At 62.0% G+C, this 56996-nt stretch carries 51 protein-coding genes and 3 pseudogenes (2 of these 54 only partly in view); 27 read left to right on the plus strand and 27 right to left on the minus strand.

The features are described 5' to 3' along the window. The 3 genes from cydB to FAZ95_RS28495 all read right to left on the minus strand — a co-directional run. Positions 1 to 371, minus strand: the beginning of a protein-coding gene (gene cydB / locus FAZ95_RS28485; RefSeq protein WP_137335809.1) for a cytochrome d ubiquinol oxidase subunit II. It extends 631 nt beyond the left edge of the window; 371 of the gene's 1002 nt are visible here — the first part of the coding sequence; it begins with the start codon at positions 369 to 371; the stop codon falls past the left edge of the window. Positions 372 to 389: 18 nt separating this feature from the next. Then, the gene (locus FAZ95_RS28490; RefSeq protein ID WP_137335810.1) at positions 390 to 1802 is read right to left on the minus strand and encodes a cytochrome ubiquinol oxidase subunit I; all 1413 of its coding nucleotides are present in this window, start codon (positions 1800 to 1802) and stop codon (positions 390 to 392) included. A 124-nt stretch (positions 1803 to 1926) separates the two neighbouring features. Continuing rightward, a complete protein-coding gene (locus FAZ95_RS28495) occupies positions 1927 to 3150 on the minus strand; it encodes an MFS transporter (RefSeq protein ID WP_137335811.1) in 1224 nt (407 codons plus the stop codon). Positions 3151 to 3383: 233 nt separating this feature from the next. Between FAZ95_RS28495 and FAZ95_RS28500 the strand changes: the two genes are divergently transcribed. The 3 genes from FAZ95_RS28500 (at position 3384) to FAZ95_RS28510 (ending at position 7099) form a co-directional block, all read left to right on the plus strand. Next, on the plus strand, positions 3384 to 4601 hold the full coding sequence (locus FAZ95_RS28500; protein ID WP_254700322.1) for an aminotransferase-like domain-containing protein: 1218 nt from the start codon (positions 3384 to 3386) through the stop codon (positions 4599 to 4601). Between the two features lie 44 nt (positions 4602 to 4645). Next, entirely contained in the window at positions 4646 to 5581 is a 936-nt protein-coding gene (dapA, locus tag FAZ95_RS28505) for a 4-hydroxy-tetrahydrodipicolinate synthase (RefSeq protein ID WP_137335812.1), read from the plus strand. A 69-nt stretch (positions 5582 to 5650) separates the two neighbouring features. Further along, positions 5651 to 7099 (plus strand): aminotransferase-like domain-containing protein, encoded by a 1449-nt coding sequence (locus FAZ95_RS28510; protein WP_137335813.1) that lies wholly within the window; start codon positions 5651 to 5653, stop codon positions 7097 to 7099. Here FAZ95_RS28510 and FAZ95_RS28515 read toward each other — a convergent pair. Genes FAZ95_RS28515 through FAZ95_RS28525 form a run of 3 tightly spaced genes read right to left on the minus strand, consistent with a single transcriptional unit; the run spans position 7071 to position 9495 of the window. Continuing rightward, a complete protein-coding gene (locus FAZ95_RS28515; protein WP_175425795.1) occupies positions 7071 to 7625 on the minus strand; it encodes a DUF934 domain-containing protein in 555 nt (184 codons plus the stop codon). The genes FAZ95_RS28510 and FAZ95_RS28515 overlap by 29 nt on opposite strands. Beyond that, entirely contained in the window at positions 7612 to 9273 is a 1662-nt protein-coding gene (locus FAZ95_RS28520) for a nitrite/sulfite reductase (RefSeq protein WP_137335814.1), read from the minus strand. The genes FAZ95_RS28515 and FAZ95_RS28520 overlap by 14 nt, the downstream gene beginning before the upstream one ends. Positions 9274 to 9291: 18 nt before the next feature. Beyond that, positions 9292 to 9495, minus strand: coding sequence for a DUF2970 domain-containing protein (locus FAZ95_RS28525; protein ID WP_137335815.1), 204 nt, complete (start codon positions 9493 to 9495; stop codon positions 9292 to 9294). Between FAZ95_RS28525 and FAZ95_RS40250 the strand changes: the two genes are divergently transcribed. Further along, complete coding sequence (locus FAZ95_RS40250) at positions 9479 to 9916, plus strand: hypothetical protein (protein ID WP_254700323.1); 438 nt, start codon at positions 9479 to 9481, stop codon at positions 9914 to 9916. The two genes, FAZ95_RS28525 and FAZ95_RS40250, sit on opposite strands and share 17 nt — an antisense overlap. A 7-nt stretch (positions 9917 to 9923) precedes the next feature. Here the strand turns inward: FAZ95_RS40250 and FAZ95_RS28535 are convergent, their stop codons facing one another. The 4 genes from FAZ95_RS28535 to FAZ95_RS28550 all read right to left on the minus strand — a co-directional run bounded on the left by FAZ95_RS28535 (position 9924) and on the right by FAZ95_RS28550 (position 12004). After that, positions 9924 to 10325 carry a hypothetical protein gene (locus FAZ95_RS28535; RefSeq protein ID WP_137335816.1) on the minus strand — a complete coding sequence of 134 codons (402 nt, stop codon included), beginning with the start codon at positions 10323 to 10325 and terminating at the stop codon, positions 9924 to 9926. 70 nt (positions 10326 to 10395) lie between these two features. Beyond that, the gene (locus FAZ95_RS28540; RefSeq protein ID WP_137335817.1) at positions 10396 to 10875 is read right to left on the minus strand and encodes a glycine zipper family protein; all 480 of its coding nucleotides are present in this window, start codon (positions 10873 to 10875) and stop codon (positions 10396 to 10398) included. A gap of 78 nt (positions 10876 to 10953) precedes the next feature. After that, complete coding sequence (locus tag FAZ95_RS28545) at positions 10954 to 11280, minus strand: HdeA family protein (RefSeq protein ID WP_137335818.1); 327 nt, start codon at positions 11278 to 11280, stop codon at positions 10954 to 10956. A gap of 37 nt (positions 11281 to 11317) precedes the next feature. Continuing rightward, positions 11318 to 12004 (minus strand): DUF3313 domain-containing protein, encoded by a 687-nt coding sequence (locus FAZ95_RS28550; RefSeq protein ID WP_175425796.1) that lies wholly within the window; start codon positions 12002 to 12004, stop codon positions 11318 to 11320. 515 nt (positions 12005 to 12519) lie between these two features. Between FAZ95_RS28550 and FAZ95_RS28555 the strand changes: the two genes are divergently transcribed. The 4 genes from FAZ95_RS28555 to FAZ95_RS28570 all read left to right on the plus strand — a co-directional run bounded on the left by FAZ95_RS28555 (position 12520) and on the right by FAZ95_RS28570 (position 18803). Continuing rightward, positions 12520 to 13845, plus strand: a complete 1326-nt coding sequence (locus tag FAZ95_RS28555) for an epoxide hydrolase family protein (RefSeq protein WP_137335820.1) — start codon at positions 12520 to 12522, stop codon at positions 13843 to 13845. A 179-nt stretch (positions 13846 to 14024) separates the two neighbouring features. Further along, entirely contained in the window at positions 14025 to 15353 is a 1329-nt protein-coding gene (locus FAZ95_RS28560) for an ABC transporter substrate-binding protein (protein ID WP_137335821.1), read from the plus strand. After that, positions 15350 to 18295 carry a bifunctional diguanylate cyclase/phosphodiesterase gene (locus FAZ95_RS28565; protein ID WP_137335822.1) on the plus strand — a complete coding sequence of 982 codons (2946 nt, stop codon included), beginning with the start codon at positions 15350 to 15352 and terminating at the stop codon, positions 18293 to 18295. The genes FAZ95_RS28560 and FAZ95_RS28565 overlap by 4 nt, the downstream gene beginning before the upstream one ends. Positions 18296 to 18329: 34 nt before the next feature. Further along, positions 18330 to 18803, plus strand: a complete 474-nt coding sequence (locus tag FAZ95_RS28570; RefSeq protein WP_137335823.1) for a nuclear transport factor 2 family protein — start codon at positions 18330 to 18332, stop codon at positions 18801 to 18803. A gap of 235 nt (positions 18804 to 19038) precedes the next feature. Here FAZ95_RS28570 and FAZ95_RS28575 read toward each other — a convergent pair whose 3' ends face one another. Continuing rightward, positions 19039 to 20331, minus strand: a complete 1293-nt coding sequence (locus FAZ95_RS28575; protein ID WP_137335824.1) for an MFS transporter — start codon at positions 20329 to 20331, stop codon at positions 19039 to 19041. A gap of 133 nt (positions 20332 to 20464) precedes the next feature. Further along, positions 20465 to 21472 carry a GntR family transcriptional regulator gene (locus FAZ95_RS28580; protein WP_254700325.1) on the minus strand — a complete coding sequence of 336 codons (1008 nt, stop codon included), beginning with the start codon at positions 21470 to 21472 and terminating at the stop codon, positions 20465 to 20467. 144 nt (positions 21473 to 21616) lie between these two features. Between FAZ95_RS28580 and acnA the strand changes: the two genes are divergently transcribed. From acnA to FAZ95_RS28615, 6 genes are all read left to right on the plus strand, one after another. Beyond that, on the plus strand, positions 21617 to 24217 hold the full coding sequence (gene acnA, locus FAZ95_RS28585) for an aconitate hydratase AcnA (RefSeq protein ID WP_137335825.1): 2601 nt from the start codon (positions 21617 to 21619) through the stop codon (positions 24215 to 24217). A 13-nt stretch (positions 24218 to 24230) separates the two neighbouring features. Then, positions 24231 to 25307: a lactonase family protein gene (locus tag FAZ95_RS28590; protein ID WP_137335826.1), complete on the plus strand. Its 1077-nt coding sequence runs from the start codon at positions 24231 to 24233 to the stop codon at positions 25305 to 25307. Between the two features lie 3 nt (positions 25308 to 25310). After that, complete coding sequence (gene prpF, locus FAZ95_RS28595) at positions 25311 to 26486, plus strand: 2-methylaconitate cis-trans isomerase PrpF (protein ID WP_137335827.1); 1176 nt, start codon at positions 25311 to 25313, stop codon at positions 26484 to 26486. 63 nt (positions 26487 to 26549) lie between these two features. After that, entirely contained in the window at positions 26550 to 27554 is a 1005-nt protein-coding gene (locus FAZ95_RS28600; protein WP_137335828.1) for an ABC transporter substrate-binding protein, read from the plus strand. A 14-nt stretch (positions 27555 to 27568) separates the two neighbouring features. Next, on the plus strand, positions 27569 to 28306 hold the full coding sequence (locus tag FAZ95_RS28605) for an ABC transporter substrate-binding protein (RefSeq protein WP_137335829.1): 738 nt from the start codon (positions 27569 to 27571) through the stop codon (positions 28304 to 28306). Between the two features lie 280 nt (positions 28307 to 28586). Further along, on the plus strand, positions 28587 to 29201 hold the full coding sequence (locus FAZ95_RS28615; protein WP_137335830.1) for a dioxygenase family protein: 615 nt from the start codon (positions 28587 to 28589) through the stop codon (positions 29199 to 29201). 42 nt (positions 29202 to 29243) lie between these two features. Here the strand turns inward: FAZ95_RS28615 and FAZ95_RS28620 are convergent, their stop codons facing one another. Next, positions 29244 to 29495: a transcriptional regulator gene (locus FAZ95_RS28620; RefSeq protein WP_137335831.1), complete on the minus strand. Its 252-nt coding sequence runs from the start codon at positions 29493 to 29495 to the stop codon at positions 29244 to 29246. A gap of 573 nt (positions 29496 to 30068) precedes the next feature. Here FAZ95_RS28620 and FAZ95_RS28625 point away from each other — a divergent pair. Beyond that, a pseudogene (locus tag FAZ95_RS28625) lies at positions 30069 to 30223 on the plus strand (transposase domain-containing protein); the annotation flags it as partial. A 48-nt stretch (positions 30224 to 30271) separates the two neighbouring features. Here the strand turns inward: FAZ95_RS28625 and FAZ95_RS28630 are convergent. Continuing rightward, positions 30272 to 31705: pseudogene (locus FAZ95_RS28630) on the minus strand (FAD-binding protein); the annotation flags it as partial. A 651-nt stretch (positions 31706 to 32356) separates the two neighbouring features. On the opposite strand from FAZ95_RS28630, the gene hmpA reads away from it, so the two are divergent. From hmpA to FAZ95_RS28660, 6 genes are all read left to right on the plus strand, one after another. Continuing rightward, complete coding sequence (gene hmpA / locus FAZ95_RS28635; protein WP_137337647.1) at positions 32357 to 33568, plus strand: NO-inducible flavohemoprotein; 1212 nt, start codon at positions 32357 to 32359, stop codon at positions 33566 to 33568. 153 nt (positions 33569 to 33721) lie between these two features. Then, the gene (locus FAZ95_RS28640) at positions 33722 to 34531 is read left to right on the plus strand and encodes a helix-turn-helix transcriptional regulator (protein ID WP_137335833.1); all 810 of its coding nucleotides are present in this window, start codon (positions 33722 to 33724) and stop codon (positions 34529 to 34531) included. Positions 34532 to 34798: 267 nt separating this feature from the next. Continuing rightward, the gene (locus tag FAZ95_RS28645; RefSeq protein WP_137335834.1) at positions 34799 to 36160 is read left to right on the plus strand and encodes an MFS transporter; all 1362 of its coding nucleotides are present in this window, start codon (positions 34799 to 34801) and stop codon (positions 36158 to 36160) included. 12 nt (positions 36161 to 36172) lie between these two features. Beyond that, a complete protein-coding gene (locus tag FAZ95_RS28650) occupies positions 36173 to 37906 on the plus strand; it encodes an FAD-dependent oxidoreductase (protein WP_137335835.1) in 1734 nt (577 codons plus the stop codon). Beyond that, positions 37903 to 38097 (plus strand): hypothetical protein, encoded by a 195-nt coding sequence (locus FAZ95_RS28655; protein ID WP_137335836.1) that lies wholly within the window; start codon positions 37903 to 37905, stop codon positions 38095 to 38097. The genes FAZ95_RS28650 and FAZ95_RS28655 overlap by 4 nt, the downstream gene beginning before the upstream one ends. Before the next feature lie 336 nt (positions 38098 to 38433). Next, positions 38434 to 38688, plus strand: a complete 255-nt coding sequence (locus tag FAZ95_RS28660) for a DUF3079 domain-containing protein (protein WP_137335837.1) — start codon at positions 38434 to 38436, stop codon at positions 38686 to 38688. 358 nt (positions 38689 to 39046) lie between these two features. Here FAZ95_RS28660 and FAZ95_RS28665 read toward each other — a convergent pair. Further along, positions 39047 to 39520: pseudogene (locus tag FAZ95_RS28665) on the minus strand (helix-turn-helix transcriptional regulator); the annotation flags it as partial. 231 nt (positions 39521 to 39751) lie between these two features. Here FAZ95_RS28665 and FAZ95_RS28675 point away from each other — a divergent pair. Next, entirely contained in the window at positions 39752 to 40123 is a 372-nt protein-coding gene (locus tag FAZ95_RS28675) for a YciI family protein (protein ID WP_137335838.1), read from the plus strand. Then, on the plus strand, positions 40120 to 41388 hold the full coding sequence (locus FAZ95_RS28680) for an RNA polymerase sigma factor (RefSeq protein ID WP_137335839.1): 1269 nt from the start codon (positions 40120 to 40122) through the stop codon (positions 41386 to 41388). Before FAZ95_RS28675 ends, FAZ95_RS28680 begins: the two co-directional genes overlap by 4 nt. 163 nt (positions 41389 to 41551) lie before the next feature. Here the strand turns inward: FAZ95_RS28680 and FAZ95_RS28685 are convergent, their stop codons facing one another. The 3 genes from FAZ95_RS28685 to FAZ95_RS28695 form a co-directional block, all read right to left on the minus strand. Then, positions 41552 to 42445, minus strand: coding sequence for a pirin family protein (locus FAZ95_RS28685; RefSeq protein WP_137335840.1), 894 nt, complete (start codon positions 42443 to 42445; stop codon positions 41552 to 41554). A gap of 159 nt (positions 42446 to 42604) precedes the next feature. Then, complete coding sequence (locus FAZ95_RS28690; RefSeq protein ID WP_137335841.1) at positions 42605 to 43723, minus strand: porin; 1119 nt, start codon at positions 43721 to 43723, stop codon at positions 42605 to 42607. A gap of 138 nt (positions 43724 to 43861) precedes the next feature. Beyond that, positions 43862 to 44500 (minus strand): hydrolase, encoded by a 639-nt coding sequence (locus tag FAZ95_RS28695; protein ID WP_137335842.1) that lies wholly within the window; start codon positions 44498 to 44500, stop codon positions 43862 to 43864. A gap of 199 nt (positions 44501 to 44699) precedes the next feature. Here FAZ95_RS28695 and FAZ95_RS28700 point away from each other — a divergent pair, with 199 nt between their 5' ends. Further along, positions 44700 to 45596 (plus strand): LysR substrate-binding domain-containing protein, encoded by an 897-nt coding sequence (locus FAZ95_RS28700; protein ID WP_137337648.1) that lies wholly within the window; start codon positions 44700 to 44702, stop codon positions 45594 to 45596. A 131-nt stretch (positions 45597 to 45727) separates the two neighbouring features. Here FAZ95_RS28700 and FAZ95_RS28705 read toward each other — a convergent pair whose 3' ends face one another. The 3 genes from FAZ95_RS28705 to FAZ95_RS28715 form a co-directional block, all read right to left on the minus strand. Next, positions 45728 to 46135 (minus strand): OsmC family protein, encoded by a 408-nt coding sequence (locus tag FAZ95_RS28705; RefSeq protein ID WP_137335843.1) that lies wholly within the window; start codon positions 46133 to 46135, stop codon positions 45728 to 45730. 371 nt (positions 46136 to 46506) lie between these two features. Continuing rightward, the gene (locus tag FAZ95_RS28710; RefSeq protein WP_137335844.1) at positions 46507 to 48048 is read right to left on the minus strand and encodes a tetratricopeptide repeat protein; all 1542 of its coding nucleotides are present in this window, start codon (positions 48046 to 48048) and stop codon (positions 46507 to 46509) included. Between the two features lie 359 nt (positions 48049 to 48407). Beyond that, positions 48408 to 49442, minus strand: a complete 1035-nt coding sequence (locus FAZ95_RS28715; RefSeq protein WP_137335845.1) for an SGNH/GDSL hydrolase family protein — start codon at positions 49440 to 49442, stop codon at positions 48408 to 48410. 470 nt (positions 49443 to 49912) lie between these two features. Here FAZ95_RS28715 and FAZ95_RS28720 point away from each other — a divergent pair, with 470 nt between their 5' ends. Next, complete coding sequence (locus tag FAZ95_RS28720; protein ID WP_137335846.1) at positions 49913 to 50317, plus strand: hypothetical protein; 405 nt, start codon at positions 49913 to 49915, stop codon at positions 50315 to 50317. A gap of 257 nt (positions 50318 to 50574) precedes the next feature. Here the strand turns inward: FAZ95_RS28720 and FAZ95_RS28725 are convergent, their stop codons facing one another. Further along, the gene (locus tag FAZ95_RS28725; RefSeq protein WP_137337649.1) at positions 50575 to 51465 is read right to left on the minus strand and encodes a LysR substrate-binding domain-containing protein; all 891 of its coding nucleotides are present in this window, start codon (positions 51463 to 51465) and stop codon (positions 50575 to 50577) included. A gap of 102 nt (positions 51466 to 51567) precedes the next feature. Here FAZ95_RS28725 and FAZ95_RS28730 point away from each other — a divergent pair, with 102 nt between their 5' ends. Then, entirely contained in the window at positions 51568 to 52158 is a 591-nt protein-coding gene (locus FAZ95_RS28730) for a LysE family translocator (protein WP_137335847.1), read from the plus strand. Between the two features lie 2 nt (positions 52159 to 52160). Next, positions 52161 to 52544 (plus strand): cupin domain-containing protein, encoded by a 384-nt coding sequence (locus FAZ95_RS28735; RefSeq protein ID WP_137335848.1) that lies wholly within the window; start codon positions 52161 to 52163, stop codon positions 52542 to 52544. Positions 52545 to 52575: 31 nt separating this feature from the next. Here FAZ95_RS28735 and FAZ95_RS28740 read toward each other — a convergent pair whose 3' ends face one another. From FAZ95_RS28740 to FAZ95_RS28760, 5 genes are all read right to left on the minus strand, one after another. Further along, positions 52576 to 53796, minus strand: coding sequence for an MFS transporter (locus FAZ95_RS28740; RefSeq protein ID WP_175425799.1), 1221 nt, complete (start codon positions 53794 to 53796; stop codon positions 52576 to 52578). Between the two features lie 192 nt (positions 53797 to 53988). Next, complete coding sequence (locus FAZ95_RS28745) at positions 53989 to 54945, minus strand: AEC family transporter (protein ID WP_137335849.1); 957 nt, start codon at positions 54943 to 54945, stop codon at positions 53989 to 53991. 74 nt (positions 54946 to 55019) lie between these two features. Continuing rightward, entirely contained in the window at positions 55020 to 55889 is an 870-nt protein-coding gene (locus FAZ95_RS28750) for an alpha/beta fold hydrolase (RefSeq protein ID WP_137335850.1), read from the minus strand. Positions 55890 to 55891: 2 nt separating this feature from the next. Then, complete coding sequence (locus FAZ95_RS28755; protein WP_137335851.1) at positions 55892 to 56221, minus strand: DUF4148 domain-containing protein; 330 nt, start codon at positions 56219 to 56221, stop codon at positions 55892 to 55894. 92 nt (positions 56222 to 56313) lie between these two features. Then, on the minus strand, positions 56314 to 56996 hold the 3' portion of the coding sequence (locus FAZ95_RS28760) for a LysR family transcriptional regulator (RefSeq protein WP_254700327.1). 304 nt of this gene lie beyond the right edge of the window; the window shows 683 of its 987 coding nt (coding positions 305-987); its start codon lies beyond the right edge, outside the window — the gene reads right to left on this strand; it ends in the stop codon at positions 56314 to 56316.

The following is a 56996-nucleotide window of genomic DNA, read 5'->3' on the forward strand; positions in this document are numbered from 1 at the left end:
GTCGCGCCAGCCGATCCGCCGATGAACGCCAGATCCCACAGGTGCCGCGTGCGCCGCGCCTTGCCGCGCAGCTCGAACGACACGCCGCGGAAAATCAGGCAGATCGCCATGAGCAGCAGCGGTAAGTAAAGCGCCGAGAGCACGACGGAGTACACCATCGGGAAAACCGCGTAAAGCGAGGCGCCGCCGAGCACCATCCAGGTCTCGTTCCCATCCCAAACAGGCGCGACGGAACTCATCAAACGGCTTCGTTCATCGTCGTCGGGGAACAAGGGAAACAGGATGCCGATGCCGAGGTCGAAGCCGTCGAGCACGACGTACATGGCCAGACCGAAGGCGATGATCGCAGCCCAAACGATTGTGATGTCCATATTCAGGTTCCGATTTCGTTAGTGGACCCGGAGGCGATCGAGCAAGTCGGCCACGACGCGCTGCTCCGGGTTGTGGGATGTCGCCGCTTCCACAAGCGCGGGCCTGCCGCTGTCGTCCTCGGCGATCACCGCGGGTCCGGTCATTGCGAGCCGCAGCAGGTAGTAGATGCCGGTGCCGAAGACGAGCGCATACACCACCACGAACGCGAGTAGCGTGATGCCCACCTCTTGCGCCGTGATTGGCGACAGGGCATTCGACGTGCGCATGACGCCATAGACGACCCACGGCTGCCGGCCGACCTCGGTGGTGATCCAGCCCGCCAGCAGACTGATGAAGCCGGTCGGCCCCATGAGCAAGGCGAAACGGTGATACGGCTTGCAGTCGTACAGTCGTCCGCGCCGTTTCAGTACGAAGCCGGTGATCGCCAGGATCGCCATCAGGAAGCCCAGCCCGGCCATGATGCGGAACGTCCAGAAAATGATGGTCGAGTCCGGGCGGTCCTCCTTCGGAAATTCCTTCAGCCCCTTGATCTCGCCGTCCCATGTGTGCGTCAGGATCACGCTGCCGAGGTGCGGAACCGACACGCGATAGCGGGTCGTCTCGGCGTTCATATCCGGGATGCCGAACAGGTTGAGCGCGGTGCCGCCATGCTCGGTCTCCCAGATGCCTTCAATTGCTGCGATCTTCGCGGGCTGGTACTGGCGCGTGTTCAGGCCATGCGCGTCGCCGGCGAGAATCTGCAGCGGCGCGATGATGACGAGCAGCCCGAGCGCCATGGAGAACATCGTGCGCACCGCGGGGTCGCGACGGCCCCGCAGCAGGTGCCAGGCGCCGGTTGCAGCGACGACGAGCGCCGCGACGATGAATGCGGCGAACGCCATGTGCACGAAGCGATACGGGAATGACGGATTGAAAACGATCTTGAACCAGTCGACCGGAACGACACGGCCGTCGACGATCTTGAAACCCTGCGGCGTCTGCATCCAGCTATTCGACGCGAGAATCCAGAACATGGAAATGTTCGTGCCGACGGCAACGAGCGCAGTCGCGATGAAGTGAGGCACGCGGCCGACCCGCTTCCAGCCGAACAGCATGATGCCGAGGAAGCCCGCCTCGAGGAAAAACGCCGTCATGACCTCATAGTCCAGCAGCGGACCCGTGACGCTGCCGGCGAAGCTGGAGAAGCCGCCCCAGTTCGTACCGAACTCGTAGCTCATGACGACGCCGGAGACGACACCCATGCCGAATGCGACGGCGAAAATTTTCGACCAGAACAGGCACAGCTCGCGATAGACCTGCCGTCCTGTCTTGAGCCACAGACCTTCCAGCGCGGCGACGAAGCTCGACAGGCCGATGCTGAGTGCGGGAAAGATGATGTGAAACGATACGGTGAACGCGAACTGAATTCGCGCGAGGTGTACTGCATCCATCTGGGCCACCTTTGATTTCGGATTGGAATCGGTGGCCCATTCTCGATGGGGCTGCCGCTGACGCACAGCAGCACATCAGTCGCAAAGTCGGGTAGCAGCACCCGAATGGATGCGGCATAGCGACTCAGGTGCGGCGCAACATCGCACCCCGTCCTTCCTTGCGGAACACGCGTAGGGCGAACAGCGCGAGCGCGACTTCGACGATTGCGAAAACACCGAACGCGAGCGTGAAGCCGTGCCACTCGAGCGCGCCGAAAACGAGACTGCCGACGCCCGCGCCGATGAACAATGAAAAGACGTTGACGCCCATCGCTTGTCCCGGGCGCTTGCCGCCGAACGATGTGACGATGCCGGCAAAGAGCGGCTGGGTCATGTCATAGCCGAGAGACAGCGCGATGGCCAGCAACGGCACGGCAACCAACGGCATTCGCAGCAGCAGCGCCGCGACGGCGGTCGACCCGATCGCAAGACCGACCGGGATCAACGCCGCTCGCCCGTATTTGTCCGCTGCGCGTCCGATCAACGGACCCAACACCGTCCCCGGAATGCCGTAGCCGAGCAGCGCAGAGCCGATCGCCACAGGGCCGACATGGTATTGCTGTGCGATGAAAACGCCGAGCCACGCGAAGACGCCTGAGTGGAACATCGAATTCAGGAACACGTATGCGTAGGTGCGTCGCGCGCGGCTGTCGGCGAGCAGATCCAGGTAGCCCTGCAGGACGCCGCGCGACGAAGCACCTGTCGGTTGCACCGCGGAAGCAAGGTGTCGCCTGTAGCGTCCCAGCATCAACAAGGGGATCAGGCCACTTGTACCGACCGCCATGAACAGTCCTCGCCAGCCGGTGAGCGGGATGAGCATCGCACCTAGCGGCGAGCCAAGCGCCATGCCTCCGGCCATCGCGCCGAACAGCCAGCCCAGCGCCCGGCCGCGTCGCTCATAAGGATAGAGCCGGCCGACGAGCGCAATCGAGAGCGGCACCGCGCCGCTTGCGCCGAGACCCGTGACGATGCGCCAACCGATCATGTCCTCGACCGACGTGGAAAAGGCAGTTTGGAATGCGAGCACGGAGAAGGCCGCGAGCGAGAAGAACATCACGCGGAGAATCCCGAGCCGGTCGCCGAGAACGCCATAGATCAGCGTCCCGACGCCGTACGGGATCAGATAAGCGGGTATGACGAGCGCAACCCGAGCAACGGGGGCATGCAAGTCCGACGCAAGCGTCGGGATGATGGGCGCGACCATGTAGGCCTGGAAGAAGATCAGGAACGAGACCGCCGAAAGCATTCCCAGGAGGCCGTTGCCTCGATCGTCGTCGGCTGCCGCTGAAGTTGATGCGTCATTTCTCATCGGTACAGTCTCCCTATCTCATGGATGAGCGCGTCGGACGGCGCGATGGACTCGAAACCCGAAGAGGGGATCGGCCGGACATTGTCGGAGCGGAGCGCCGGCGCATCACAGCAGCAGGCAGGGCGAAAGCATGCGTAGCAACGCTTGCTTAGGCCACGTAACACGCATCTGCTGCTGTCCCGCGGGGGGCGGGCACCCTATGCTTGGCACCGTCCTCTCAACATCGGCATATCGTGAAGATCGATCACAGCCTTGGCAGTCCTTTACGCCTGCGCCCGTCCGAGGCGACTACACGCGTCCAGTCCTCTGCGATCCGCGAACTGTTCGCGCTGCTTTCCCGGCAGGATGTGATCTCGCTCGCCGGTGGCTTTCCGTCCGCCGCGGCGATCGACATCGAAGCCTTGAAAAGCGCCATGGCGCGAACCATGAGCCAGACCATGCCCGCGGCGTTGCTGTACGGCAGCGTGCAGGGGTATGAGCCATTGCGCGAGATGATCGCCGGTCGTTGCCGCGGCTTCGGCATGCGGCTCGATGCGTCGGGGATCGTCATCACGTCGGGTTCTCAGCAGGGGATCGATTTGATCGCCCGCACCATGGTCGACCCCGGCGACGCGGTCGCAGTCGAGGCCCCGACGTACCTCGGCGCAATCCAGGCGTTCCAGGCTCGCGGCGCGAACCTGGTCTCGGTTCCGACCGATAACGAGGGTCTTCATATCGATGCCCTCGAAACCCTCTTCGAGCAGCACCGTCCGAAGCTCCTGTACCTGATCCCCAACTTCGCGAATCCGACCGGCGCCGTGCTGTCGCTTCGGCGCCGCAGGCAGGTGCTGGAGCTTGCCGCGCGGCACGGCGTGCTGATCGTCGAGGACGATGCCTACGGCGAGCTCTTCTTCCGGGATCCGCCGCCCCCCTCGCTGCTCGCGCTCGCGAATGCCGAGGAACGTCAGTGGGTTGTTCACCTGTCGAGCTTTTCGAAAGTCATCGCCCCCGGCTTGCGCCTGGCGTGGCTGGCCGCGCCGGTGGAACTGATGCGCCACGTTCACTTGGCGAAGCAGATCAGCGACACGCATTCGTCGGCGATCTCACAGATGGTCGGATATCACTTCCTGAATGCAGGCTCGATTGAGCCCGCCCTGTCGCGCGCGCGTCAGTACTACGCGAAACAGGCGAGCATCATGCGCCGCGCCGTCGAGGCGGAGCTAGGCAAGGTCCCGCTGGTCACCGTTGCAGCCAGGGGCGGCATGTTCCAATGGATCGAGCTGCCGGGTGTGAACACACAGGCGTTGCTGCCCAAGGCGATCGAAGCCGGGGTCGCGTATGTGCCGGGTGCGCCGTTTTTCGCAGACCGAGCCGGTGCCGATAGTTTGCGACTCTCGTTTGCGAGCGCCACTGCCGAGCAGATCGGCGAAGGCGTGCGACGGCTCGCCGGCGTGTTCTCCGGCGCGCGCTAACGCGGCTCCGGGCGAAGGTTCGTCATTCAGATGGAGCAGAGGTCATGAGTCGTGCGGATTTTCTTCAAGGTTCGATGGTTGCGCTGCTGACGCCCATGTCGGTGGACGAAAGCATCGATTACGACGCGTTCGATCGGCTGATCGATCTTCACGTGAACGCGGGCACGGATGCGATCGTGGTGGCGTCCACGACAGGCGAGGGGCCAACGCTCACGCTCGACGAACACGTGCACTTGTATCGGCGCGCAGTGCAGCGGGCGGAGGGAAGGTTGCCGGTGATCGCGGGCATCGGATCGCCGTCGACGCGCGTGGTGTGCGAATTGGCGCGCGAGGCGGAGCACGAGCGCGTGCAGGCGATTCTCTGCGTGACGCCGTATTTCAACCGGCCAAACGTCTTCGGTCTCGAGCATCACTTCACTTCGGTTGCCGACGCGGTCGACATACCGGTCGTCATGTACGACGTTCCGCATCGCACGGGTCTGAAAATGGCAGAGGATCTGGTCGTCAAACTGAGCGCGCATCCCAACATCGTTGGCTTGAAAGATGCGACAGGCGATCTCGAGCGTGTGACGCGCCTTGTGTCGACCGTTGCGCCTGGCTTTCGTATCGTCAGTGGCGACGACGCGACGGCCTTGGGCCTGATGGCGGCGGGTGGCGCCGGCGTGATTTCCGTCGCGGCGAACGTGGCCCCATCGGCGGTTCGAAGGATGTGCGACGCGGTTCGGCTCGGCGACGTCGAAAGGGCAGCGCAGCTGGACGAGGAGTTGAAGCCGCTGTATGAGGTTTTGTCATCGGACACCAATCCCGTGCCCGCCAAATGGGTCGCGCAGGAACTTGGCTTAATGGGCGGCGCGCTCCGGGCACCGCTTGCCATTTCTCCAACGCTCCGGCGTTCGCTCGCGGGCAGCGCTGCATTCAGTGCGGCGCGCCACCTCCTCATGAGGGACCATGCAGACCGCCGTCGATCCGAACGGCGCTAATATCGTGAAGGGCCGCGGGTGCGGCCAAACGATGCGCCCTTTCAACGGGGCAATGACTCGAACAAGACAATGAAGCGCTACGAGGTGCTCGCCACTCAGTTGGCGAATGACGTGCGGTCGGGCCGCATCCCGATCGGTTCGAAGCTGCCGTCGCTTCGGCAGATCATCGCGCAGCATGGCGTGAGCCAGTCGACCGTTTTTCGTGCCTACTATCTGCTCGAAGAATGGGGCCTCATTCGTGCCGAGGAGCGTTCCGGCTACTTTGTGACACCTGGCGCCGGCGTCAAGGAGACACCTTCTTCGACTCGGCCTGCGTCGCTGGCCGAGTCGGCCAAGGTCGATATCAGCGACTTGGTGTTCTCAGTGCTCGAAGCCGCGAAACACCCGGGGATCGTGCCGCTCGGTTCTGCCTTCCCGTCCCCGCTGCTGTTCCCATCGGCTCGGCTCTTGAAGTCGCTCGCGCAAGGCGCACGCTCACTGAGCCCGTGGAGCACGGTCTCCGACCTGCCGCCCGGCAACGACCACCTGCGAAGCCAGATTGTGCTGCGCTATGTCGGCACGGGTGTCTCGGTCCCGCCTGATGAGATCGTCGTCACCAGCGGCGCGCTCGAAGCCCTCAATCTTTGCCTGATGGCCGTCACTCGGCCCGGCGATGTCGTGGCGGTCGAGTCTCCGGGGTTTTACGCCGCGCTGCAGGCGATCGAGCGGCTCGACTTGCGCGCCGTCGAGATTCCGGTCGACCCGACGACGGGTCTCGATCTCGACGCATTGGCCGCGGCGCTCGAGAAGCATCCGGTCCGCGCCTGCTGGTTCATGACGAACTACCAGAACCCTACCGGCGTGACACTCTCTGTCGAGAAGAAGAAGGCGCTCGTCGACATGTTGGCCGAGCGCGAGATTCCGCTGATCGAGGACGACGTCTATCAGGAACTGCACTTTGGCCGCGAGCGGCCACTGTCCGCCAAGGCGTTCGATACGAAAGGCCTCGTCATGCATTGCAGTTCGTTCTCGAAGACGCTCGCGCCCGGTTACCGGATCGGCTGGGTATCGGCCGGCCGCTTCGCCGACAAGGTCCAACGGCTCAAGCTGATGACCACGCTCTCGGCCAGCATTCCGGCGCAGGCCGGGATCGCCGACTATCTTCAGCATGGTGGCTACGACAAGCACCTTCGGAAGCTGCGTACGGCGATGCGCGCCCAGTTGGCTTCCATGGAGGGGGCGCTCGCGCGTTGGCTGCCGCCGGAGGTCCGCTGGGTGACGCCGAGCGGCGGCTATTTTCTCTGGCTGCAGTTGCCGGACGCGGTGGACGCCATGGCGCTTCACGGACTTGCCATCCAGCACGGCATCAGCATCGCGCCCGGCCCGATCTTTTCCGCGACGCATTCGTTCAAGAACTGCGTGCGGCTCAATTTTGGCCATCCCTGGGAGGCCAAAATCGAAGAGGCGATCCGCGTTCTTGCGGAGATCCTCAAAGATCCGGCCGTGCGTGCTAACTCCGGCGCCGGAACAGCGGCGTAGGGTCCCCCACGGCGCCTTGGTAGCGCACGGTGATTTCGCTGAATCCTTTCAGGGCGTCGTTCAGGCTTTTGTCGGCTCGAACGGCGAACGCATTGAATCCGCAGCGCCGCATGTATTCGAGCTGGTCGCGCAGGACGTCGCCGATCGCCCGGAGCTCGCCGCGATAGCCGAACCGGGTGCGCAGGATCACCCCGATGCTCAGGCCGCGGCCATCGCGAAACGAGGGGAAGTCGACGGCAATGACCGGCGCGTCGAGCAGTTCGTGCGCCCATTCCTCGAAGTCGGCGTCAGGGGGAATCCACGCACCGGCTTCATGCAGCGCGGCGGGATCGTGCCGCATGGCGTCGAGATACACGCGCACCGGCAACACGATGCCGCGAAGGGCATGACCTCGCGCCTCGACGCGCGCGATGGCTTCGGACTCTTCGCGTATGACCGTCCACGCGTCCTCGACGATGACGGGCACCTCGCCCGAAAGCCGAATCATGCGCCTCGTGGTGGTTTCGGGAGCATCAGCCAGCGGCATAGACGTGCTCCTTGAATGCTTCGATGCCGATGCGGGCGGCCACGTCGCTGAACGGCTCGTCGATGTGACGCTCCCGGCGATAGACCTCGACAATGCGCTCGATAACGTCCGGCACCTGCTCGGCCTTAAACGCTGGGCCGATGACGCTGCCGAGCGCCGCGTCCGTGCCTTGGGCGCCGCCGATCGTCACCTGATACCATTCCGCGCCGTTTTTATCCACGCCGAGAATGCCGATATTGCCGATGTGGTGATGCCCGCACGCGTTGATGCAGCCCGAGATGTTGAGCGACAGGTCCCCGAGGTCGTGGACGAAGTCGAGATCGTCGAAGCGCTGTTGAATGGCCTGTGCGACCGGTATGGATTTGGCATTTGCAAGCGAGCAATAGTCGCCTCCCGGACACGAAATGATGTCGGTGATCAGGCCGATATTCGGCGTGGCCAGTCCCGCCTCACGCAGCATCGTCCAGACACGTTGAAGGTCGCCGATCCGCACATCCGGCAAGATCAGATTCTGCTCGTGCGCGACGCGAATCTCGCCGAAGCCGAACCACTCGGAGCAATCCGCGACGAGCTCCATCTGATCGGCAGTGACGTCGCCCGGAGGAGCCGTGATGCCTGGCTTGGTCGAAATCACCACCGACGCATACCCGGGCACTTGGTGAGCGTGCACATTGCGCCGCGCCCACCGTGCAAAGTGACGATCTCCCGCCATTTGGCGTTCGAAGCTCGCGTTGGCCGATTCGGCATCCGGCTCATACGCCGGGGGATCGAAATGCCGCTTGACCCTTTGGTACTCGGCGTCGGTCAGTGTCGCCGGTCCTGCTTTGATATGCGCCCATTCTTCATCGACCTCGCGGGCGAACCGTTCGACACCGAGCTCGCGCACGAGGATCTTGATGCGCGCCTTGTATTTGTTGTCGCGCCTGCCGTAGCGGTTATAGACACGCAGCACGGCTTCGAGATACGTCAGCATGTGCTGCCACGGCAGATCCTCTCGCAACATCGAACTGAGGATCGGTGTTCGCCCCAGTCCGCCGCCGACGAAAATGCGCAGCAGCAACTGGTCATCGGCGCCGCGATAGACATAGAGGCCCACGTCATGCATGCGCACGGCGGCTCGGTCTTTCTGCGAGGACGAGATCGCGATCTTGAACTTGCGCGGCAGGTAGGCGAACTCCGCGTTCAGCGTCGACCACTGACGCAGGATCTCGGCCAATGGACGCGGGTCGACGATCTCGTCGGCCGCGACGCCGGCGAACTGCTCGGTCGTAATGTTGCGCACGCAATTGCCCGATGTCTGGATCGCGTGCATGTTGACGGACGCCAATTCTTCGAGGATCGCCGGCGTTTCCTCGAGTTTGATCCAGTTGAACTGGATGTTCTGCCGCGTGGTGAAGTGGCCGTATCCCTTGTCGTAGTGCCGCGCGACGTGCGCAAGCTTGCGCAGCTGCGCGGCCGACAGCGTTCCGTAGGGAATGGCGACCCGCAGCATATACGCATGCCGTTGCAGATAGAGACCGTTCTGCAGGCGCAGCGGCAAAAATTCTTCCTCGGCTAGCTCGCCCGCGATCCGGCGTGCGACCTGATCGCGGAACTGCTCGACTCGCTCGAAGACCAGCCTGCGATCGATTTCGTCGTATTGGTACATGGCGCCCCGGCGAGTCGGTCAAAGGCCTTGAATCGTCGCGGTCGGATGCGCCACGAGCAGCACCACGCCGAAGATCGCTGCGCCCACGCATAGCGCGAGCAAGACGGCGACGAACGGCAGGAAACTGAAGTTGACGTTGGCGAAGTCGGCTTCGTGAGACGCGCTTTTGCGGACGCCAAAGAAGCTCCAAAGGACAATTCGAACCATGCGTAGAAAGGCCATTTCCTGCTCCTGTTTCTGTTCTGATCACGCCTTGGATCTTGCGCGGGCGCGAGCAGCAAAAACAGCAGCAGTTCGTCCGAATCTGAGGGGAGCAAGCGATTCGACGGAGGCGATCCGTCATGGGCATACTGTCAACGTCACGTTGCTGGAACTCACCACCATGAAGCTCATTTGCCTCGCAGCGGCCGGGGTCGTGCTCATCGCCGGTTGCGCTTCGACCTCGCCGCCCGCGAACAATCAGACCGCCGGGGTAGGTCGGGCCGGCACGGACACCTACATCCTGCACGGTACCGGCGGTTCGACGCCCAGTGGCTCCACGTCGAAGCCGCCGCGGCTCAGTGTCGGTGTCAGCGATCCCAATACGCAATTGATTCTGCCTTGGTTCCTCAATGACATTATCAATTTCGTCAACTATCACTAGTCGTCGCCTACGATGGCGTGCAAGTCCCGAACAGCACGAACACGTCGTCGCGATTGACGAGGGTCGCGGACATGCCGCCCGACTTCGTGTCGAGCACGAGGCTCCATCCGTAGCCGAGTTCCGTGCCTTGCATGAGCAACTGGCCTTCGCCGGCTTCCATGTACCGGATCGCGGTCGAGCGCTGCGACGACCCGACGATCGCCTTCTTCGCGAAGTTGATATGAATGAAGTCGGGTGCGCCCAGAATCCCGGGCAGCGTCCGGAAGCACACCTCGCCGATGTCGCAGAAGTGCGCGTCGATCGTCGCGCACAGGAGTGGCTTGCTGCCGTCGAAGTCCGCTCCGAGAACCCATGACGGCACCGAGCCGACCATGATGGCAAGCGCCGTGGCCCGTAAAGGCTTCAGCATGGTGTCACCTCCCCATTGTCGTGGCGCGGCTCGCGAACCCGCGCGCCGCGCAGCGCCGCTGGCGCCTTGTCTATTCGACGGTGTAGCCGCGGCCGGTCATGCACGCCGCGACGGCGCGGTTGTAGGTCGCGAGCTGGCCGGATGCTTGCTGGTGCATGCCCGTTTGCTGCATCTCCATTTGCTGCTGCTCGCGCCGCATTCGCATGCCCATGCCCATCGTGCCGACGAGCGCGCCTATGCCCGCGCCCTCGCCCCAATGGCCACCAGCCACTCCGCCGATCAGCGTGCCGAAGAGCGCGCCGCCCCCGGCCCCGCGAAAGAGGCCGCCGCGCCGCTCAGGCTGCGGCGGGCCGCTCGCCATCTGCTCGGCCAGCGCGACCGGATCGACCCCTGTGGTCTGCTGGGCCCACGCATGACATTCGGCGGTGTCGGTCTGCTGCTGCGCGGGACTTTGCCCTCGGGCCGGATAGATGATCGGCTGCTGGGCCGCTGCCGCACAGGCAAGCGCGGCGAGCGTGAGGCCGATCGACAGGCGGGCGATTCGTTGCATGGCTCTGGCTCCCATGAAAGTCATCGAGCGTCGATGCGGGGGACGCCTGCTCGGGCGCGCCGCGCCGCAGGCCCGGCTTCAGTGATGTTCGAAGAGGTTGATCCGGCCGCTCTTGTACAACTCGCGAACCTTGGTCTTGAACGCCATCTTCGGTGTCTTCTTGCACTCGTCGACGACGATCCCGATGGGCGTCGCCGTGTCGACCACCATCGTGTCGGTCTCGCGAATGCCGAGCTTGTCGACGCCGGCGACCCAGTAGACGAGGGTGGGGCGGTAAGCGTCGTCTACCGCGACGAACTCCTCGCAGGTCATCTTTGCGGGGCTCATCGGTGCGGCGGTCTGAGCGAGGGCGGGCTGCGCGACGACGAGGCCGGCGAGGATGGACGAGATTAGGCTTCGATTCATGTTGCGCTCCTTGATCACTTCGAGCACTAACGGCGTATCACGAGGCCGGCGTGCCTGACCTGAATTCGGTCAGGCGTTTGGCCGCCAGGTCCGCCCAATATTCCATCGCTTTCTCTGCGTCGCCCCATTTCCCGGCACCCACATTCTTGAGGCTCATTCCGCCGGCCTGGCCGTCCACCGCTTCGGCGAGAATCTCCCCGGTCGCGCCGTCCGTGATCTCGCCTTCGCTCTGCGCCGAACCGACGAAGGCATAGGTGTCCGTCGCGAGGCTCTGCGCCGCATTGAGCAACCGGGCCTGCGGGATGACTATCGAGATCGTACGCAATCCCGGCGTCCCGCTCGTAACGTTAGTCAGGGCGGCGCGGATGACCAGAACGTGTGGGCCCTGAAGGTCGACGATCGGCAGCACAGTCGATAGGTGCGTCTTCAACGTGTTGTAGTAGTAGCTCGTCAATATCTGCTGCTCCTTCGGGTCGATCTTTGACGTGGGATCGTTGATGAACACCACCGGCTCGAGGAAGATTCCCGTGTAGGAGCTCCAATTGGCATTCGGGTTGACGTAGCGAAGCCGCGTCTGGCCTTTCTCGCCCGGTTTCAGCAGGGAATAATTGGTCAGGAACCCTGATTTCGATGCCTTCTCGACATCGGAAAGCGATTGCTGGGTTGTGACAGCGCAGGCGACCAATGCGATCGTCGCCAGCAGAGGACATATGCGCTTCAACATCGCTTCACCCTCCGTTCTGCCCGCCCGCGCGGGCGACATATAGCGGTTTGCCAATCCGCATCCACCTTGGTGCAGGGCAGTAGCCTTACTTCGCCGATTGCAATATTGATAGTTACGTTTCAATCAGAAGGCTATTGGACTTTGGTCTTATCCTGATCCTTCATCCTTTTCGCGAGGTTCACGCGACCGCCACACGGGCTCGAGAAGCAAGTGGGCCGCCAAGATCGCGCGTTCACTACATCAGACTTAACGGCCGATATCGGAATTGTTCCCGGCAAACACAACTGTTCTTCTGTCGCGGGCATTTATTTAGACGGATCGCTTACACACAATCACATCAACTGCCGCGGACTACGGTTTTCGGCCGGTCAAGGCGGTATCGATGTGAGGCTCACCCACTGTCTGCCTGCATAGGCGGGTTCATTGGGCAATTGCGAGGGGGTTTGCCCGGGTTATCGCGTTGTTGTGGCGTTCATCGCTCCCGCCACTCGAACTTATTGCCAATAGGAGCTTGTGTGCAAAACGATATCCTTCCCCAAACTTCGTCGCGGCGCCGTTTTCTTGGCGTAGCCGCGGCGACCGCCGTTGCGGGCGCGTTGAGTCAGCTCGCTTTCGCGGAAACGAATCGAGCCATCACGGAAGTCGCATCGTCGGCCGATGGCGACAAGACCGCTATTCGTCCCCTTCGCGTGCATGCGCCGCAATCGCAACTCGACGAGTTGAAACGGCGTATCAAAGCGACGCGGTGGCCCGAGCGGGAAACGGTCGCCGACGCGTCGCAAGGCGTGCAACTCTCGACGATGCAGAACCTCGCGCGTTATTGGGCGACCGATTACGACTGGCGCAGAGTCGAAGCGAGGTTGAACGCGCTGCCGCAGTTCGTCACCGAGATCGACGGGCTCGACATTCATTTCATCCACGTTCGTTCGAAACATCCGGATGCGTTGCCGGTCATCGTCACGCACGGGTGGCCCGGCTCGATCGTCGAGCAGTTGAAGATTGTCGATCCGTTGACCAATCCGACGGCCCATGGCGGGACGGCATCGGACGCCTTCGACGTCGTGATTCCGTCGCTCCCCGGCTACGGGTTCTCAGGCAAGCCGGCAACGACCGGCTGGGACCCGGTTCGCATCGCGCGCGCCTGGGTCGTACTGATGAAGCGTCTCGGATACACGCGATATGTGGCGCAAGGCGGCGATTGGGGGAATGCCGTTACGGAGCAAATGGCTTTGCTGGCGCCGCCGGAACTGCTCGGCATTCACACCAACATGCCGGCTACCGTACCGGAGAACATCGCCGAGGCGCTCAAGTTGGGCGAGCCGGCGCCGGCCGGCCTTTCAGCCGACGAGAAACACGCGTTTGATCAGCTCGACTACTTCTACAAGCACGGCCTTGGCTACGCGTTGGAGATGGCGAATCGCCCGCAGACGCTGTATGGGATCGAAGATTCGCCTGTCGGCCTGGCGGCTTGGATGCTCGACCACGATGCCAGCAGCCAGGCACTGATCGCACGCGTGTTCGAAGGGCAGTCCGAGGGGCTGAGCCGAGACGACATTCTCGACAACGTGACGCTCTACTGGCTCACGAACACGGGAATCTCCTCGGCTCGCCTGTATTGGGAAAACAAGCTCAACTTCTTTGCCCCGAAGCACGTCGCCCTCCCGGTCGCCGTCAGCGTTTTTCCGGATGAGATCTACGCCGCCCCGCAAAGCTGGGCAGAGAAAGCGTATCCCAATCTCATTCACTATCGCCGTCTCCCCAAAGGCGGACACTTTGCGGCTTGGGAGCAGCCGCAAGCGTTCTCGGAAGAACTTCGCGTGAGCTTCCGTTCGCTGCGTTGAACGGTTGAACGGTTGAATGGTTGAACATCAAGACGCGGGCGGCGCCGCCGAGGGGCGCCCGCAGCCAGTTCGCCGTCATGGGGAGCGATCACGCGCGCCTCGCGGCAATTAAAGGTTTCATGTGCGCATGCCGATATGCAGATTTGGGTCTGTTGCGTTCACTCGCCTAAATTGTCGTCATGGCCAACTCTCCGCATTCTGGCTCTCACACGGGGTTCCCGGTCCGGTCGGCGCTTCGCTGGCTGCTATCCGGCCTGATCGGTTTTCTACTGCTCTGCGGTTGCCACCAGCAAGACGCCGCGAACGACAGTGCGGTCCCGCCGCACATAACCAGCATTACGGCATTGATATGGGCGCCGGACTGGCCCGAGCAGATGCTTCAGATCGCCGCCGAGTTCAGCAAGCTCAATCCCGATGTGCACGTGGACGTTCAGTTCATGATCGGCAATACGGTCGAAGAGAACATCAAGCCCCGCGTCGCCGCCGGCACCTTGCCCGATCTCGTGAGCGTTAACCCCAACGCCTATTCGGCCGGGCTGGCCGATCAAGGCGTCCTCGCCGACGTCAGCCAGACCACGGCTTGGAAGACCATGCTCGCTCCGCTCAAGCGGGACTGGACTAGCCGCCGCGGCAAAGGGTTCGGCGTCTCGGGCGGTGTCGCGACGACGATGATCTACTACAACCGGGACATCTTCGCGAAAGCGGGAATCGAGAAGCCGCCGGCGAATTTCGACGAGTTTCTGCGCGCTTGCGCCCAGCTCAAACGCGCGGGATTCACGCCCATCATGTTGAACGGCGGTTTCCCGAACATGCTCGGAAACGGGCCGTTCGCCTCGGGCTTCGCCAACGATGTCGTCGCGCACGAGCCAGCCTGGAAAAGCAAAATGGCCGAGGGCACGCTCGATCTCGATACGCCCGCGGTCGCCGATATCTTCGCCAAGATCGCGCTGCTGCCTGAACGCGGCTACGTCCAGGCGTCGTACATGACGACCGGCTACGACGACGGCATGCGTCTGTTCAAGGACGGCAAGGTGGCGATGGCTTTTCAAGGCAGTTGGGCGGCCGGCCTTCTGCTGCACGGCAATCGCTTTCCGGTCGGCGTGTTCATTCCGCCGTGGAATGCGCGCGGCGAGCCGGTGGTGCCCGTGCTCGGCAGCGAGACGGGCTTTGCGGTGTGCGAGACGACCAACAAGGCAGCTGCGATGCGCTTTCTGGAATTCATCGCCGGCAAAGGCTTTCCGATTCTGCAGCGCAAGCGCCATAACATCTCCCCGTTCCAGAACAACGCGGGAACGGCCGTCAGCGACCCGGAAATCGTCGACTACACGAATGCGGTCAGCCGCTATTCGATGACCGCCAGCCCGTACTATTCGACGCTGCCTTCGAACACGCTCGAGTCGCTGCATGGCTTGATGCAGGACGTGCTGCTCAAAAAGATGACGCCCAGCGAGGCCGCGAAGCGCCTCGATGAATCGGTCAAGAATGACGCGAAGATGCACTACAAATGACTTCAATTCCAGGGTTGCTGCGACGCGCTTTCGACACCTTCTCGCAGGACCTGCTTCGCCGTGTCGAGATTCGCTATCGGCTGATTGCCGCTTTCATTCTGCTGGCTCTGCTGCCGATCTTCATTTCGGGCTGCATCTCGTATGTGAAGTCGGTCGCGGCGATCAAGGAGAACGCGGAGATATTCTCGAAGGAGGTGGTGAAGCAGGTATCGAGAAACATCGAGCTGCGCATGCAGCAGATCGAGACGGAGAGCAACCTGCTGGTGCTCTCCAACCGGGTGCAAGGCGCGCTTGCCAGGGCCGCGAGCGGCAACGCCAAGGAGCAAAGCGAGGCGCGCCAGGACATGGCGCGGCTGCTCCTCGATCATTACGGATCGGTTGATTTCATCAACCAGAAATATCTGCTCGACAAGAACAACCGCATTCTGGACACACAGGCGTTCGCGCAATTGACCGAAGGCGTGACGAGCCTCGTCAGGCGGGCTGAGAACGAGCATGAACGCGCTTACTGGGGCAGTTACGACAACGGCGTCGGGCAGCAAAACCTCGGGATGGTGCGTGCCATTTTCGACAAGAGCAGCAACGAGCGGCTCGGCAATCTGGTGCTGATCGTTCGCCCCGAGTATTTCTCGACGATATTCAACGACGTCGCCACGGGCAGCGGCACGCAAATCTGCATTCTCGATGCGAGCGGCAACAAGGTGATCATCCGGGCCGACGACGCGTCGGCCAACACCGACGCGGTGCCCGAACCCGGCCTCATCAACAACATTGCGCACAACGCGGCGTCGGGCGAGGCGCGAAGCTTCGTCGCGTTCGCGGGAAAGCGTGGCGGACATTACCTGGCGGCGTACGCGAGAATCCCCGGCACGACCTGGTTCGTGGTCAGCACCATTGCGGAGAGAAAACTGACGGTCGAGGCGCAAGCGGTGCGAAACCAGATCGTGCTGGTCGGCATCTCGGGGTTCCTGCTGTCGATCTTCCTGGCCTACTTCATATCGCACAGCATTTCTGCGCCGCTCAGGGAACTGGTGCGCAAGGTGCACGATACCGGCGACGACGCCGGCGCCCAGCTGGACGAAGCGGGGCAAGCGGGAACCCCGGCCGGCGCGCAGGACGAATTGGGCAGGCTCGCGCAGCGCTTCGAAATCATGCGCCGGGCGATCAAGCAGAAGATTCAGAAAATCAACGAGATCAACGCTTCGCTCGAGCAGACCGTCATCGAGCGAACGGCGGAACTCGTCGCGCGCGAGCGGGAGTCGCGCACGCTGATCGAGAACTCGCCCGATACCATTGCCCGCTACGACCGCGAGTCGCGCCGCGTTTATGCCAATCCCGCGTTCTGTGCGTTGGCGGGGCGCAGTCTCGCCGAAGTGCTCGGCAAGCGGCCCTCGGAGCTCCCCGGCGGCCCTAACGCGCTCGTCTACGAAAAGACCATCAGAGAAGTCATTGCCAGCGGGAAAAGCGCGCAATTCGAACTGAGATGGGCCGGCAAGGACGGGCAGCAACAATGCACGCACATCCGCATCACGCCGGAGGCCGATTGTTCCGGCACGGTGAACTCGGTGTTGGCGGTCGGCCGCGATCTCTCCGACCGGATGGCGTTCGAGGCCACCATCTGGAAACAGGCCAATTTCGACGCGCTGACGGGCCTTCCGAATCGCCAGATGTTCCATGAACGTCTCGCTCACGAAGCCAGACAGGCGGGCTGCCTCGGACAGCGCATGGCCCTGATGCTGATCGACCTCGACCGCTTCAAGGAGGTTAACGACTCCCTCGGTCACGACATGGGGGATGTGCTGCTGATCGAGGCCGGCAAGCGCATCGGCTCGTGCGTGCGCCAATCGGATACGGTCGCCCGTCTTGGCGGCGATGAGTTCACCGTCATTTTTCCGAATCTGGACGACGCCGAAAGCATCGAACGGATCGCGAGGACCATCATCGGCAAATTGGCGGAGCCGTTCAACCTCGGTGCGGACGAGGCTTTTATATCGGCCAGCGTCGGCGTCACGGTCTACCCGGATGACGCCAGCGATCTCGACGTGCTGTTCAAGAACGTCGATCAAGCGATGTATGCGGCCAAGAACGCCGGGCGCAATCGCTTCAGCTACTTCACGCCCGATTTGCAGGTGGAGGCCGAAAGGCGCCTGCGGCTCACCAATGATTTACGCGTCGCTTTGCCCGGCGAGCAGTTTCAGCTCTGCTACCAACCCATCGTCGACCTCGCGACGGGCCAGGTTTGCAAAGCCGAGGCGCTGATCCGCTGGCTGCACCCCGAGCGCGGCACGATCAGCCCGCTCGATTTCGTTTCATTGGCCGAAGACACGGGTCTTATCGTGCCCATCGGCGATTGGGTGTTCAGGCAAGCCGTGCACCAGGCCCGGCAATGGCGCGATCAGTTTCATCCGTCGTTTCAGATCAGCGTCAACATGTCGCCGGTCCAGGTTCGTCAAGACAGTCTGCTGTGCGCGCGATGGTCCGACTACCTTGCTCGCGAAGGGATGCCGGGCCAAAGCATTGCCGTGGAAATCACGGAGGGGCTGCTGTTGCAGGCCGAATCGAAGATCGACGAGAAGCTGCTGACCTTCCGCCGTGCGGGCATCGGGATCTCGATAGACGACTTCGGGACCGGTTACTCGTCGCTTGCCTATCTCAAGCGCTTCGATATCGATTACCTTAAGATCGATCGTTCATTCGTCCATAACCTGAGCGTCGACGGAGACAACCAGGCGCTTTGCGAGGCGATGGTCGTGCTCGCGCACAAACTGGGACTCCAAGTCATTGCGGAAGGGGTGGAGACCACCGAGCAACGGGATTTTCTGAAGGCTGTCGGTTGCGATTTTGCGCAGGGCTTTCTTTATTCGACGCCGGTTCCGCCAGATGAGTTTGAACTGCTGGTGTGGCCGCTGCTCGCGGAGCGGGCCGCCGATGCTCAGGGGTGAGGGCGATTCATTTACAACGACAACAAGGCTGACGATGACGCATCCCAACACCGAGGTGATCCAACGCTTTTACGAGGCGTTTCAGCGGCGCGACGCTGAGGCGATGGTGGCCTGCTATGCCGACGACATTGTCTTCAGCGATCCGGCGTTCGGCGAATTGCGCGGGGAGGCTGCTCGCGATATGTGGCGCATGCTGGTGCAGCGCGCGCGGGATTTTTCGTTGACGTTTGGCGATGTCGAGGCGAATGGGCAGGCCGGGAGTGCGCAGTGGGTCGCGCGTTATACGTTTAGTCAGACCGGGCGCACGGTGGTCAATCGGATCGAGGCGCGTTTTGTGTTTCGTGATGGGCTCATTGTCGAGCATCGTGATAGTTTTGATTTGTGGCGTTGGGCGCGGCAAGCGCTTGGTCTGAAAGGGGTGGTGCTCGGCTGGACGCCTTTTGTGCAAGGCGCAATCCGTGCGCAGGCGAGGAAGGGTCTTGATGGGTATCGGGTTAAGCGGGGGTGAGATTGTTCGCTCGTGCGTTTCGTCCTAACCTTCTGCGCGATGCTGTTGACTTCGCACCGGTTTGCAGAGCCGAGATGGGGCGACCTCCGTTGCCCGCGTCCGGCTGGGTTCGGCCAGAAGCGGACGGCCGTCGGCAGATTCCGAACGGCCGCAACGTGCGCCCGAACAGACATTGGAGCAAAGAGCCTGCGACCGAGGACAAGCCCGTCGCCGCCGACACGGCAACATTCAAACGTTACACCGCGACCCGCGTAGTCGAAGCACTGCGATTGACCGACATTGGCGAGCGCGTCATGGTGAGCACGACCGTTGCGCCGACGAGCAGAAGGATGCCAGCGATGCCGAATGCCCAGTCATAGCTGCCCGTCGCGTTGATCACATATCCCGTTGCGATGGGAGCAAGCATGCCGAAGATGTTGCCGCCGACGACAACGAAGGCCATCGCCTTGGCCACATCGCGCGAGTTCGGAAGAAGATCGTTCAGCAAGGCGAAGTTTAATGACGTGGTGGACGCGATTCCGGTCAGCGTGATCGAAAAAACCAGCAGGAGCCCAATCAGATTCGACGTAAATGGCACGGCGAGGATAGCTGCGCCTGTAAGCATGGCGAGTGCGACAGCATTACGGCGGCGACCCGTGCCCACGCCGCTCTTCTTGAGGTATTGATCGCTCAGGCGGCCGACCAGAATGCAAAGCACGACGGCTGCGGCATACGGCACAGCGGAGAATAGTCCCGTGTGGGTGATGCTCAGGTGCCGACTGGTCTGCAGATAGCTCGGCAACCAGGTCAAAAACAGATACTGCGTGTAGACGTTACAGCCCTGGGTAATCGCGAGTCCCCAGAGGGTCGGTGTGCGCAGCAACGACAGCAGACCCGAGGACTCAGGCACAGCGTCAGCAGTCGAGGCGGGTTTCGAATCCCGCTCGCGCACAATCCTGTCGCGTTCGTCGTTTTTCAACCAGCGCACCCTCTCAGGCGCATCGAAGAACATCAGCCATGCGGCGAGCCAGACAAAGCCGGTTGCGCCTGCGACGACAAACGATATACGCCAACCGAACAGTGCTATGAGCGAGCCGAGCATGACGGAGCAGATAGCTGGTCCCGCATAGGAGCCACTGTTGAACATCGAGGTGACCATCCCCCGTTCGTTCGCGGGGATCCATTGGCGGATGACCTTCGCACCCACTGGATTGCTCGTCGATTCCCCTGCTCCCATCACCAGACGTGCCGCCATAAGGCCAAAGAAACTGGAAGCGACACCAGTCAATGCCGTTGCCGCGGACCAGACGAAGATGCCGACGCCGGCCATGCGTTTGGTGCCGAAACGGTCGATGAGAACGCCCATCGGTAGCAGAAAGAGCGCGTAACTCCAGATGAACGAAGAAAACAGGTACCCCATGCCGACCGCGGTCAGCTTGAATTCGCTCGCAATCGGCTTGGCTGCGATCGACAGGGCGATGCGGTCCATATAGTTGATCATCGAAAGTGAAAAGAGAAAGAGGGCGATCCAGCCTCGGCGAAACGACATTGTTGTCTCCGTAGATTCTTGAGAATCTTGTGCCTCTGATAGACGGCGGTAAAAGCGTTTTGTGAATATAAAACGCAATAAGGGTCAAAGAAAAGCGGCCGGACGGCCGCGCTATTGCAACTGCGGCGGCAAATCAGGCGTGCGGTGTGAAGATCTCCTGCGCATGCACCTTGGCGCGCCGCGCACCTTCAATGTGATCCCGCAACAGGGCGGCTGCGCGCAGCAGGTCGTGCTGCGCAATCGCGTCGAGAATGGCGAGGTGTTCCAATGCCTGCTCCTGACGAGGTTTGCGCGCTCTTGCCTGACGGTATTCGACGAGTCGCCGCAGGCGGTCCATGCGCCGCACCGACTGGGCGATGAAACGGTTGCCGGACCATTTGGCGATCGTTTCGTGAAACTCGCTGTTCGCCTCGAACAACTCGACCGAGTTCATCGACAGATAGCCGCTTTCAGCGATAAAGCGCTGCCGGCGCCGCAATTCCTCCAGCTCGACGCGATTCGCGCTGAAGGTCGGCGACATGACACCAGTCGGCTCGATGGCCGCCCGGAAAAGATAGCTTTCCTCGTAGGCGTCGACCGAATCGATGATCGGCATGAACTGCCAGCCGTGGCCCACCTGGCGCTCGAGCCAGCCCTCTTCCTGCATGCGGGAGAGCACGCGCCGCAGTTCGCTGCGCGAGACCTCGTATTGCCGCATCAGATCGGCTTCGGATAGGACATCGGGCAGCCGATGCGCGAGACGGTCCTCGGCGATCTTCAGGTACAGCGGATCGTCGGGTTCCTCAAAAAACGGCGCCGCTACATCCGTCACGTCGCGGGCAGGTTTGGCCATAAAGAAGCCGCGATTAGCGTCGTGGTAGACCACCCCCAGCGTCACGAGATGGTGCAGGGCCACGTTCACCGGTGTGCGCGACGTGCCGATTTTCTCCGCAAGAATCGATTCAGCGAGGCGGTCGCCGATGGCGAGATCTTCGCGCCTTGCCAGCGCAAGTATCTCCCGCGTCACGCGGGTTTGTAGCGGGGTCAGGGCCGCAGCCGTGGTGTCTTCGGAGGAGCGCATGTGGATCGCGGGCAAAGGACGGCCGTTCACGACCGCCCGGTGAGGCGATGCATCTGAAAGACCGATCTGCGATTTTGCCATTGCCTGCTTCTCCGGTGACCGCCGGTTTCGAGTCGCGCCAGGGTAACCACCGAGCACAACGGTGTTTGCATATTGCGTTTTATGATCATAGAATGCACAACATCGAAACGCAAGCAGCCCTGCATTGCCCTGGAGAAAACCCCGATGTCCCGCACCCTTCCCAATCAGACCGTGGGATTTGTCAGCGTCGCCGACGCGATGCCGTCTCTCGACGCGGCGCAGTTTGCCCGCATGCCGTATTGCGTGCGGGTGTTCGCGGAAAACGTCGTTCGCCGGCAGCCCGCGGCGGACGCCGCGCACTATTTGCAGGCGCTGGCGGCGCGTTGTCACGACGTCGACTTTCCGTACTATCCGGCGCGCGTCGTATTGCAGGATCTGCTCGGCACGCCTGCGCTGGTAGATCTTGCGGGTATGCGTGACGCCGTTGCGGAAGCGGGCCGCGACGCCACGACGATCAACCCCGTCGTGCCCACGCATCTTGTGGTCGACCACTCGCTGAATGTCGAAGTCGCCGGAAACGACCCAGAGGCGATGTCGAAGAACATGGCGATCGAGCAACGCAAGAACGCCGAACGCTTTGAATTCCTGGCGTGGTGCAAGCAGGCGTTTTCGAATCTCGACGTACTGATGCCCGGCAACGGCATCCTGCATCAGGTGAACATCGAACATCTGTCGCCCGTCATCCAGGTGAAAGACGGCGTGGCATACCCCGACACGCTCGTCGGCACGGATAGCCACACGACGATGATTAATGCGCTTGGCGTGCTGGGTTGGGGCGTGGGTGGCATCGAGGCGGAATCGGTGATGCTGGGGCGCGCCGTGTGGCTGCGCTTGCCGACGATCGTTGGCGTGGAGCTCAAAGGATTCCGCCAACCGGGTGTGACGGCAACCGACCTCGTGCTGGCGATCACCGAGTTTCTGCGCAGGCAGAAGGTGGTCGGCACCATCATCGAGTTCTACGGCGAGGGGGCGCGCGCGATGACGCTGAGCGACCGGGCGACGATTTCCAACATGGCGCCTGAATTCGGTGCCACCGCAGCGCTCTTTGCGATCGACGAAAAGACACTCGACTTTATGCGTGTGACGGGCCGGTCGGATGCGCAGATCGCGCTGACGGAAAGCTACGCGAAGGCGCAGGGTCTATGGGCGGACGATCTTGCCGAAGCCGAATATGACCGGACACTCTCGTTCGATCTATCGGGCGTGGGCCGCGCGCTCGCAGGGCCGTCCAACCCGCACGACCGTGTGCCGCTGTCAGCGCTCGTCGGCCGGCGTATCGCTCGACCGGTTACGCAAAGCGCCACGGAGAAGGAAGAGTCGTCCGAAGTCAGACTCGATGACGGCGCCATCGTCATCGCGGCGATTACGAGCTGCACAAACACTTCGAACCCGCGCAACATGATCGCAGCGGGCCTGGTCGCCCGTAAGGCGGTCGCACTCGGGCTGCAACGCAAACCGTGGGTGAAGACATCGCTCGCCCCCGGATCGAAACCGGTGGAAAGCTACCTGCGAGAGGCAGGGCTGATGGCGCCGCTCGAAGCGCTTGGTTTCGGCATCATCGGCTTCGGCTGCACGTCTTGCAACGGTATGTCGGGACCGCTGCCAAAGGAGATCGAAGCGGACATCGTGAACCGGGATGTTCATGCCGTCGCCGTCCTTTCAGGAAACCGCAATTTCAACGGCCGCATTCATCCGCGCGTGAAGGAAGCGTTTCTCGCGTCACCGCCGCTGGTGGTCACCTATGCGATTGCGGGCACGATCAATCTCGACATCGAGAACGGTGTGGTCGCCACGGACAAGGACGGCAACCCCGTGTACCTAAAGGACTTGTGGCCGACGGATGAAGATATCGACGCGCTACTCAAGGCGAGCGTCCATGGCGACCAGTATCTGCGCATTTACACGGAGATGTTCCGCAAAGCTGGACACCTGGAAGGTGCCGAGGCAGTGCCGGCACGCTTCCCGTGGCGCGAGGACAGCAACTACATTCGACGTCCGCCCTATTGGCAGGCGAGCCTCACGCAGCCTGCGCGATTCCAGCAGATGCGCGCCATCGGCGTGTTCGGCGACAACGTCACGACCGATGACCTGTCGCCGTCGGGCGCAATTCTTCCAGAAAGCGCGGCAGGCGAGTATCTGATCGCGAAGGGCGTGAATGCGGCAGAGTTCAACTCGTACGGCACGCGGCGAGGCGATCATAAGGTGGCCATTCGAGCGACATTCGCGAACAACCGTTTGCACAATGAAATGGCTGGCGGCAAGGAAGGCTCTCTCACCCGGATGGAGCCGGAGGGCACCACGATGCGCCTCTTCGATGCGGCCGAACGCTATATGGAGCGTGGGCAGGAACTCATCGTCGTGGCGGGGAAGAACTACGGGGCGGGTTCGTCGCGGGATTGGGCCGCGAAGGGGGTTCGTCTCATCGGAGTGCGCGCCGTTGTCTGCGAAAACTTCGAGCGCATTCACCGCTCGAACCTGGTCGGCATGGGTGTGCTACCGCTCGAATTCACTGAGGGCGTGACGCGACGCACGCTGGCGCTCGATGGATCGGAAACGTATTCGATCGAAGGTATCGATGGCGCGATCGAACCGGGCGGCCTTCTGACGCTGCGTATCGGCCGCCGCAACGGCGAAACGCTCAGCATACCGGTCAGGTGCAGGATCGACACGCTTGAAGAGGCGCAGATTTTCGAGGCCGGCGGTCTGCTGCCACGCATCGCGGGCGAGTATATCGCCGCGGCCTGAGGCAACGAAAACAATGAAACCGATCCATGCATACGTCGGCTGTCGCACGACGCGCGAAAGAGATGCGCGCGGCCGCGGCATCAGCGTCTATACAGTCGACCCGGTGAATCAGCGCTGGGAACTGACAGGTATCTGTCCGGCGCCCGAAAACCCATCTTATCTCGCATTGAACGCAAGACAGGATGTCCTCTATGCGGTTCATGGGGACGGCAGCGAGCTTAGCAGCTATCACGTCGATCATTCGAGCGGACGTTTGAGCCTTTTGAACCGGCAATCATGCGAAGGCAGAAATCCCGTACACCTTGCGTTCTCGCGCGACGGCTCCTCGCTCATCGTCGCCAATTACGCAACCGGGACGGTGGCGCGGATCCCAGTCGGTACGGAAGGCGATTTGGCACCGGTGTCCTCGCTCGTTTCGCTGTCGGGCGCGCCGGGCCCGCACCGGACCGAGCAAGCCGGGTCTCACCCGCATCAGGTTTCCCGCTACGCCACGACGCGATACAACACCGACTGGCACATCGTCCCGGACAAGGGACTCGACACGGTGTTTGCGATCCAGTGGCTCGAGACCGGCGAACCTCGCATTGTGGGACACCGATGCAGGTCCGGCGCCGGTCCCCGCCATGCAGCATTTCATCCGATGTTGCCGCTTGTCTACGTGGCAAACGAACTGGATTCGACCGTTACGGCATGGGGTTTTGATGTCTTTACCGGCGCGCTGGAACCGCTGCATACCGTTTCGGTGATCCCCTGCAACGCCCACGGCGACACGAGCGTCGCCGGCATTGCGATCGATTCCGCGGGACGTACGCTCTACGTTTCCAACCGCGGTCATGACTCGGTCGCCACGTTGCCGCTCGACGGCACAAGTGGCATGCCGGGTCAGCCGCGATGGACCGATACCCAGGGCAATTTTCCGCGGTTCATCAGTCTCGACCCTTCGGGTAGTTATCTGTACGTCGCCAACGAGCGATCCGACAGCATCATTCAGTACGCGCTCGACAGGACAAGCGGCATGCCCTCGCCAACGGGACACGCGGTGCACACCGGCAGTCCCGTATGCATCGTATTCAAAACCATTCAGGAGTGACACGTGGCTCAAACCAGAATTCCAGCCATCTATATGCGCGGTGGCACCAGCAAGGGGGTGTTCTTTCGGGCCGATAGTTTGCCGTTGGATCCAGCAGAGCGAGACCGGATTCTACTGCGCGTCATCGGCAGTCCCGATCCCTATGAGAAGCAGACGGATGGCATGGGCGGCGCGACTTCCAGTACGAGCAAGGTCGTGCTCGTGGGGCCTTCCTCTCGCCCGGACTGCGATGTCGATTATCTGTTCGGTGCGGTCTCAATCGACAAGCCGGTGATCGACTGGTCCGGCAACTGCGGGAATCTGACCTCGGCCGTGGGTCCATTCGCCATTGCACAGGGTTTCGTCAACGCACCTGCGGATGGCAGCGCGACCGTGCGCATCTGGCAGGCGAACATCAGCGCAAGAATCATCGCGCACGTGCCCATGAAAAATGGCCAGGTCGAGGAGGAGGGTGACTTCGAGCTCGACGGTGTAACGTTCCCGGCCGCCGAAATCCGCATCGAATTCCTTGATCCCGGTGGCAGCGAGGAGGGCGACAAACTCTCGGGCGGCATGTTTCCGACCGGGAATGTCGTCGACGCCATCGACGTTCCAGGCTACGGGACTTACCGGCTCACGCTGATCAATGCGGGCAATCCCGCAATCTTCATCAACGCTGAGGGTCTTGGATTGAAGGGCAACGAGATGCAACGCGACATCAACGACGATGCCGCACTACTCGCGCGATGCGAAGCCATCCGTGCACATGCTGCCGTGAAAATGGGGCTGGCGGCGACTCCGCAGGAGGTGACCGAGTTGCGCCCACATACGCCGAAGCTGGCCTTCGTCGCATTGCCACGTGCCTACACCGCGTCCAGCGGCAAGCGGGTCGAACCAGCAATGGTGGATATCAACGCACGAATCTTGTCGATGGGGAAGCTGCATCACGCCATGACCGGCACTGGCGCGGTGGCCATTGCCGTTGCGGCAGCGATACCCGGCACGGTCGTGAACGCACTTATGGCGGCGACCCGGGCGGAACAGGTACGGTTCGGCCATCCGTCGGGCGTGATGGCGGTAGGTGCAGAAGCGGAACAATGCAACGGCACGTGGGTGGTCAGCAAGGCAATCATGAGCCGGAGCGCCCGCCACCTGATGGAAGGCCATGTGCTGGTGCCGCCCCCGCCGGCCCACAACTAATCCCGCTGGAACCAGTAGAGCGCAACATCCGGTTGCTGAATTCACTATAAGGAGGAGACGTTTATGACTTCCCCGCTTCGCCGTCTTGCGATGCTCGCTGCAGTGTCGAGCGTTTTCTGCGCATGTGTCGCCCATGCGGACGAAAAGATCACGATCATCGTCGGTGGTATCAACAAGCTGATCTATCTGCCGCCGAAGCTTGCGGAAAGCCTGGGCTATTTCAAGGATGAGGGTCTGGATGTCGAACTGCAGTCCCAGCAGTCCGGTGTCGACGCTGAAAACGAACTGCTCGCAGGGGCCGCTCAGGCAGTCGTCGGCTACTATGATCATTCGATCGATCTGCAGGCGAAGGGCAAGGACGTAGAAAGCATCGTTCTTTTCGGCCTTGTGCCCGGCAGCATGGAAATGGTTCGCGCCGACGCTGCGAGTCAGATCCGGAACATGGGCGATATCAAGGGGAAAACGCTCGGGGTCACGGGGCTGGGTTCCTCATCCACATTCCTTGGGCAATACCTCGCTTCGCGATATGGACTGAAGACGAGCGATTACTCGATGCTGCCGGTCGGCGCTGGAAACAGCCTGATAGCCGCGTTTCGCCAGAAGCGCGTCGATGTGGCGTGGACGACAGAACCCACGACATCATTGTTGCGTACAAGTGGAGATGCGAAGGTTCTCGTTGACCTGAACAGCGTCGAAGGAACCCGGGCCGCGCTAGGCGGCCTGTATCCGGCGTCAAGTCTTTATGTGCAGCGTACCTGGGCGCAGTCACACAAAACAGAAGCCGGCAAACTCGCCAAGGCCTTTGTCAGGACATTGCGATTCATTCAGACGCACCCGGCAGAAGAAATCGCAGCGAAGATGCCGGCGGATTACTACGGCGGAAACAAGGCCCTTTACGTGCAGGCGTTGAAGGCTTCTCTGCGTATGTACTCGCCGGATGGCAAGATGCCGCCGGGAGGGCCGGAAACGGTCCTGAAAGTTATGGGCGAATTCAACCCCAATATCAAGGGAAAGCATATCTACCTGTCGAACACCTACACGAACGAGTTCGTTGATCAGGTCAAATAGGGGAGCCGGCTTCGATGGAACTGAATGATGCAATCGTCTCGGCACTTGTGCCCACTGGTACGCTGCGTGTAACGATCAATCTGGGTAATCCCATTCTCGCGAACACGGATCAAGCCACGGGAAAACCATTCGGAGTATCAGTCGATCTCGCGACTGAACTGGCTGAGCGCCTGAGGGTGCCTGTTGAGTTTCTTGTAGTCAATGCGGCGGCTAAAGCCGTCGATGCAGTGACAAATGGCCGTGCAGACCTCGGCTTCTTCGCGATCGATCCTGTCCGTGGCGCAGGTATCGCCTTCACTTCGCCGTATGTATTGATCGAAGGTTGTTATCTGGTCAGGCAGGAGTCACCGATTACCGACAACAGCCAGGTAGACGAATCGCACAATCGCGTGGCGGTCGGCGGCGGCAGCGCGTACGACCTTTTTTTGAGCCGGGAGCTTACGCGAGCGGACATCGTTCGTGTCGCGACGTCGCCGGCCGTGGTCGATACGTTTGTCGAGCAGGGCCTCGAGGTTGCTGCCGGGGTGAAACAGCAACTGCTCTCTGATGCCAGGCGACACACAGGGCTGCGCCTTCTAGAAGACCCGTTTATGGTGATTCAACAGGCTATGGGTGTCGCGAAAGTGCGGGGTGATGCCGCGACGCAACTGCTGGAAGCGTTCGTCGACGAACTGAAAACATCAGGTCACATTTCCGGTCTATTGGCGCGGCACTACGTACACGGTGCTACGGTGGCGCCCCCTGCAAAGTGAGGCTGGACTTACAGATACGCGAAGAAATGCGGAAAGGGCGTGCGTCTGCTATGAGGCGACAATCAGCCGTTCCCGAACCGTGGTCGAATGACTTGGAGGGGTTGCGGATTCAACCGGTCGCGACCTCGCGGCCGCCTCACCCGACCTGAAGTTTCGGCTTACCATGGTTGGCACTGATGCAGGCTCTGGTAACTTCGACGGGACCCGCATCGACGCCCATCGACTCCGCAGCGCGGATCGCGCGGCGGGATGATCGAGCGCGAAACAAGGAGGGTCCACGATGCGCGCACGAAGTGTGAGCCAGGGGCGGCGCGATTTTCTTCGCGGGTCGGGTGCGGTGCCATTCACGTTGCTGCTGTTGGCGCTCGGAAAAACCGACGAAGGCCGGGCCGACGCAATTTCGCCGACGCCCGCCTGCGACGACGGTCACGGACCGACGCCGCGGCAGACGGCAGGCCCGTTCTTCCTGCCGCACTCGCCGCAACGCGCGTCGCTGCTCGAACCGGGGATCAATGGAGCGAAGATCGTCCTGACCGGGCAGGTGCTGTCGACGCGATGCAGGGCGGTGTCCGGGGCTTTGCTCGATTTCTGGCACGCTAATGACGCCGGAGAATACGACGTCGAGGGATTCCGGCTGCGCGGTCATCAATTCGCCGACAGCGAGGGACACTATCGCCTCGAGACCATCGTGCCGGGTCTATATCCGGGACGCACGCGACACTTCCATGTGACGGTGCAAGCGCCGAACGGGCCCACCCTCACGACCCAACTTTACTTTCCGGGCGAGCAGCGCAACGCTCGCGATTTCCTGTTTGATCGCCGACTGCTGATGACGATGGACGACCACGGCGGGCGCAAGGCAGCCCGGTTCGATTTCGTGCTCGCGTTTGCGTAGCGCAAGTCACGGATTTCGATAGCGCCCGGGATTTCATTCCGGTCAGCCGAAGACGCCCGCGTCGAGATCTCTCGTGAAATGCTGTAGCCAATCGCTTTCGTCGCATAACGGGTATTCCTTCGTAACGTGCGTCGATAGCCTCGTTATGCAGACATAGCCCTGCATACCGCAGTTCTCGTCACTCTTGGGGTCTGTCGTGTCGGTTTCCCGAAGATCGAAATCTCCTTCTGCCAAACCGTTGCGCTGCAGCGTCGCGAGAAAATCTTTGTGTTCATCTGGTTCGATCAGGCGCATGTTCGTCCCCCGATGTGTTCAACGGAGATATCGTCAACCGATGCCAGTATGCTCTCGGCCGCCGCTTTCGGAGCGAGCCGGGCCGACTCGGTCTCATCAAACGCGCCGTCGTTGTATAGCCTTGAGCTAGGCGGGGGCGCTCCCCAGCGTTGTGACGTAGACCGTATCGAATCTGCCAGTCTTCCAGCAGTAATTCTGTCAACTCGCCGCGGGAACGCACGCCCATCCCCGCTCTCCGTTGCGAGACAAGGGTCTCGCGAGGCGAAATGATTCTGTCACCGGCAAATGCCAGTCCTTCAGGTTGCCGGGCCGCTGAGCGGCAACGTCTCTGAGCGGCAACGTCTCTGTGCGGCCAGAAGTGGCCGTTGGCCCGCGCTTTAGCGCCGACATTTGAACGTCGCGTCCGCACCAGACAGCGGCCATTTGCAAAAGTGAATAGCAGCGTCGTATTTCAACATTGCTCACGTGGGGTTTTGGTGCCGTCCATGTATCGAACGACAGCTCTCCGCATCAAACGTCGCCCGACCGTCCCTACACCGGCATTGCTGAGATCAGCATAAATGGCCGTATCGATTGTTCGCTGGATCGTTGCGTGCCGGACAGCGGGCCGCCGCGATCGCGAGCCTGATCCGATCAGCCAAGCTCAACGCCCACGATCCGTATGCCTACCGGAAAGACGTGCTTACCCGGTTACCAGCCGTCGAGCCGATGACATTGCTCAGCTGCTGAAAGGTGCTTGCTTCTTTGTTCGCGGATTTGAACATCGCCGGTTCCGGCGAAAGGACATAGTTTGGATCGAACTTTCTCTTGGCAGCGGACAGCCGCGACCAAACGTCCGGCCCGAAATGCGTCGCCCATTCATCCGGCGAGATGACCATTGAATATGGACCATAGCGTTTGCCGCCGACTGCAGTCATTTTTGAGAGCAGTTCGCGGTTGCTCGCGAGCATGGCCGACAGGGTTGCGTCGTCACCACCTGGCGTACTGCGAAACAACCAGATCGAAAACGCGTGCTCCTCGCTTGGCATTTTGAAGAGCGGTCGTGTGATGCGGCGAGTGTTAATTGGCCAAAAGGCAAAGAAGTTGAATCCGGCCTGCTTCGGCGACAAAACAAGAATCTCGCGGCTGAATTCTTTGGTCGCCGTTGCCGGGATCCACATGGCGATAGCCGGCGTTGGGAGTGTTCCTGTCCTCGCCAGCAGGGCTGCATAAGTTGCCATGTTACGGCCCAGGTATTGCGCATATGTCATCCGCGCAGGTGTTTTGGAGTCGAAATGCAAGCCGTTCTCCAAAGGAGCAAGATCGGCTACATCGGAAGCCGCGGAGAATTTTCCCACCTGCAGGGTAAAGCTCCACGTGCCGTCTGACTTGCGCAATGCGGTTCCATACTGGTGATCAAAACGACCGTCCTTGAGCACTTGGATCTGATCCGAAATGTACGCATCGACGTCACCATAGATCAAGTTGTCGACCTGGACATGGCTCGGTGCGGGCATGAGCGCGATTCTCGCGCGGACAATGATCGCGCACTGCCCAAGGCCTGCCAACACCATATTAAAGAGTTCGCTCTCGCGGTTCGGCGAGCAAGTTATCAGGCGCCCGTTACCTGTCACGACGTCAAGCTCCGTCACGTTGTCGACCTGGGCTCCGAAATGCTGACTCGTATTGCCCAGTCCACCGCAGCTGAGCGTTCCGCCTACCGTCAGTTGCAAACAATCCGGCATGACTCGCGGACTCAGGGCGCGGGGGAGCGCCGCATCGGCGACGCTCCCCCAACTTGCGCCCGGCTCAGCGTCAATGCTGTTCTCCTTCGGCGCATGAACAGCGTTAAGCGAACTCGAATCGATAACGATCCCTCCTTCCGCTTGCGTCTGGCCGTAGCGAGAATGACCTTGTCCCTTGGTCGCAACCTTGATCGATTGCTCGTTCGCGTACCGCACCATCTTGACTATATCCCGGGCGGAACCCGGTCTGAGTACGGCTGCCGGCACTCTGTGAAAGAGATTACCGTAGTCGGTGGCAATCTTCAGGCGCGATGGCTCGTCGAGCAGCAGTTCCCCATCCAATTGCGGAACGTGCTGGAAGTCTGGTGACGTATCGGCAAGCGCTTTCGTGATCCACGAGCGCGTCGAAGGATTGAAACCAACGACCGTCGCTGCGCCAGCGGCCACCGTCAATTTCAGGAAGGTGCGGCGAACGAAAGTGGCCATGGTTTCAGCCCTTTGCAGATGTTTAAAGCTTGCTTGGCGGTCGCGTGATGGACGGCACCTGGCGGGCGCACCAGTTCATCACTGCCAACGGCGCCGCGGGGCGAACCAAGTCGAGCGCACAATTCTTGAGGGCTTGTCTAGTCGGAGTGCTTCACCCGCACTCAATGAATTCCACGACGAACCTTGCAGCCTTGAATATAGGTGACTGAGCAGAGAGGGGTATTAAGGACTTTTCCGGATGAATTCCAGACCCACAGTGTACGAAAGCGCCTGTTCAAAATGCTTAAAGTCGGGGCGACCGCGAGCCCACAGCGGCCGGACTTCCGACCTGCAGGCAATGGCGGCTGTTCACTCGAAAGCTGCCGCTTGCCTTCGCGGACCCGCGACGGCAGAGAAGGGTCGCTGAACGAAACCGCTCGCGCGGTAGGGGGCTCCGGCCAGGCGCGGTGGTTCGTGAGGGGTCGACTGCGTCAGTCAACAGTCGGCCCAAATTTGACTCGTTAGAACAATATTTGCCGACGATCGCTCCGACGCCGACACGAGCCGCTTATCGCACGCGTACAAGCTGTGCCGAGATGGTGTCTTCAATCAAGCCGTTGTATATCCTTGAGAGAGTTGGGGCGTTTCCCATCCTTGCGAAGGAGCGAGGCCATGCTGACGCAGAGAACGAAGGACATCGTGAAGGCCACCGCGCCCGTTCTGGCCGAATATGGCTACCCCATCGTCCAGCGCTTTTACGAGCGTCTGTTCGAGGCCCATCCTGAACTGAAGAATGTGTTCAACATGGCACATCAGGACCAGGGGCAGCAACAGCAGGCGCTGGCACGTGCTGTGTATGCCTATGCGGAAAATATCGAGGACGCCGCGAGCCTGACGGCCGCGCTGAAAAACATTGCCAACAAGCACGCGAGCCTGGGTGTGCGGCCGGAGCACTATCCGATCGTCGGCGAGCACCTGCTTGGTGCGATCAAGGACGTGCTCGGGACCGCGGCGACAGAGGACATCATTTCCGCGTGGGCGCAGGCCTACGGCTACCTCGCGGATCTTCTAATGGGCATGGAAAGCGCGTTGTATGAAGGTTCCGCGGAGCGGCTCGGCGGCTGGACCGGCTGGCGCACGTTCGTCGTTCGCGAAAAGCGGCCGGAAAGCAACGTCATCACGTCCTTTGTTTTCGAACCGGCCGATGGCGGACCTGTCGCAAGCTTCGAACCTGGACAATACGTCAGCGTCGCGGTGAACGTGCCGGCTCTGGGTCTGCAGCAGATTCGGCAGTACAGCCTCTCGGATCTGCCGAACGGACGCAGCTACCGCATCTCCGTCAAGCGCGAGAGCGGCGGCGCACAGCCGCCAGGCTATGTCTCCTGCCTCCTGCACGATCACGTCGATGTCGGAGACGAGGTCAGACTGGCCGCGCCATATGGCACCTTCCATATCGATGTGAACGCCAGCACGCCGCTCGTGCTGATCAGCGGCGGCGTGGGGCTCACGCCGATGATCAGCATGCTCAAGAAGGCGATACAGGATCCTCAGAGGCAGGTGGTATTCGTCCACGGTGCTCGCAACAGCGGAGTTCACGCCATGCGCGACCGGCTGCGCGAGACAGCTGCGGCGCATGCCAATTTCCATGTGATGGTGTTTTACGACGAGCCACTGCCCCAGGACACGCAGGGCCGTGACTACGATCACCCTGGCTTCGTCGACGTCAACCTGATCAAGAGTTCGATCCTGTTGCCCGACGCCGATTACTACATCTGCGGTCCAATCCCCTTTATGCGCATGCAGCACGACACGCTAAAGGAACTCGGCATCCATGAAGCCCGCATTCACTACGAAGTGTTTGGCCCGGACCTGTTTGCCGAATAGGTAAGGCGGAAGCGACGACTCAACGGACATTCATCGGATCAATCGACAACATATCGATTCGAGCCGGACATATTCGATTCAGGACGCCCCTGATTTCGGGGCCGCCTTCCGAAAGACTACAATCGACCAAGTTCTTTCTCGTTTGCCCCCACGATGCGCACCTGGCGTCTCGACCGTCCCAACCCTGCAGAGCGTCTGGATCTTTCCAGGGCGACGGGCCTTGTCGCGGCAATCGGCGCAGACGACACGAACGCTTTCGCGGCTGAAGTGCTGAAGACGCTGAGCGATATTCCAGCGATATCACAATGCACCGTATTCGCCTACGAGTTCGGAAACCGTCCACGCACCATGTCGGTCGCTGACCACCGCGGCGGTCGATATCTTCGCGACGTCGCGGACACCTACACGCGCCATTACTACGCACTCGACGGCAATCAGACGATCATTTCCGCGGCCGCTCACAACCGGCATTCGCGCGGCTTGCTATTGCACCAGCAAACAGGGGAGGACATCGCACACGAGGCGTATCGTGCGGTCTGCTATCGCGATCCGGACGTATCGGATCGCCTGTCCCTGCTGCTGCAGCCGAACGACGACATCTGGCTCTCGGTCAACCTGTATCGTGACCGCAGTGGCGGCCGTTTCCAGCCTCGCGAAATTGCGGTGGTCGAAGCGTTCGGGCCGCTCATCGCGCAGGCGGCAAAGCATCATTACGCGCTGGCAGGGCAGATCCAGATGGGTATCCCGCAACTGATGCTCGCGCGGGTGAGGCACGCATGCCCCGAGCTTTCCAAACGCGAGCTCGACGTCCTGCGCGGGGTGCTTGAAGGCTGCACGGCGCATGAAATCGGCGAACTGATCGGGGTAAAGACATCAAGCGTCGTAACGTACCAAAAGCGCGCCTACCGGCGGCTTGGCATTTCGAGCCAGCGCGAGCTATTCGCGCTGTGCCTGAAGTCCTGATGCGCCGGGGTGCCGCGTCCCCGACAGTAGTGCTCGTTCCCATCGGCGGCTGTTCCATGAGCGCATCGGTCGGCGCGCTCGAATCCGGCTACGGGTTTCTCCTCATCGGAGCGCCACCGGCGGTTGTACCCGAAATGAGGACAGCGTCCCACCCCTGAGCCGCGATACTCCAGTCACCGCTGCACTCCTGCCAGCGGACCATTCAATAGACGCGTTTCGCACCGTGCCGCATGCCCGGTCAGCGCGCACCGACTGGAGACAATCCGCATGGAAACCACCCCGTTGGCCGACCACGGCCTGCCGCGCGAGGCGCTCGCGGATGCGAGCCGTGAGCAGCCGGTCATCGCCAAAGTCTCGCGGCATCTGTTGTGGTTCCTTTTCATTCTGTTCTTCGTCTCATTCCTCGACCGGATCAACATCGGCTTCGCGGGACTGACGATGATGAAGGACCTGAGGCTGACTGGCGTGCAGTTCGGCCTCGCGACCACACTCTTTTACGTGGCCTACATTGCGTGCGGCGTGCCGGGCAATCTGATACTGGCGCGCGTCGGCGCTCGCAGGTGGATAGGCTCGATCATGATCGCGTGGGGACTCGCGTCGTCGGCCACGATGTTCGCCACGAGCCCCGGCACTCTCTATGCGCTGCGTGTACTGGTTGGCATCACGGAGGCAGGATTTCTGCCGGGCATTCTGCTTTATCTGACGTACTGGTTTCCCGCGGCCTGGCGGGCGCGTGCGAATGCACTCTTCATGATCGCGATGCCCGTCACCGCCGCCCTCGGCTCCGCACTCTCCGGCTATGTCCTCGCGCTGGACGGTATGCTCGGCCTGAAAGGCTGGCAGTGGCTGTTCATGCTCGAAGGGATGCCCGCGGCGCTGCTTGGGCTTGCCGTCTTCGCACGGCTCGATGACCGGCCCGAGCACGCAGCATGGCTTACCGAGAACGAGAAGAAGACGCTAGTGCGCATCGTCGCCGCTGAGCATCGCACAGATGCGGCACCTGCGAGCGGCCGCGTGTCCGGAAGCGAACAAGCCATATGGCGCGAGCTCGTATCGCCGACCGTGCTCAGGTTTTCGCTTGCTTACTTCTGCCTGGTCAACACTCTCGCGATGGTCGCGGTGTGGACGCCACTGATTGTCAAGAGCTTCAGCGTCGGCGCGAGCAACCGGACGATCGGCTTGATGGCGGCGGTTCCCCAGATCTGCACGATCGTGGCGATGATCGGCTGGGGCAGACGTTCGGACCGCCGCGGCGAGCGCAAGTGGCACCTGATACTGCCGATGCTTTTTGCGGCGCTTGGCTGGCTGTGCACCGCGTGGTCCGTTCAACCGATGATCCAGTTGCTTGGCATATGCGCGGCGTCCGCTGGAGCCTACACGGCGATGTCGATCTTCTGGACCACGCCTGATCACACGCTCAGCTTTCGCGCACGGGCAGTAGGCATCGCGACGATCAACGCGGTCGGCAACCTGGGCTCGGCCCTGAACCCTCTCGTGGTCGGCTGGCTCAAGGATGTGACACACGGCTTCACTTCGGGGTTGCTGTATGCCGCGGCGTTACTCCTGGTCGGCGCATTCATTGCGACCGCGCTGCCGCTTCGGCCCGGTGCAGTGCATCCGAATTCGTAACAGGAGCAAACGATGGCAGTTGAATTCAGCTCATACCCGTTTTCGGCGCAACGTTATGAAGCACAGTTGCCCGCGCGCAATGTCAACGTGGACGTCAAACGGCATCCCGTAGCGATCGTCGGCGGCGGACCGGTGGGACTCGCGCTCGCCCTGGGACTCGCGAACTACGGCGTTGCTTGCGTGGTGATCGAGGCGGACGATTCGGTTTGCCATGGCAGCCGCGCGATCTGCATTTCGCGCCGAAGCCTCGAGATCATCGAGCGGCTCGGAGCTCTCGAGGGTTTCATGAAGACCGGCTTGCCGTGGACCGGAGGCCGCAGCTTCTACCGCGCCGGCGAGGTTCTGCATTTCCAAATGCCTCAGGACGAGAACCAGAAGCTGCCGCCGATGGTGAATCTCGCGCAGTACCACATCGAGCAGTTTTTGCTGGACGCTGCACGGCGCCGTGCCGACCTGATCGATATCCGCTGGCAGACCCGGGTCACGGCCCTCGAATCGCACACGAATGGGGCCAGGCTTTCAGTGAGCACGCCCGCGGGCGACTATGCGCTCGACGCCGACTGGATCGTCGCCTGCGACGGCGGACGCAGTACGATTCGCGAAGCACTTGGCCTGCAACTTCAGGGCACGAGCTACGAGGGCCGCTACGTGATCGTCGACATCAAACTGGAAAGCGACCGGCCCGCCGAGCGTCTCGCATACTTCGATCCGCCATCGAACCCCGGCTCCACGGTGCTAGTGCACAAGCAGCCTGATAACGTGTGGCGCATCGACTATCAGCTGCGCGATGGCGAAGACGCGGAAGCTGCCGTCAAACCCGAGAACGTGATGCCGCGGGTGCAGAGTCTGCTCGACATGATGGGCGAACGGGGCCCCTGGTCGCCGATCTGGATTACCTTGTACAAGGCCCATGCGCTCACGCTCGAGCGTTACCGCCATGGCCGGGCGCTGTTCGCCGGCGATGCCGCACATCTGGTGCCGATCTTCGGCGTGCGCGGCGCGAATTCGGGCATCGACGACGCGGACAATCTCGCCTGGAAGCTCGCGTTCGTGAGTCGTGGCCTCGCGTCCGAAGCGCTGCTCGACAGTTATTCCGACGAGCGCGTGTACGCGGCCCGCGAAAACTTGAGCTATGGAACGAAGAGCACCGAGTTCATGGCGCCGCCGTCGTTCGCGTTCGAGCTCATGCGCAAGGCCGTGCTCAGCCTCGCGCTAGAGCATCCCGGAATGCGTTCGCTGATCAATCCCCGGCAGACGTCGCCGATCGCATACGGCACGTCGCCATTGAACGTAGAGGAAACCGAACCGGGCGCATTCGCCGGCGGTCCGCCCCCTGGCGCGGTGCTTGCCGAATGTCCCGTCTCCGTGGTCGAGCAAGGCCGCACGCGCTCGGGTCACCTGACAGACCTCGTCCTGCCTCGGTTCACTGCTTTCTGCTTTACGGCCGACGGGGCGATCCCCGCGGATTTGGTCACACTCGAGAAGACACTGGAGGAGCGGCAATTGCCGTTTCGTGTCATCGCGTTGAGTCCACGACGATGCGAGGGCAACGCTCATGCCGCAGTTTGGGATCATACCGGCCGGTTGTTCTCGATGTACGACGCGACACCGGGAACGGTGTACCTCGTGCGCCCTGATGGCCACGTGCTGGGACGATGGCGCGCCGCAACAGCGGCTCAGATCGACGCGGCCATGACGCACGTCCTGTGTCCAAAGGCGGGCGCAAGTCACAAGGAGTACGAATGATGAATGCCAGTGAGCTCGATGCCGTCTACACTGCGTTGTGCAAGACGATGACCCGGATCGGCGAGCCGGATGCAACGCTTTTTCTGGCCCGCTTCGCATTACTCGCGATTGACGCGCTCGACGACGCGCATAAAGCGATGAGCCTGATCGATGCGGCATGCGACGAGATGCCCGTCTGCGCGCAGGCATAGTGCTGGCCGGCGCACACGGGGGAGAGTGGCGGGGGAGTTCCTTGCGGACTCAAGCTTGATTGATTGCGGGTCCTCGATGAACTTCCGCAGCCGCAGACAGTCGTTCGCCGGCCTGGGATCCAGGGCGTCCGGACGGTGGCTTTGTCCCAGCTAGCGGCCACTCGAATTACAGTCTCCGAGTCGCGTAATTAGTCAACAGGGTCAGCCTGCTGGCCATTCACACACCGTGGAAGGTCGGCGGCTACATCTGCGTCGTTCCGACTCAGTTCTAATCCACGACAAGGGCGGGATAATGACGCTGTGCGTTGTCGAAATCGAACCGCTTGGAGAAAGCGCATGGCTAAGGTATTTCCGCTGCACCCACTGCATCCGGAGCGGATCTGCTGGGGCTGCGACCACTACTGCCCGGCCAGCGACATGCGCTGCGGCAACGGGCAGAGCCGCACGCAGCATCCGGCCGAATTGCTCGGCGACGACTGGTACGAGCAGGGTGACTGGGGGCTCGAGGTGAGCCCGGGTGATAAATGCGTCAGGCCCAACAGTGCCACCACCACCCGGGAGAGTAATGCTACGCAAGGCCTGCCGGGTTGAGGATATCCGATTCTGGCGAAACATTGACGCGGAAGAGATCACACGAACGACCGCTCTACTTTGCTGACATTCACGCACTGGCGCTTCTGAGGCGGCTACAGGTTGCTTTCTGGACATTCGGAGCTCCGCAGCCGCGAATGTCCGGTGTCACTGCCAGCGAATGCGTACTGTCGTTAAGGGTTAATCGACGCCTGCCCGCACGCGCCGCAGCACGATCGCAGCCATGTGAATAAGGGCAGGCATCGATTAACCCTTAACGACTACGGTCCCACGCTTCGATGACGGTCGTTGCGTGATGGGTCGAGGTCGCAAGAGCCGTGGACAATGTCGCGGCGGGTGTCAGGGCCGTCGTGTCTATCTACACCATGATGAATCCGTGCCGCATACCGAGCATCACCGCTTCGGTGCGATTGGTCGCACCGAGTTTGCCGAAGATGGATGAGAGGTGGAATTTCACCGTGTTGTCCGAGATGTCGAGCTGCCGCGCAATCTCCTTGTTGCCGAGTCCGTCGGCGAGCATCGCCAGCACTTCGATCTCACGCAAGGTCAAGGCTTCGAACGGTTCGCCGGATGCCATCTGGTGCGATGGCTTTCGTCCGGGGAGCAGTCTTGCGAGGATGTCGGGTGACAGCACGCAAAGGCCCGCGGCGACGGCTTCGATGTCCACGGTCATCCCGGGAATCACCCTGCCGGCACCGCGCATCAGTGCCGACGTGCAGATGCCCATGACCTGCCCGCGCATGTCTGCGAGGGCCGCCCCGGAGAAACCTGGGCGCAGACCGCCGTCCAGTCGCACGAACGCATCGAGCTGTCCACCTCTCCACGTGCGCCAAGGTTTGCGGGCAACGTTGTGACGACGGGCTCACAATGACAGAAGGACAAGGGGCGCATACCACCCAAATGGGTAGCGGGGTAGAGGCGGACTACCGGATGCGGTCGGATTCGGATGGGAAAGGAAGGCGATTTTCTTTGACGCATCCTGTCCGTCAGCATGCGACCCGCGCGTCATTGTGATGGCGGCGCGATGCCATTCGTCCGCCTCAACCCCATGACGGAGGCTCATATGCAATACCTATTGATGATCTATTCGCAAGAAAACCGGTGGAACCAGATGACCGACAGCGAGCGGCAGCAAGGGGTCGCCGCGTATCAGGCGTACTCGGAAGCGTTGACAAAGGCGGAGGCGCTGGTGGGCGGCAACCGGCTGCAGCACACGAACACGGCCACCACGGTGCGGCTCGTCGACGGCAAGCCTCAGGTGCTTGACGGACCGTATTCCGATTCGAAGGAGCAACTCGCCGGCTACTTCCTGATCGACGTGCCCAACCTGGACGCGGCGATCGCGTGGGCCTCGCGTTGTCCCGGCGCGGGGCACGGCATCATGGAAGTGCGCCCGGTCTGGACAGCTCCCTACAATGAGCCATCTGCCGCATGAGTCTGTCCGGCGGCGATCGTGACGCTGACGGCGCCGCGCGTTCGATTGCCGAGGCGGTCGCTCGCCGCAGCTACGGCAAGCTCGTCGCGCTGCTGGCGATGCGCACGCGCGACGTTGCAGCGGCCGAGGACGCGCTAGCCGACGCGTTTGCGGCCGCGCTCGCGGACTGGCCGGAGCGCGGCTGCCCCGCGAATCCCGAGGCGTGGCTGATGACGGTTGCGCGCCGCCGGGCAATCGACGGCGCGCGCCATCGCTGGGTCGGCGATGAAGTGGCGAACCAGCTCGCGATCCTCGCCGACGAGATCGACGAGCGTGAAGCAGGCGCGTTGCCCGACCGGCGTCTTGCGCTGCTGTTCGCGTGCACACACCCCGCGCTCGAGGCAGCGATTCGCACGCCGCTGATGCTGCAGGTGGTGCTGGGGCTCGAGGCGAAGACGATCGCATCCGCGTTCCTGATGTCGCCCGCCGCCATGGGCAAGCGCCTCGTGCGGGCGAAGAACAAGATCCGCGACGCGGGCATTCCGTTCAGCGTGCCCGAGCGCGAGGAGTTGCCCGGCCGTCTCGCTTCGGTGCTGGAAGCGGTCTACGCGGCCTATGCGCAAGGGTGGACTGACCCGATCGGCGGCGATACCGTGCGGCGCGATCTCGCCGGCGAGGCGCTGTTTCTTGCGCAACTGCTCGTCGAGCTGCTGCCCGATGAGCCAGAGACGCTGGGTCTGCTCGCACTGATGCTGTATGCGCAGGCGCGGCGCGATGCGCGACGCGATGCGGCCGGCGAATACGTGCCGCTGTCGGCTCAGGATCCGGCGACATGGGACGCACCGATGATCGACGCAGCCGACGCACTGCTACGGCACGCGTGCGCATTCAACGCAATCGGACGCTTTCAGCTCGAGGCCGCGCTGCAGTCTGCGCACGTGCACCGCTGCCGGACGCATCGCCCGAACTGGGACGAGATAGTGCGGCTCTACGATGCACTGCTCGCGATCGCGGCGTCGCCTGTGGTCGCAGTGAACCGCGCGATCGCGCTGGCGGAACGCGACGGCCCGCAGGTGGCACTCGACGCGCTCGCGCTGTATGCGGACGATCCGCGGCTAGCCGACTATCAGCCGTACTGGGCCGCCCGCGCCGATCTGCTCGCGCGTGCTGGCGCGACGGCCGAAGCGCTCGGCGCGTACGATCTCGCGATCGGCCTCGAGCCCGATCCGGCCGTACGCCGGTTCCTGCAGCGAAAGCGCGTGGAGCTGTCCTCTCCGAGTAGCTAGAAAGCGCCTTGCGTTTGTCACGTGAGCGAAGAGGGGAACGACTGGCTGCTCGTCGCAATTGCAGTCGCGAACGCGTCGGAGCGTGAGCGGGGTTGGGCGCTCCTGTCCCGATGTCACGTTTAGCGTGCCCGGAACAGAAGCGCTTCTGACGCATTGGCGCCACTTACTGGGTGATGGCCCGCTGGGACGTCGCAGCCAACGACCCAAAACGCCCACTGTTAAAGTCCTCTACCGCCTCGCGAATTTCTTGTTCCGTATTCATGACGAAGGGACCATACGCGGCAACGGGTTCGTCGATGGGCTCGCCGCTGATCACCAGCACGGTTGCATCGCTGATGGCATCGAGCTGAACGTCAGTGCCGTCCTGCTCGAGCAGAACCAGTTGCGCGTCGCTGACGACCCGCTCATCGCCATTGACCCGCAGCTGGCCGCGTAGCACGACGAGTGCGAGCGTCCTGCCCGCCGGCAGCGTCAACGTTGCGCTACGTCCTGCGTTGAGCCCCACATCCCAGACGTCCATCGGCGTGAAGGTATGCGCCGGCCCCGCATTGCCCGCGTAGTTGCCGGCGATCACCCGCACGCGTCCTGCGCCTGCCGGCAGGTTGACCGATGGAATCTGGCTGGCGACGATGCTTTGATAGCCGGGTGCCGTCATCTTGTCCTTCGCTGGCAGATTGACCCAGAGCTGGACCATCTCCAGCGTCCCGCCTGTCTTTGCGAACGCGCGCGAATGGAACTCCTCATGCAGGATGCCGGCGCCCGCGGTCATCCACTGCACATCGCCGGGACCGATCCGGCCGCCGCTGCCTGTCGAGTCGAGGTGCTCCAGCTCGCCCTGGTACACGATGGTCACGGTTTCGAAGCCGCGGTGCGGGTGCTGTCCGACGCCCTGACGGCGGGCTGTCGGCGCAAAGGTCTTCGGCCCCGCGTAGTCGAGCATCAGGAACGGGCTCAGGTGACGGCCCATCGTTTGATGCGAGAACAGCGTACGCACCGGAAAGCCGTCGCCGACCCAATGTGTGTTGGGATTGCTGTAAGTGCCGAGAATCTTTTTCATCGTCGAATATTCCTGTTGAAAGGCCTGCGGCCTTGTTTGCATGGATACAGAGTAGTGGTCGGACGATGACGGCGGTAGAGGGCGGAAGTGTTCCTCTGTGTCTCATTGAAGGAACGATGACTGCAAATAAAACGCGTATGGGTTTGCGAAGGGGCGCTTTCAGAATTTCGTCTGCAACCCGATGCGCGCCAGTGTCTGTGAACGGTTGCTCGCTGCCGCACCGGGTTGAAGCAGCCCGTTGATCCACGCTTGCGTCGTGGCGGAGTCGCCGCTGGCACGCTGATAGACGGCCTCGACGTACGCCATCGTCCGCTCCGAAAAGTGGTATTGCACCGCTGTGGCGATCTGGTGCGCGGCATTGTTATCGAGCACCTCGTTTCCCTTCATGTACTGGTAGTCGAGTCCGGCCGACCAGGCAGAGGAGATCGTCCAATAGGAGCCTGCCTTGTAGACGTCGATCTTTGCGCCGCTCGCCGTGTTCTTCGTATTCGTGTACAGCAGCATGGCGAGCACGCTGCCGAACTTGTAGTGCGCGCCGGCGCCGAAGTTGCGGATGCCGTCATGACCGTTACCCAGTTCGGGATATTTAGCCTCGATGTACGCGACCCCGACGCCAAGCGGGCCGTTCTCGTAGTTCATGCCTGCGCTGATCGTCGAATTGGCGGAAAACGAACCCGCGACGCCACCAAAGCCATACAGCGCGCCAAAACTGAATCCCTCGAGGGATGGGCTGCGATACTTGACCGCGTTCGCCACACGCGTTGCGCCGGCCAGGCGGTCGAAGTCAAACGAGCCGGTCGGATTTTGCGGCACGCCCAGCGAGCTGAACGGTCCCTGGCGAAAATCATAAAGTCCGCCAAACAGGAAGGCGCCGTCGAAGAGACCGAGCGTCAACGTGTCGAACATGAAGTCGTACTGGTTGCCGAACGTCACGGCGCCAAGCCGCTCATCGGACAGACCCACGTATGCCGTTCGATTGAAGATCTGACCCGCGCCCGGAATGGTTGCGCCACTGCCGAGATCGAACTGCGAAGTCAGATTGAATACGGCCTTCGTTCCGCTGCCGAGATCCTCGCTTCCGCTGAACGTGAGCACGTTTGGAGCAAAAATCCCGCTGTCGAACTGCGTCACCGAGCCGCCATGCTGGTTGTTCACATAGGTCACGCCGCCATCGATCATGCCCTGCAATGTGACACTCCCCTGGGCGTACGCGCTGGCGTGGAAGCATGTCGCGCTCACGCAGCCGGCCAGGCCTATCAGCGCGGTCTGTCTCTTCATGATGATCGCTTCCCTGTCGTCGACGCGTCACCGCTGCGAGCGGGACTGAGCGCCGTACCTGGCACGGCGTGGTCGAGGGTTCGCCGGAGCTTGCGGATACGCGCGGACGGTAGCACAACCGGCCGCGCGCGTGACAGGTCAGTTCTTGTCGTACGAGAACTGGATGCCGGCCGTGCCGCCGGTTTCGATGAACAGGTTGATGAACGCCGGTACCGTCTCGCTGCGTGCCCAATCGCGTTGCAGCTCGCAGAACAGCTGGGCGACACTGATCATCTTGCCGCCTGCCTGTTCGATACGGCGCAACGCAGCTTCGTGCGCTGCGACGGACGTGCCGCCGACCGCGTCGACGACGACGTATACCTCGTAGCCTTCCTTCAACGCGTCGAGTGCCGGAAACGTCAAGCACGCTTCCGTCCAGAGCGCGGTCATGATCAGCTTCTTGCGGCCGGTTGCCTCGACGGCCTTGCGGAATTCGACGTCTTCCCACGAATTGATGCTGGTGCGATCGTAGGTCGGATAGTCGTCAAGCACCGCGCGCAGTTGCGGGATGGGTGGCTTGTTCAGGCCAGTCTTCACGTTGACTGTCGAATGGACGATCGGCAGCTTGTAGGCGACTGCGGCCTTGGCGGCGCCCACAATGTTGTTGACCAGCAGTTGGCGATCCATCGACGCGATGGAATTCACCTGGACCGGCTGGTAATCGATGACGATGAATGCCGCGTTTTGCGGTGTGAGCAGATGATCGTTCGCGGGGTCGCGAATGGTTTCGCTTGCCATGTTTGTCTCCAGAAAACTGTGCAAGAAGTGAAAGGCGATCCTGAGGATCGGTGTGTGATGCATAGCCATGCTATGCGGGCGACGAGCCGGCTTGAAGCCTCGAAAACTGCCGACTGTGTTCTATGAGCGGAACAACGACGATCCGTTGGTGGATCTTGATGTCTTAAGATGCCTTTATTGTTCTGCCGAAGGAACAGTAATGGACGACCTAAACGACATTTTCTACTTCGTGAAAGTGGTCGACAACCACGGTTTCACGCAGGCCGGACGGGCGCTCAACATGCCCAAGTCCAAGCTGAGCCGTCGCATCGCCGAGCTCGAAGCGAGATATGGCGTTCGCCTGCTCAACCGGTCCACGCGCCATTTCTCGATGACGGAGACGGGACAGGAGTTCTACGAACGCTGTGTCGCGGTGCTCGTTGAAGCCGATGCCGCCCGCGAGGTGATGGAGCGTAGGCTTTCCGAGCCTCAAGGCGTGGTGAGGATGAGTTGCCCCACGACGCTGCTCGCGTACCGTATAGGGAATCTTGTCGCCGACTTCATGACGCAATACCCGAAGGTGCAGATTCTTCTTGATGCAACGAATCGTCGGGTCGATGTTCTTGGCGAAGGTCTCGATCTCGCTTTGCGAGTTCGCTTCCCGCCGCTCGAAGACAGCGGGCTCGTCATGCGCGTCCTGTCTGGCAGTCCGCAGCGTCTGGTTGCCGCGCCGGCGCTCGTGGAGCGGCACGGGAGTGTCGTGCATCCCGCAGATCTGTCCGGCATGCCGAGCCTCGATTGGGGCCCGCAGCGCGATCATGCGTGGGCTCTTGTCGGACCGGACGGAGCGGAAGCGCGGGTGAGTCACGCGCCGCGCTACATCACCGACGACATGACCGCGCTTCGGCAGGCGGCCATGAAAGGCGTGGGCGTCGTGCAATTACCGTACATGGTCGTGGAGGATGCGCTCGTAAAAGGCACGCTGGTCGACGTGATACCGGGCTGGAAACCCAAAGGGGGGCTGGTTCATGCCGTCTTTCCGTCACGTAGGGGACTATTGCCCGCCGTGCGCCTGCTGATCGACTATCTCGCCGAACACATCCAGAAAGACGAGTGATGTTTCGTCACGGGGTGACCGGCTGAGTCGCGCGCATCGATCGTTCCTTCGATAGATCAGCGTGAACTGATGTAAGCGCTCGAACAAAACCAGGCGCGGTATCTTCGACGCGGGTGGCACTGACGCTTGCGTCATGCAATGCGCAGCGTCGTGTCGATGCGCGTGCCCCGCTTGATGAAGAGCGTGACCGGCGTCTTTTCGCAGATTTCGGCAAGGCGCGCGCGTTGCGCCTCTTCAAGCGGTCCTTCGACCGCCACGCCGCGGCGAATGTACTGGATCCCGTCGTGATCGGCATGCAGGCTGACCTCAACGGCGATCGTGGCGGCCGGCCACGTCTTGCGCTGCATGTACATACGCAGCGTGGCGGCTGTGCACGCGGCAAGCCCGGACAGCACGAACGCGAATGGCGCGGGGCCGCGATCCTGGCCGCCTTCGTGGGGGCCTTCGTCGCCCGTCAGCGGGTGGCGGCCAGCCTCGATCGCGACGACGTAGTTGGGCGCGTCGGTCGCAAGGCGAGCAGTGGCGGAGGCGAGCGGCATGGGTAACTCCTCGGAGTGGCGCGATCAGTTGAATGGCATGATGCTGCGGGCTTCGCCAGGCACATGCGGTACCCCGGCTCCTCGCATGAATATGCGGTAATGCTATGCCATCATCCTAAGCCAGTCGCGTCCCAGGGGCATTGGTGAGGCGATCAAATCGGTCGGCGAAATGCTGCCGATTGCGAAGGCGCTGGGCTTTAAGGAAGATCAAAATGCTGCCGACGGCTGGGCTTCCCTCTAAGGCGCTTGCCGAAGCGGTGGAATTGCCGAACTATCAGTTCAACTCTCAGCGCGGCGAGCGTCGGTTCCACCCCGGACACCGGACCGTCAAGGCGTCGACAGCTCTATACCCGGCACGAGAGGACGTCGACTCACCCCTCCGGCACCCCGGCCTTGCGCATCCCGTCATAAACACGCTCGCGCAGGGCCAGGAATACCGCGTTGTTACTTGGGGCGAGGTCGCGGAACTTGGCGACGCTGAAAGTGGGATCGATCCGTTGCCCGACAGCGCACGCCTCCGCTGCTTCAGCCTCGCGGCCCGCAACCGCCAACGCTGCAGCCAGGAAGAAATGGTTAAGGTTGTGGTGCGGATGGAGTTCGACCGCCTTATGCAGCGCTTCAACTGCGTCAGCGGCACGGCCCTGGTAGAGGTCAGCCGCTCCGATGTAGAAATGCCAGTGGCTCAACTGAGGATCACGTGGGCTGAGGCGGATCGCTTCGGCAACATGAGCCTTGGTCTCCGCGGGTCGCCCAAGAAGGAGTTTCATGAACCCGGAATAGGCGTGAGCCAACGCCAGATTTTGATCCAGACCGATGGCGAGCTCTAACTCGCGCAGCGCCCGTTCTGGCGCGCGCAAACGAAGTAACACCGTAGCCCGGGCGTAGTGCGCCAGCGCGTTATTGGGTGCCCTCATCAGCGCCTTCGCTGTTGCCGCATCGGCGACACGGATCTGCTCGCTCACATCGAGAGAGACGAAGCTTCGGCGCTCCAGTTCGTAACTCTCGGCTAGTCCGACCAGCGCATCGACGTTCCCGTCGTCGAGGCGCAACGCCGCCTCGAAATCGGCTCGTGCTCGACGCGCGTCGTCCAATGAAGAGGGTTGATTTATGATCGCCCAGCCGCGCATCGCAAGGTCCATGGCGTCCATATTGTCCGGCCGTTCGCGCTCTGCCCGGCGACCCTCGGCCGCGACGAGTTCAATGCCGACCATGCGAGCAAGCCTTGCGGTAATCTCGTCCTGCATCTCGAAAACATCGGCGCGCTGTTTGTCAAAGCGCTCAGCCCAAAGATGCGCTCCCGTGCCGGCGTCGACGATCTGAGCGTTGACGCGCACGCGACTGCCGATGCTCTGCACGCACCCTTCCATGACATACCGCACACCAAGCTCACGCCCTATCTGTCGTGCATCTACCGGCTTGCCCTTGTAGGCGAGGGCTGAATTGTGTGCGATGACAAACGCCCCGGGAATGCGGGAGAGATCGGTGGTCAGGATTTCGGTGACGCCATCGGCGAAGTATTCCTGCTCTGGATCGCCGCCAACATTGGCAAAAGGCAGAACGACGATGGAAAGTCGTGGCGCCCGCGATGCACACCAATCCCCCGGAGACCGCTGACTGTCGGCGATCAGACGCGTCGCACCGGGTCCTGAGTGCGCGGTATATCGTTGACGGCTTCGATACAGGACGTCCCACACTATGATCGTAATCCCAGCAAGAACAATCTCGACCCGGACATCGAGAGCCAGCGGTAACAGGCGGCGCACGTCTGCGGGCGACGCAATCTGATGGACAAACCGGGCGATCCACACCTGCGGCGCAAAACCTGTGATGGCGATGATGATGCCTGCAACAGCCCAGCCGCTGACCATTCCTCGCAGCGTCATCGACAGGCGCTTCAACGTTCGAATGGACATTGCCGAATGCATGGGATGCGAACATCGCTAGCACGAAAAGCCTTAGCCATCCTGAGGCTCAATCGTCGGGTTGCTTCGGGGGCAGGCATCAGACGCTCTGTTCCCGACTGGATCGTTGAAGAGCGTCTCACGTCCTGAAAGATAGGTAGTGAGATCCGACGAAGCAAGTGACATGGGGCAACGTCCTGGGTCGGAATGTACTAAGCGCACATCTCATTACAGTGCAATTAAGTTAGCGAACGACACCTCATGGGCTGCACTCGGCCCGATGAGGAAAATTGCAATAAGACTGGTCCTCTGCCCACTCGATAACCCGGACGCACAAACGGCGACCCCGTTCAGTGGACAGCCATTCGACGCTAGTGGCCGGGATACTGTGCCAACGTACGCACCGCCAGTTGCGCAAGCAACGCGTGTACTGCCTTCGTCGGGTGGATGCCGTCCCAGAAGAAATAGTCGTCAGGTTGTTGGCACGTAAAAGGCGGCGTGTCAGGGGTTACACACGGATTAATGTCATTGGTGAAGCCGAAGTCGCCCGGCGATTGGAAGATGGTCGCCATCTCGCCGGTGATGTCCATTTGCGCAATTTGAATGCCGAGTGCCGCCGAAGACGAGACGATTTGGGCTAGCCCCTGATTGAACCCGGCCACCAGGTTGAAGGCGACGCCCGCCGCGCCGGGGATGGCCTGGACAGCAGGCACCAAATCTATCCTTGGCGCATTCCAGATCAGAAACTTGTTTGCCCCAAAGTGGTGAAGCGTTTGAATACTTTGCGCGATACCGTTCAGTGAACTAGTCAAGATGGGATTCGCCGCCGCAGCAGCCTGACTTTGACTGCCCGTTTTCAGGAGCACGGTGAGATAGGCGGCGAGGGCGTCCCGAAGGTCGTTACTTCCCATTTCGATGACGTACAACGCGTCTGACGGAGCGATCTGGTTCACATCCTGGAGAAATCTCGTCACTTGATCCGGCAGATTGACCGTGTGCGGAAACGATGTGGCTCGCGCTCCGCCCACCGCATAGTTGCGCGCCTTGCCGCTGCTGCTCTGGAACGCTGGCTGGACGTTCGAGGCCAGCCCTGTACCTTGAGCGAACTGCTCGATCCATGTAGCACCGTTGCTGAAGTGGTGCCCCCCCTTTGCGTACGGGGCGATCGGCACCAGCGACTCGTCGAGGGTGTCATAAGGCGGCGTGCTCTGGATGACGTTACCCCCGAGATTCATTCCAGCCGGTGGGTGAGCCAGCAGCGCGAACGCATTGCCCGGGTCGGAAAGGCTGGTACCGAACACGACGATGCTGCTGAATGTCAATGCGGCGCCTGCGACGCAAGGGAGCAAAAGGACCATCGCAGCTACGAGGATATGCACCCACTTCTGCCTACGTGCGTTCGCCATGTTCGTTCACCTCCATCATCTGGACCGGAAGTTCGAACCCTCCGATCTCGACGGCTATTGCAACGGGTCACGTACCTATATGTCTGTTTTCTTACGCGTGCCGGGCCATCTGTTAGCCGCCCGCCCAAAGTGGCTACGCACTTTGTTCAGGGGCAAGCGGAGTCACAGCGCGCCAGCGTGCCACGCTTTATCTTGATTCTCTAATAGGTGTTCACGCGCTGCCGATCGAGCGCGAATAGTGCGCATCGTGGCGCACGCGTCGCTCGAAGATGGCATCAAAAATACATGCGTGCGTCTTCAACATAGGTGGCGCGGCACGAAAGGGCAGTAAGTACAACCCCGGATGAAGTTCGCGTCACAAAGCGGCACTCGTAACTCCGATCCCGATCATTACGATTCCGGCGCCGAATTCCAAGTTCTTCACCAACCTGGGACCGAGCGTCTGCACGTCGCCGGCCGTCGATTGCACTATGTCCGCGAAGCTAATCGCCGGAACCCACGTAATCATGCTCAAGGCCACAAATTCTGTGGGTGTGTCGAGTACCGCGACTGTGACCGTGCAGGCGCTGTCAGGGAACGACTACCCGACTGTCAACATCTTGAGCTACTACGACGGCGATTACAATTTCGCAGCGGGGAATGTCGAGACGCTGGTCGGGACTGCAACGGATCCCGTTGACGCGACCCTGCCGGATTCCGCTTTCGTTTGGACCGACAGCACGGACGGCTTGCTCGGCACCGGCAAGACCATCAGCGTGGTTCTGTCGGGCACGCCGGGAGTGTTTACAGACCATTTGGTCACTCTCACCGTGACGAACTCCGCCGGGCACAAGGGAGCGGCGTCCCTGCACCTCGGGGTGGGAACGATCAATTAGTGCTTCGCCCCGTCACCCGGCTGCTTGCACGGGCCTGCTTCCGTATGGATCGGCTGCGGCCGGCCCCCTAGCAAGTATGAGCGACTGAATGGCCGTTCTACACTTGAAGGCTGCCGCCGGAACCGCGCTGAGTTGAATGGCGGTTCCGGGTCGTACTGCGACGCTTCCATCCGGCTGAGCGCGACCACGAAGAGCCGTACGCGAGAACGCTCCAAACGATTGCAATTGGCTCTACAACGTCCCATCAAACCCCAGCGTCAAGCGATTTTCGCCAGCCGCGAGTGCGGAATAGCTGCGTTGTTCGACATCGATTCGCGCACGTAGCGCGCAAATTCCAGCGCCGCCGGCTGTGCCGTCGAGGGCAATCGCAGGCAGATGGCAAACGGCGGCAGTGCAGGCAAGCCGGCCGCGTGCGGCTCGATCGTTTCCAGATCGGGCGGCACTGTCGAGACGAGCCAGGCCGTGATCGCAAGGCCGGCGCGCACCGTTGCGGCGGTCGCCTCGATGTTCCCGCTTTCGAACACCGTGCGCCAAGGGATGTCTTCGTCCGCAAGCGCGCCGAGCACCACCGGACGGAACGCGCAGCGTTCATCCACCATCGAAAGCGGCAATGGCCGCTTCTGCCAGATATCACAGCCGCGCCCCTTCACCCACACCAGTGGCTCGATGCGGATCACTTCCCCTTCGGCTTCACTCGCGACGTATTCGACCAGCGACACATCCACGCGTCCGCCGTTCAGCGCTTCGCTGAGTTCCGGCGACGTCGCGCATACGAGCGAAAGCTCGACGCGCGGATGTGCTTCGGCGAAGGCTTTCATCGCGGGCGCGAGCGGTGTCACGAGATCGTAGGGCACGCCGACGCGCAGGCCGCCCTGCAGCGACTGAGCGGTCATGTCGGCCCAGATTTCGTCGTTCAGCCGCAGCATCTGTCGCGCCTTCACAAGAAACTGCTCGCCTTGGCGCGACAACTCCAGCTTGCGCGCCTTGCGCATGAACAGCATGCAGTCCAGCCCATCTTCGAGTCGTTTGATCTGCTGGCTGACGGCGCCCTGTGTCATGTGCAGCAGATTCGCGGCGACCGTCATGCTGCCGCTGTCGGCGACGGTGACGAAGGTGCGGATCAGATCGAGGTCAAGGTTTCGGGTCATCGACGCATTAAGTCGCGTAATGGATTGCATCAATATTATTGCCTTTTCGGATGCCCGGGCAATCCGTACAGTGCAAGTCACGATTCCCCCGGACATGCGCCGATGAGCTCGATCCTGCCGCTTCTCCTGTTCGTCGCCGTTGCGACCCTCACGCCCGGCGGGGCCACGATGCTCGCCACCGCGTCGGGCGGGCGCTTTGGCTTTGCGCGTTCGATTCCGCTGATGCTCGGCATCGCGATCGCGCTCGCCTCGCTCGCCGCCGTCGCCGCGCTAGGCCTTGGCCAGCTGCTGCTTGCGATACCCGCGCTGCAGACGGCCGTGAAAGCCCTCGGTTCCGCGTATCTGCTGTGGCTCGCGTGGCGCATCGCGCGAAGCGGTCCGCCGAACGCCGGCAACGGCCCCGCGCGGCCAGTCACGCTCGTGAGCGGCTTCTTGCTGCTATGGTTCAATCCGAAAAGCTGGGCCATGACGGTGGGCGCCGCGGCGTCCTTCGCTCTGCTCGCAAGCAGCCCGGACCGGCTCGCGCTGTTGCTCGGCACGGCGTTTGGTCTCGCCGCATGCGTCTCGCTCTCGCTCTGGTGCGCGCTCGGCATGCTGCTCGCACGGCTTTTTCGCACGCCGCTTCATTGGCGCATCCTCAATCTTGCGATGGGCGCGCTGCTCGCCGCGTCCATCATTCCTACCTGGAGGTAAGCGTGTCAGTCCATCCTTTTGCCGAATCGTTCGAGCTGGAAGCCGCGTTCGGCGACGTGTCGGAATATTGGTCGCCGAAAGTCGTGGCGCAGGTCAACGATCAATACGTGAAGGTCGCGAAAGTGCGCGGCGAGCTCGTGTGGCACGACCATGCACACGAGGACGAACTGTTCTTCGTCGTGCGCGGGCATCTGAAGATCGAATACGAAGGCGGGCGCGTCGTCGATCTGCCCGCAGGCTCGATGCACGTGGTGCCGCGCGGCACGCTGCACAACCCGGTTGCCGACGAGGAATGCTGGGTCGTGCTGATCGAGCCCGTGCAGACGAAGCACACGGGCGACGTCGAGTCGCCGTTGACGAAGACGATCGACGAGCAGTTGCGTTAATCACCCTGAGCTGTCGTAATGAGCAAGCTATTCAGTCATGCGAAATGATTGATTGCGCGGGCTTTTCGGCAAACAGAAATCGGCCGAGTGCGAGCAGCGGGAAGAGCATCCCGGCGACCGCGACCCAAGTCCAGCCACCGTGCTTGTACAGCATGCTCGCGATGGCGGAGCCGACGGCGCCGCCGACGAACACGCTCGTCATGTAGATCGAGTTCAGGCGGTTGCGGCTGTTCTGGTCGAGTTGGTAAATCTCGCGCTGGCCCAGGACCAGGTTCATCTGCACCGCGAAGTCGAGCAGCAGGCCGGTGCCGACGAGCCCGAACACGCCGAGGCCGGGAACCAGCATGGCGGGCAGATAGCCGATCGCCGCCAGCGCGAGCGCGAAGGCTGTTGCGCGATGCGTGTGGCCAGCGTCGGCGAGGCGCCCGGCGAGGGGTGCAGACGTCGCGCCCATCGCGCCGACCAGCGAGAACACGGCGACCGCTGTCTGCGACAGATGGTAGTGGTTCGTCAGCTCGATCGGGACCGCGGTCCAGAACAGACTGAATGAACCGAACAACAATCCCTGGTACAGCGAGCGCTGGCGCAGGACGGGCAGCGTCGTGACGAGGTGCTCCAGAGAACGGATCAGTTCCAGATAGCTTGCCGAATGGCTGGGGCGCCGGTTCGGCAGCGTCAGTGCCAGCAGCGCCGTGACGATCGTCATCACGACTGCGCCGAAGCCGAACACCGCGCGCCACCCAAAGTGTCCGGCGATGAAGCTCGAGATCGGACGCGAGAGCAGAATGCCGAGCACCAGCCCGCTCATGATCGTGCCGACCACGCGGCCGCGCGTCTCGGCCGCTGCGAAATGCGCGGCGAGCGGAATCAGCAGCTGCACGGCAACCGACGTGAAGCCGATCAACAGCGAGATTCCGAGAAAGAGACCCGGCTCGTCCATCGTCGCAGCGGCAGCGAGACTCGCGATCGATAGCACGGCGCTAATGATCATCAGCTGCTTGTTTTCGACCAAGTCGCCGAGCGGCACGAGGAAGAACAGCCCGGCGGCGTAGCCGATCTGCGTGAGCGAGACGATCAGGCTCGCGGTGCCTTCGGACATGTGCAGGTCCGGCGCGATCAGCGAAATGATGGGTTGCGCGTAGTACAGGTTCGCGGCGATCGCGCCGCAACTGAAGGCGAACAGCAGGATCAGGCTGCGCGCCATGGTCGGCGCGGTGCCGGCGCGGGCCAGGGAAGCGAGGTGGGTGCTCATGGGGCTCAGTCTCGTATCGGGTTGACGGGCAATAAGTGGCGAGAGCCTGCCGCGACTTGCGATGACGCCAGGCTGCCGATCAAGTGCAGCGGATGGCGAAATTCTCGATGTGTTTGCGGCAGGGCAGAAGACAGGTCCGGGCAATAGATTTCATTCCCGGGCGGAATACCGGCGCGTTCGCCGAAGGGCGCGCTACAGGTGTCCCAGCAAGACGATGGTGACGCTCAGCGTCACGGCGGATAGAAGGCTCGAAGCGACAAGCGTCGTTCCCGCAGACGCGTCGCTGACCCCGTACGGCAGGCCAAAAAGGATGCCGAAAGAACCACAGGGGATCGCCGCGAGCAGGATCGCCTGTCCGGCGATCGCCTTCGGCACGGCCAGCAGGCTGACGAGCGCCAGCGCAATCAGCGGTTGCACGACGTTACTCAGCACAACGCCGAAACCTGCCTGCGCGTCGAACCTGAACGGCTGTACCGCGAGCACGAGCCCAGTCGAGAACAGAGCGAGGCCGGCCGTCGTGTTTCCGATGATGCTGAGCGACTGGGACAGGAGATCGGGCAGCGTCCATCCGCAGAGCGACACGAGCACGCCTCCAATCGGGGCGAGTACGACCGGCTTGAGGAACGTGTTGCGCAACGCCTTGACGAGCAATCCATCGGTTTGCCGGGCTTCGCTCGAGCGGGAGGGTGCTGCGGAACGCGCACGTTCGAGCAGAAGGAGCGCCGCGGGCGACATGACGACTGCCGCCGTCGTGACGGCGATGGCGACCGTCAGGTCGCTCTCCGGGCCGTACACGGCGCGCAGTAACGGCAGACCCACCGACGCGAAATTCGGCATGCCGATCGTGACGGCCCTCACGGCGGCGGTGGCGGAATCCGACTTGAACACAAAGCGGGAAACCAGCAGGGACACGAAATAAGGCACCAGCATCACGCCGACCAGCACCGCGATCAGCACGGCATGCTGGGCAAGGCTCGCCCGCTGCATCCTGGCGGTGTAAACAAACAGCGCGAACGGCAGCGCATAGTCCACGAGCATCGTGTTGATCGACGATAGCGGCATCGCGCCTGGTTTGACTTTCCCGGCAAAGTATCCCGCTCCCATGGAGAACAGGAATGGGATCAGCGCACTAGCGATTTTGGAAATCATGATGGTGACCTCTGGGCAGGCCTGCGACGTGTCGCGACCACGCCATGCCTGGCGGTGGTCGCGGCCGATTGGCCTTAGCCTTTCCAACCTTGGAGAAAGTCGACCAGAAGCCGATTGACGACTTCCGGCTGCTCTTCATGCGGCAGATGCCCTGCACGCGCAATGGCATGGGTGACGACGTCGCGGGCCATGCCTTTCCACACGCTCGCCATATCGAACATCTTGCCCACCGCATAGAACTCCGCGCCCCACAGGGCGAGCGTCGGAGCCTGAATCAACACGTCCGCATCCTCCCTGTCCTGGGCGACATCGACGGCGTTGGCGCGGTAGTCCGCCAGGGCGCCCCGCACGGCTCCCGGTGCTTCGTAGGCGCGCACGTAGGTCTCGAAGGCCTCGCCCGAGATCGCGTGCGGGTCGTAGCACCAGTCGGAGAAGAAGTGCCTCAGCCACGCACGCTCCTTGCCCGCGATCAGGGCCTCCGGCAGATCGGGAACCTGATGGAACAGGAAGAACCAATACGCGCGCGCGATCCGTGCGTCGATAGACTGGGCGACGATGCGCGTCGGCACGTTGTCCATGACGACGAGACGATCGACCGCTTCAGGATGGTCCTTCGCAAAGCGCGTCGCGACCCGCGCACCGCGATCGTGGCTCACGAGTGCAATACGTTCGATCGACAGTTCGCGCAGGAGCGCCCGCAGATCGTTCGCCATCGTCCGCTTGTCATAGCCGGCGGCGGGCTTTTCCGTTTCGCCATAGCCGCGCAGATCCGGCGCGATGACGCGGTAATGCTGCGCAAGCACGGGGATCTGATTCCGCCATGCGTAGTGCGTTTCCGGAAAGCCGTGAAGCAGCACCACGGGCGCGCCTTCGCCCGCTTCGACATAGTGCTGGCGAATTCCGTTTGCCGTAATCGTGTGATGCGTGACCTCGAGCTGGCTCATGATCAGCTCCCGAAATAGACGGATTGCAAACCCGGGATCGCGGGGGCAGGGGCGGTGCGGCTGCCGGACGAAGTCGAGCCGGACGCCGGTGCGCCGTAGCCGCTGTCGGCTACGCTGCCTGTCTGCGAAGCGTGAAGGGCAGCGACGCGCTGCTCGGCCGCAAGCAATTCGGACGGGTACGTAGCATCGGAGGTCGTGCCGCGGTAGCCGGCTTGTTGCAGTTCGACCAGTTCAGCACGCACCTGCTGGCGAGTCAGGCCGGATTGGGCAAAGGCCGCGGCCGGTAGGGCGGTTGCGACGGTGAGCAGTGAAGCAATGAGGATGCGTTTCATGATCGATTCTCCAAGTGGGGATCCGGTCAGCGCGTTCGATGAGGTGAACGTCTACCGGTTGGGAATCAGTCTATTGAGCCGCATCCGTGCAATTAAGCCGGTGGCGCAGATAAAGATTTTTGATGGCGCTGCACGGAATCCGCGCGGGCCAGCGCCTCGATGCGCGCAATGGCATCGTTCAAGGACGACGAGAGCGTCGAGCGCAGGTGCTCGAGCAGCGTGCGGACCTTGGCATCGAGATAACGGCGCGAAGGGTAGACCGCGAACACGGTGAACGGCCTGAGGCGATAGTGCGGGAGCACGCGCACGAGCTTTCCGTCAACCAGATCGTCGACGACGGTGTACGTCGCGAGCGTGCCGATGCCGGCCCCCTGCAGCAGCGCTGCCCGCATCACATCGGGGACATTGACTTGAAGCGGCGACTTCGAAATCTTCCAGATCTGCGCGTCCGCCTCGCTTTCGATATGCCATTCGTCAGGCGGCGACACGGGCGATTCGAGCATGAGCAACGTGTGGCCACTCAGTTCCTCGCGCGTGCGAGGCGCGCCCTGGCGTTTCAGATAGTCCGGCGAGGCCACCATCACGGCGTATGCCGAGCCGAGCGGCTGGGCAACATACACGGAGTCGGGAAGCTCCGTGGCGGAGATCAGTGAGAGGTCATATCCCTCCTCGACCAAATTGGGCATGCTTTGTTCGATCTTCAATTCGACGAAGACATCGGGGTAGGCCTGCCGATAGCTGGTCAGCGCCGCGGCCACCACGCCCTGCGCAAGGC

The sequence above is a fragment of the Trinickia violacea genome, assembly GCF_005280735.1.
GTDB lineage: Bacteria > Pseudomonadota > Gammaproteobacteria > Burkholderiales > Burkholderiaceae > Trinickia_A > Trinickia_A violacea.

Coding starts and splice junctions, on each gene's coding strand:
- FAZ95_RS28575 (WP_137335824.1), bottom strand. CDS start 20,331: ATGTCGTTTCGCCGAGGCTGGATCGCCCTCTTTCTCTTTTCACTTTCG.
- FAZ95_RS28545 (WP_137335818.1), bottom strand. CDS start 11,280: ATGAATCGAAGCCTAATCTCGTCCATCCTCGCCGGCCTCGTCGTCGCG.
- FAZ95_RS28570 (WP_137335823.1), top strand. CDS start 18,330: ATGACGCATCCCAACACCGAGGTGATCCAACGCTTTTACGAGGCGTTT.
- FAZ95_RS28680 (WP_137335839.1), top strand. CDS start 40,120: ATGAGTCTGTCCGGCGGCGATCGTGACGCTGACGGCGCCGCGCGTTCG.
- FAZ95_RS28490 (WP_137335810.1), bottom strand. CDS start 1,802: ATGGATGCAGTACACCTCGCGCGAATTCAGTTCGCGTTCACCGTATCG.
- FAZ95_RS28730 (WP_137335847.1), top strand. CDS start 51,568: ATGAGCTCGATCCTGCCGCTTCTCCTGTTCGTCGCCGTTGCGACCCTC.
- FAZ95_RS28510 (WP_137335813.1), top strand. CDS start 5,651: ATGAAGCGCTACGAGGTGCTCGCCACTCAGTTGGCGAATGACGTGCGG.
- FAZ95_RS28690 (WP_137335841.1), bottom strand. CDS start 43,723: ATGAAGAGACAGACCGCGCTGATAGGCCTGGCCGGCTGCGTGAGCGCG.
- FAZ95_RS28600 (WP_137335828.1), top strand. CDS start 26,550: ATGACTTCCCCGCTTCGCCGTCTTGCGATGCTCGCTGCAGTGTCGAGC.
- FAZ95_RS28705 (WP_137335843.1), bottom strand. CDS start 46,135: ATGCCGCTCGCCTCCGCCACTGCTCGCCTTGCGACCGACGCGCCCAAC.
- FAZ95_RS28495 (WP_137335811.1), bottom strand. CDS start 3,150: ATGAGAAATGACGCATCAACTTCAGCGGCAGCCGACGACGATCGAGGC.
- FAZ95_RS28750 (WP_137335850.1), bottom strand. CDS start 55,889: ATGAGCCAGCTCGAGGTCACGCATCACACGATTACGGCAAACGGAATT.
- FAZ95_RS28590 (WP_137335826.1), top strand. CDS start 24,231: ATGAAACCGATCCATGCATACGTCGGCTGTCGCACGACGCGCGAAAGA.
- FAZ95_RS28715 (WP_137335845.1), bottom strand. CDS start 49,442: ATGGCGAACGCACGTAGGCAGAAGTGGGTGCATATCCTCGTAGCTGCG.
- FAZ95_RS28580 (WP_254700325.1), bottom strand. CDS start 21,472: ATGGCAAAATCGCAGATCGGTCTTTCAGATGCATCGCCTCACCGGGCG.
- FAZ95_RS28645 (WP_137335834.1), top strand. CDS start 34,799: ATGGAAACCACCCCGTTGGCCGACCACGGCCTGCCGCGCGAGGCGCTC.
- FAZ95_RS28615 (WP_137335830.1), top strand. CDS start 28,587: ATGCGCGCACGAAGTGTGAGCCAGGGGCGGCGCGATTTTCTTCGCGGG.
- FAZ95_RS28650 (WP_137335835.1), top strand. CDS start 36,173: ATGGCAGTTGAATTCAGCTCATACCCGTTTTCGGCGCAACGTTATGAA.
- FAZ95_RS28525 (WP_137335815.1), bottom strand. CDS start 9,495: ATGGCCTTTCTACGCATGGTTCGAATTGTCCTTTGGAGCTTCTTTGGC.
- FAZ95_RS28675 (WP_137335838.1), top strand. CDS start 39,752: ATGCAATACCTATTGATGATCTATTCGCAAGAAAACCGGTGGAACCAG.
- FAZ95_RS28745 (WP_137335849.1), bottom strand. CDS start 54,945: ATGATTTCCAAAATCGCTAGTGCGCTGATCCCATTCCTGTTCTCCATG.
- FAZ95_RS28640 (WP_137335833.1), top strand. CDS start 33,722: ATGCGCACCTGGCGTCTCGACCGTCCCAACCCTGCAGAGCGTCTGGAT.
- FAZ95_RS28695 (WP_137335842.1), bottom strand. CDS start 44,500: ATGGCAAGCGAAACCATTCGCGACCCCGCGAACGATCATCTGCTCACA.
- hmpA (WP_137337647.1), top strand. CDS start 32,357: ATGCTGACGCAGAGAACGAAGGACATCGTGAAGGCCACCGCGCCCGTT.
- FAZ95_RS28700 (WP_137337648.1), top strand. CDS start 44,700: ATGGACGACCTAAACGACATTTTCTACTTCGTGAAAGTGGTCGACAAC.
- FAZ95_RS28540 (WP_137335817.1), bottom strand. CDS start 10,875: ATGCAACGAATCGCCCGCCTGTCGATCGGCCTCACGCTCGCCGCGCTT.
- FAZ95_RS28565 (WP_137335822.1), top strand. CDS start 15,350: ATGACTTCAATTCCAGGGTTGCTGCGACGCGCTTTCGACACCTTCTCG.
- FAZ95_RS28560 (WP_137335821.1), top strand. CDS start 14,025: ATGGCCAACTCTCCGCATTCTGGCTCTCACACGGGGTTCCCGGTCCGG.
- FAZ95_RS28605 (WP_137335829.1), top strand. CDS start 27,569: ATGGAACTGAATGATGCAATCGTCTCGGCACTTGTGCCCACTGGTACG.
- FAZ95_RS28535 (WP_137335816.1), bottom strand. CDS start 10,325: ATGCTGAAGCCTTTACGGGCCACGGCGCTTGCCATCATGGTCGGCTCG.
- FAZ95_RS28515 (WP_175425795.1), bottom strand. CDS start 7,625: ATGCCGCTGGCTGATGCTCCCGAAACCACCACGAGGCGCATGATTCGG.
- FAZ95_RS28685 (WP_137335840.1), bottom strand. CDS start 42,445: ATGAAAAAGATTCTCGGCACTTACAGCAATCCCAACACACATTGGGTC.
- FAZ95_RS28725 (WP_137337649.1), bottom strand. CDS start 51,465: ATGACCCGAAACCTTGACCTCGATCTGATCCGCACCTTCGTCACCGTC.
- FAZ95_RS28520 (WP_137335814.1), bottom strand. CDS start 9,273: ATGTACCAATACGACGAAATCGATCGCAGGCTGGTCTTCGAGCGAGTC.
- FAZ95_RS28755 (WP_137335851.1), bottom strand. CDS start 56,221: ATGAAACGCATCCTCATTGCTTCACTGCTCACCGTCGCAACCGCCCTA.
- dapA (WP_137335812.1), top strand. CDS start 4,646: ATGAGTCGTGCGGATTTTCTTCAAGGTTCGATGGTTGCGCTGCTGACG.
- FAZ95_RS28660 (WP_137335837.1), top strand. CDS start 38,434: ATGGCTAAGGTATTTCCGCTGCACCCACTGCATCCGGAGCGGATCTGC.
- acnA (WP_137335825.1), top strand. CDS start 21,617: ATGTCCCGCACCCTTCCCAATCAGACCGTGGGATTTGTCAGCGTCGCC.
- FAZ95_RS40250 (WP_254700323.1), top strand. CDS start 9,479: ATGCGTAGAAAGGCCATTTCCTGCTCCTGTTTCTGTTCTGATCACGCC.
- FAZ95_RS28655 (WP_137335836.1), top strand. CDS start 37,903: ATGATGAATGCCAGTGAGCTCGATGCCGTCTACACTGCGTTGTGCAAG.
- FAZ95_RS28720 (WP_137335846.1), top strand. CDS start 49,913: ATGTCCGCGAAGCTAATCGCCGGAACCCACGTAATCATGCTCAAGGCC.
- FAZ95_RS28710 (WP_137335844.1), bottom strand. CDS start 48,048: ATGTCCATTCGAACGTTGAAGCGCCTGTCGATGACGCTGCGAGGAATG.
- FAZ95_RS28550 (WP_175425796.1), bottom strand. CDS start 12,004: ATGTTGAAGCGCATATGTCCTCTGCTGGCGACGATCGCATTGGTCGCC.
- FAZ95_RS28620 (WP_137335831.1), bottom strand. CDS start 29,495: ATGCGCCTGATCGAACCAGATGAACACAAAGATTTTCTCGCGACGCTG.
- FAZ95_RS28740 (WP_175425799.1), bottom strand. CDS start 53,796: ATGAGCACCCACCTCGCTTCCCTGGCCCGCGCCGGCACCGCGCCGACC.